Annotated in this window: 46 protein-coding genes and 5 pseudogenes (2 of these 51 running past the window's edge); 30 read left to right on the top strand and 21 right to left on the bottom strand. The window is 52.1% G+C overall.

The features are described from left to right. Positions 1-1131, bottom strand: the 5' portion of a protein-coding gene (locus C1J02_RS04960) for a site-specific integrase (RefSeq protein ID WP_114877593.1). It extends 153 nt beyond the left edge of the window; 1131 of the gene's 1284 nt are visible here — the first part of the coding sequence; the start codon lies at positions 1129-1131; its stop codon lies beyond the left edge, outside the window. Between the two features lie 379 nt (positions 1132-1510). Continuing rightward, positions 1511-1987 carry a hypothetical protein gene (locus tag C1J02_RS04955; RefSeq protein ID WP_114877592.1) on the bottom strand — a complete coding sequence of 159 codons (477 nt, stop codon included), beginning with the start codon at positions 1985-1987 and terminating at the stop codon, positions 1511-1513. A 178-nt stretch (positions 1988-2165) separates the two neighbouring features. Between C1J02_RS04955 and C1J02_RS20785 the strand changes: the two genes are divergently transcribed. Beyond that, complete coding sequence (locus C1J02_RS20785) at positions 2166-2651, top strand: hypothetical protein (RefSeq protein ID WP_162798230.1); 486 nt, start codon at positions 2166-2168, stop codon at positions 2649-2651. A 257-nt stretch (positions 2652-2908) separates the two neighbouring features. Here C1J02_RS20785 and C1J02_RS04945 read toward each other — a convergent pair whose 3' ends face one another. Next, positions 2909-5002 carry an ATP-binding protein gene (locus C1J02_RS04945; protein WP_114877590.1) on the bottom strand — a complete coding sequence of 698 codons (2094 nt, stop codon included), beginning with the start codon at positions 5000-5002 and terminating at the stop codon, positions 2909-2911. A gap of 208 nt (positions 5003-5210) precedes the next feature. Here C1J02_RS04945 and C1J02_RS04940 point away from each other — a divergent pair. The 5 genes and pseudogenes from C1J02_RS04940 to C1J02_RS04920 form a co-directional block, all read left to right on the top strand. Then, positions 5211-5601, top strand: a pseudogene (locus C1J02_RS04940) (IS3 family transposase); the annotation flags it as partial. A gap of 125 nt (positions 5602-5726) precedes the next feature. After that, positions 5727-6559: pseudogene (locus tag C1J02_RS04935) on the top strand (IS5 family transposase). Positions 6560-6578: 19 nt separating this feature from the next. Further along, a pseudogene (locus C1J02_RS04930) lies at positions 6579-7264 on the top strand (IS3 family transposase); the annotation flags it as partial. 238 nt (positions 7265-7502) lie between these two features. Then, positions 7503-7982, top strand: a complete 480-nt coding sequence (locus C1J02_RS04925) for a molybdopterin-dependent oxidoreductase (protein WP_114877589.1) — start codon at positions 7503-7505, stop codon at positions 7980-7982. After that, a complete protein-coding gene (locus tag C1J02_RS04920; protein ID WP_114877588.1) occupies positions 7979-9433 on the top strand; it encodes a sensor histidine kinase KdpD in 1455 nt (484 codons plus the stop codon). Before C1J02_RS04925 ends, C1J02_RS04920 begins: the two co-directional genes overlap by 4 nt. On the opposite strand, the gene C1J02_RS04915 is transcribed toward C1J02_RS04920, so the two are convergent. Together C1J02_RS04915 and folE2 are read right to left on the bottom strand one after the other, a co-directional pair. Further along, positions 9430-10152 (bottom strand): sulfotransferase family 2 domain-containing protein, encoded by a 723-nt coding sequence (locus C1J02_RS04915; protein ID WP_114877587.1) that lies wholly within the window; start codon positions 10150-10152, stop codon positions 9430-9432. The two genes, C1J02_RS04920 and C1J02_RS04915, sit on opposite strands and share 4 nt — an antisense overlap. A 274-nt stretch (positions 10153-10426) precedes the next feature. Next, positions 10427-11521, bottom strand: coding sequence for a GTP cyclohydrolase FolE2 (gene folE2 / locus C1J02_RS04910; RefSeq protein WP_114877586.1), 1095 nt, complete (start codon positions 11519-11521; stop codon positions 10427-10429). Positions 11522-11844: 323 nt separating this feature from the next. Here folE2 and C1J02_RS04905 point away from each other — a divergent pair, with 323 nt between their 5' ends. Both C1J02_RS04905 and C1J02_RS04900 read left to right on the top strand, forming a co-directional pair. Then, positions 11845-12111 (top strand): hypothetical protein, encoded by a 267-nt coding sequence (locus C1J02_RS04905; RefSeq protein WP_162798229.1) that lies wholly within the window; start codon positions 11845-11847, stop codon positions 12109-12111. A 70-nt stretch (positions 12112-12181) separates the two neighbouring features. Then, on the top strand, positions 12182-12556 hold the full coding sequence (locus C1J02_RS04900; protein ID WP_114877584.1) for a response regulator: 375 nt from the start codon (positions 12182-12184) through the stop codon (positions 12554-12556). An 88-nt stretch (positions 12557-12644) separates the two neighbouring features. Here C1J02_RS04900 and C1J02_RS04895 read toward each other — a convergent pair whose 3' ends face one another. The 3 genes from C1J02_RS04895 to C1J02_RS04885 all read right to left on the bottom strand — a co-directional run bounded on the left by C1J02_RS04895 (position 12645) and on the right by C1J02_RS04885 (position 17304). Beyond that, positions 12645-13004 (bottom strand): Hpt domain-containing protein, encoded by a 360-nt coding sequence (locus tag C1J02_RS04895; RefSeq protein ID WP_205389863.1) that lies wholly within the window; start codon positions 13002-13004, stop codon positions 12645-12647. Continuing rightward, positions 13001-13990 carry a PleD family two-component system response regulator gene (locus C1J02_RS04890; RefSeq protein WP_114877582.1) on the bottom strand — a complete coding sequence of 330 codons (990 nt, stop codon included), beginning with the start codon at positions 13988-13990 and terminating at the stop codon, positions 13001-13003. Before C1J02_RS04890 ends, C1J02_RS04895 begins: the two co-directional genes overlap by 4 nt. Positions 13991-15588: 1598 nt before the next feature. Next, positions 15589-17304 carry a PAS domain-containing sensor histidine kinase gene (locus C1J02_RS04885; RefSeq protein WP_114877581.1) on the bottom strand — a complete coding sequence of 572 codons (1716 nt, stop codon included), beginning with the start codon at positions 17302-17304 and terminating at the stop codon, positions 15589-15591. 483 nt (positions 17305-17787) lie between these two features. Here C1J02_RS04885 and C1J02_RS04880 point away from each other — a divergent pair, with 483 nt between their 5' ends. After that, positions 17788-18117, top strand: coding sequence for a transposase (locus C1J02_RS04880; RefSeq protein ID WP_114877580.1), 330 nt, complete (start codon positions 17788-17790; stop codon positions 18115-18117). 392 nt (positions 18118-18509) lie between these two features. Here the strand turns inward: C1J02_RS04880 and tnpA are convergent, their stop codons facing one another. Both tnpA and C1J02_RS04870 read right to left on the bottom strand, forming a co-directional pair. Further along, positions 18510-18785, bottom strand: a complete 276-nt coding sequence (tnpA, locus tag C1J02_RS04875; protein ID WP_254693269.1) for an IS200/IS605 family transposase — start codon at positions 18783-18785, stop codon at positions 18510-18512. Positions 18786-19007: 222 nt separating this feature from the next. Then, positions 19008-19346 carry a hypothetical protein gene (locus tag C1J02_RS04870; protein WP_114877579.1) on the bottom strand — a complete coding sequence of 113 codons (339 nt, stop codon included), beginning with the start codon at positions 19344-19346 and terminating at the stop codon, positions 19008-19010. Positions 19347-20111: 765 nt separating this feature from the next. Between C1J02_RS04870 and C1J02_RS04860 the strand changes: the two genes are divergently transcribed. After that, positions 20112-20408 (top strand): hypothetical protein, encoded by a 297-nt coding sequence (locus tag C1J02_RS04860; protein WP_114880382.1) that lies wholly within the window; start codon positions 20112-20114, stop codon positions 20406-20408. Between the two features lie 407 nt (positions 20409-20815). Here the strand turns inward: C1J02_RS04860 and C1J02_RS04855 are convergent, their stop codons facing one another. Beyond that, complete coding sequence (locus C1J02_RS04855; protein ID WP_114877577.1) at positions 20816-21352, bottom strand: peroxiredoxin-like family protein; 537 nt, start codon at positions 21350-21352, stop codon at positions 20816-20818. Positions 21353-21439: 87 nt separating this feature from the next. On the opposite strand from C1J02_RS04855, the gene C1J02_RS04850 reads away from it, so the two are divergent. Continuing rightward, positions 21440-22189, top strand: a complete 750-nt coding sequence (locus C1J02_RS04850) for an AraC family transcriptional regulator (protein WP_205389862.1) — start codon at positions 21440-21442, stop codon at positions 22187-22189. Between the two features lie 471 nt (positions 22190-22660). On the opposite strand, the gene C1J02_RS04845 is transcribed toward C1J02_RS04850, so the two are convergent. Both C1J02_RS04845 and C1J02_RS04840 read right to left on the bottom strand, forming a co-directional pair. After that, positions 22661-24433 (bottom strand): adenylate/guanylate cyclase domain-containing protein, encoded by a 1773-nt coding sequence (locus tag C1J02_RS04845; protein WP_114877576.1) that lies wholly within the window; start codon positions 24431-24433, stop codon positions 22661-22663. 69 nt (positions 24434-24502) lie between these two features. After that, on the bottom strand, positions 24503-25126 hold the full coding sequence (locus C1J02_RS04840) for a sulfotransferase family protein (protein ID WP_114877575.1): 624 nt from the start codon (positions 25124-25126) through the stop codon (positions 24503-24505). A gap of 979 nt (positions 25127-26105) precedes the next feature. Between C1J02_RS04840 and C1J02_RS04835 the strand changes: the two genes are divergently transcribed. Next, the gene (locus tag C1J02_RS04835; RefSeq protein ID WP_114877574.1) at positions 26106-27488 is read left to right on the top strand and encodes an IS1182 family transposase; all 1383 of its coding nucleotides are present in this window, start codon (positions 26106-26108) and stop codon (positions 27486-27488) included. A gap of 378 nt (positions 27489-27866) precedes the next feature. After that, positions 27867-29672, top strand: coding sequence for a caspase family protein (locus C1J02_RS04830; RefSeq protein WP_162798228.1), 1806 nt, complete (start codon positions 27867-27869; stop codon positions 29670-29672). 201 nt (positions 29673-29873) lie between these two features. Here C1J02_RS04830 and C1J02_RS04825 read toward each other — a convergent pair whose 3' ends face one another. Together C1J02_RS04825 and C1J02_RS04820 are read right to left on the bottom strand one after the other, a co-directional pair. After that, complete coding sequence (locus C1J02_RS04825; protein WP_114880380.1) at positions 29874-30170, bottom strand: hypothetical protein; 297 nt, start codon at positions 30168-30170, stop codon at positions 29874-29876. A gap of 147 nt (positions 30171-30317) precedes the next feature. Further along, complete coding sequence (locus C1J02_RS04820) at positions 30318-31760, bottom strand: caspase domain-containing protein (protein ID WP_114877572.1); 1443 nt, start codon at positions 31758-31760, stop codon at positions 30318-30320. A gap of 234 nt (positions 31761-31994) precedes the next feature. Between C1J02_RS04820 and C1J02_RS21125 the strand changes: the two genes are divergently transcribed. The 3 genes from C1J02_RS21125 to C1J02_RS04805 all read left to right on the top strand — a co-directional run bounded on the left by C1J02_RS21125 (position 31995) and on the right by C1J02_RS04805 (position 34938). Then, positions 31995-32342 (top strand): transposase, encoded by a 348-nt coding sequence (locus C1J02_RS21125; RefSeq protein ID WP_114877571.1) that lies wholly within the window; start codon positions 31995-31997, stop codon positions 32340-32342. A gap of 164 nt (positions 32343-32506) precedes the next feature. After that, positions 32507-33121: a FecR domain-containing protein gene (locus tag C1J02_RS04810; RefSeq protein WP_254693207.1), complete on the top strand. Its 615-nt coding sequence runs from the start codon at positions 32507-32509 to the stop codon at positions 33119-33121. A gap of 77 nt (positions 33122-33198) precedes the next feature. Further along, the gene (locus C1J02_RS04805) at positions 33199-34938 is read left to right on the top strand and encodes a CHASE2 domain-containing protein (RefSeq protein WP_254693206.1); all 1740 of its coding nucleotides are present in this window, start codon (positions 33199-33201) and stop codon (positions 34936-34938) included. A gap of 84 nt (positions 34939-35022) precedes the next feature. On the opposite strand, the pseudogene C1J02_RS04800 reads toward C1J02_RS04805, so the two are convergent. The 6 genes and pseudogenes from C1J02_RS04800 to C1J02_RS04775 form a co-directional block, all read right to left on the bottom strand. Continuing rightward, positions 35023-35217, bottom strand: a pseudogene (locus C1J02_RS04800) (transposase); the annotation flags it as partial. 51 nt (positions 35218-35268) lie between these two features. Next, positions 35269-35490: a hypothetical protein gene (locus tag C1J02_RS04795; protein ID WP_114877568.1), complete on the bottom strand. Its 222-nt coding sequence runs from the start codon at positions 35488-35490 to the stop codon at positions 35269-35271. A gap of 2 nt (positions 35491-35492) precedes the next feature. Beyond that, positions 35493-36811: pseudogene (locus C1J02_RS04790) on the bottom strand (IS66 family transposase). 60 nt (positions 36812-36871) lie between these two features. Further along, on the bottom strand, positions 36872-37222 hold the full coding sequence (tnpB, locus tag C1J02_RS04785) for an IS66 family insertion sequence element accessory protein TnpB (RefSeq protein ID WP_114877567.1): 351 nt from the start codon (positions 37220-37222) through the stop codon (positions 36872-36874). Further along, positions 37219-37626 (bottom strand): transposase, encoded by a 408-nt coding sequence (locus C1J02_RS04780; RefSeq protein WP_114877566.1) that lies wholly within the window; start codon positions 37624-37626, stop codon positions 37219-37221. Before C1J02_RS04780 ends, tnpB begins: the two co-directional genes overlap by 4 nt. 310 nt (positions 37627-37936) lie before the next feature. Then, positions 37937-39784 (bottom strand): caspase family protein, encoded by a 1848-nt coding sequence (locus C1J02_RS04775; RefSeq protein WP_114877565.1) that lies wholly within the window; start codon positions 39782-39784, stop codon positions 37937-37939. 361 nt (positions 39785-40145) lie between these two features. On the opposite strand from C1J02_RS04775, the gene C1J02_RS04770 reads away from it, so the two are divergent. The 14 genes from C1J02_RS04770 to C1J02_RS04710 form a co-directional block, all read left to right on the top strand. Further along, positions 40146-41411, top strand: coding sequence for a ferric reductase-like transmembrane domain-containing protein (locus C1J02_RS04770; RefSeq protein ID WP_114877564.1), 1266 nt, complete (start codon positions 40146-40148; stop codon positions 41409-41411). A gap of 9 nt (positions 41412-41420) precedes the next feature. Beyond that, positions 41421-44876: a c-type cytochrome gene (locus C1J02_RS04765; RefSeq protein WP_114877563.1), complete on the top strand. Its 3456-nt coding sequence runs from the start codon at positions 41421-41423 to the stop codon at positions 44874-44876. Positions 44877-45079: 203 nt separating this feature from the next. Next, on the top strand, positions 45080-45922 hold the full coding sequence (locus tag C1J02_RS04760; protein ID WP_205389861.1) for an OmpA family protein: 843 nt from the start codon (positions 45080-45082) through the stop codon (positions 45920-45922). After that, a complete protein-coding gene (locus C1J02_RS04755; RefSeq protein ID WP_254693268.1) occupies positions 45897-47495 on the top strand; it encodes a caspase family protein in 1599 nt (532 codons plus the stop codon). The genes C1J02_RS04760 and C1J02_RS04755 overlap by 26 nt, the downstream gene beginning before the upstream one ends. A 2-nt stretch (positions 47496-47497) precedes the next feature. Further along, positions 47498-49132: a caspase family protein gene (locus C1J02_RS04750; RefSeq protein ID WP_114877560.1), complete on the top strand. Its 1635-nt coding sequence runs from the start codon at positions 47498-47500 to the stop codon at positions 49130-49132. Between the two features lie 68 nt (positions 49133-49200). Further along, positions 49201-50826 (top strand): caspase family protein, encoded by a 1626-nt coding sequence (locus C1J02_RS04745; RefSeq protein ID WP_114877559.1) that lies wholly within the window; start codon positions 49201-49203, stop codon positions 50824-50826. Positions 50827-51197: 371 nt separating this feature from the next. Next, on the top strand, positions 51198-53066 hold the full coding sequence (locus C1J02_RS04740; RefSeq protein ID WP_114877558.1) for a caspase family protein: 1869 nt from the start codon (positions 51198-51200) through the stop codon (positions 53064-53066). A gap of 365 nt (positions 53067-53431) precedes the next feature. Further along, positions 53432-54016, top strand: coding sequence for a hypothetical protein (locus C1J02_RS04735; RefSeq protein ID WP_114877557.1), 585 nt, complete (start codon positions 53432-53434; stop codon positions 54014-54016). Between the two features lie 97 nt (positions 54017-54113). Beyond that, complete coding sequence (locus tag C1J02_RS20780) at positions 54114-54290, top strand: hypothetical protein (protein WP_162798225.1); 177 nt, start codon at positions 54114-54116, stop codon at positions 54288-54290. Continuing rightward, positions 54280-54474, top strand: coding sequence for a helix-turn-helix domain-containing protein (locus tag C1J02_RS04730; protein WP_114877556.1), 195 nt, complete (start codon positions 54280-54282; stop codon positions 54472-54474). Before C1J02_RS20780 ends, C1J02_RS04730 begins: the two co-directional genes overlap by 11 nt. Positions 54475-54640: 166 nt before the next feature. Continuing rightward, positions 54641-55234, top strand: coding sequence for a hypothetical protein (locus C1J02_RS04725; RefSeq protein ID WP_114877555.1), 594 nt, complete (start codon positions 54641-54643; stop codon positions 55232-55234). A 78-nt stretch (positions 55235-55312) separates the two neighbouring features. Continuing rightward, positions 55313-56664, top strand: a protein-coding gene (locus C1J02_RS04720) for an IS3 family transposase (protein ID WP_114877554.1) whose coding sequence is annotated in 2 segments (ribosomal slippage) — positions 55313-55649 and positions 55649-56664 — 1353 coding nt in all. Because the reading frame shifts where the segments join, the coding sequence is not laid out codon by codon here. Positions 56665-56822: 158 nt separating this feature from the next. Next, positions 56823-56969 carry a hypothetical protein gene (locus tag C1J02_RS21120; protein ID WP_254693205.1) on the top strand — a complete coding sequence of 49 codons (147 nt, stop codon included), beginning with the start codon at positions 56823-56825 and terminating at the stop codon, positions 56967-56969. Then, on the top strand, positions 56969-57671 hold the 5' portion of the coding sequence (locus C1J02_RS04710) for an ATP-binding protein (RefSeq protein ID WP_205389859.1). The gene runs 1373 nt beyond the window's last position; only the first 703 of its 2076 coding nucleotides appear in the window; its start codon is at positions 56969-56971; its stop codon lies off the right edge, out of view. The genes C1J02_RS21120 and C1J02_RS04710 overlap by 1 nt, the downstream gene beginning before the upstream one ends.

Here is a 57671-nt window from a genome sequence, read left to right as displayed (position 1 = left end):
CATTTGAATTGGTGCAAATCGGCGCGAAATCTCGGTCTCAATCGAATCGCAGCATAGATGGCCATAAGTTCTACTTACGGTATCTGTATTAGTGTGACCGAGTTGCTTCGCGACTACGGCTAAAGGTGTTCCTGCTTGAACCAGTTGGCTGGCATAGGTGTGCCTGAGGCCATGGAACACAAACCCTTCAGGTAGTCCCGCAAGTCGCACGGCGTCTTTGAAAATATGCTTGTGACATCCAGACCATTTGTTTCCCGATGACATGCGGAATACGAAGTCTTCATCATCCAAGCCTTCAACTTGATCCAAAAAGAACGACATTCCCTCGTCTGGGAGGATCACATAGCGCCCGCGATAGTTCTTCATCGGTGCAACAAATATGCCAAACACATGCCCTCCTACGTCGCGCGCCTTGATACTTGCAAGTTCAGATACTCTGCATCCGGAGTACAATGCTGCAAGGACTAGCAGCGCGAGATCAGGCCGACACGATGCTATCAAACGTTTGGCCTGCGCACGGGTCAAAAAGAATTGCCGAGGTGTGTCGGCGTGTGGCATTCGTCTTAGCCGCCGCCATGAGCGCTCACTATCAACATCGCCATTCTCCCAAGACATTTCGATTGCTGCTCTGAGTAAGCTGATTACCGTATTGAGAGTCTTCTTTCGCTTCCGAAGCTGATCGTGTTCCAAGTTTTCAAGACTAGTTCTTGGCCCCTGCGTTCCGTTACCTCTTTTTGGAGCCGACTCGAGTACATCAATGCAGAATTGCGTGAATGTAGATTGACTAAGTTCTTCGACGGGGAGGTTGCCTAGCTTGGGAATTATGTGGTGGTTGATCAGAGAAAGTGTCGTCTCGAAATAGGTCCTCGCGGCGGCAATACGCTTCCATTCTACAAATCCATGCATTGCGTCGCCAATTGTGAAGCGATGACCGGTCTTCGTGTATCTTAACTTAGCATTGACGCCCACTGCGTAGGGCTCCGAGGCAATCGCAATGATGTCGGGACGATTGAACCAATTTTTTGCAAGGGCCAGTGCTTGGTCGTAGTCCAGTCCATCCCTGTGGAATGGGGCAAGCTTACCAATTCTTTTTTGGCTGTAATTTCCGTCAATGCGACGGATGCGTGCCATCCAATGGCATCCGCCTGACGGCAACTTTTCGACACCTATGTGACGGCAATACTCCAGAATGTTCCAGTAAGGGCTACGGCGTGCAGGTAGTCGTTTACGTTATTAGTGCACGACAACAATGGGGCATGGGCAGCTCTGCGCATCTCTGATCTCCTTCATCAAACAATCGTGCAAAGACTAGATCACGCGCGGGTATCTGATAAATCTTAGATTACTCGACTAAATGCTTTTTTCCCTTCCCTTTGGGTCGGGATCATTCGCTTCGTTATGAACCTGTTCTAAACTTTGGAATGCCGGCTCATGAACCCCAGAGCACGCACCCCTCACACATGAACTTGATCAAAGCACGCTGAACTGCGCCTGCACACACCCGTAGTAATCAAATGCTTCGGGCATCAAGAACGCTATAAGGTCGTGACGGATCGAACACGCGTGGCAGCAAGAGATATGGCTGGGCGTAGGTTTTGCTAGCTGGCGTGATTACGTATGCGCCAACCAAAATGCCGATATCTGCCATCAGCAAGATTTGCAGCTTATGGGAGCATCCGCTGAGGCCCATTATGAACTCTCCGTCTTCTTCGGCAAAGGATTCGAACGGTTTCAGAAGGAACTGCCGGCTAGCCTCATCATCATGGCGGGCACTCGCAATTCTTAGTTCATCGCCCGAAATGAAGTCATCAGGTGATTGAAGCCGTTCCCCACTCATTGCGCCGCACGTCCCTCTCACGTTGGACAGAGGCACACTAACAAAGCGGGTCTCAATATCATGGGGACCAACCGTCGGTGATGATACGACCTTGAGCAGGCCACGGGAAGCGATTTGGCTTTGCGAAAAAGCCCTGGCAAGTTGTACCATTTAACAAACCTCAGATTAAGGAGCGCGAACAATAGTTAATTTAATCACCTGAATTTTTCACAGGATTGGGCCGAAAGCTGGGCGGTACTGAGACAGAGTTGGGAAAAGTTCGCCTTTGTGAGGCGAGTTGCAATTTTACATCTTGATTTGCGACCATGGAAGCGTTGATGTTCATGTTATGTCCCGTCACACCTCACCCAACAACAAGCGCGTCGATGATGCGTTCCCCATTCGCGTCAAGATCAAGATACCGCCCAACGGTCTGGGCAATCTGATCAGCGAAATTCTGGTTTGGTTGCGTGCCAATATTGGGGATGACCGGTATTCCAATCAGTCGATTACGGGCGTTTGGTGCCAGGCTAGAGCCTACTATTTCCGCGATCTGAAATATCCGCAGGTCAGCAGAGAAACAGAACAGCAAACCCCGATCAGCAGGTGCAAGAATGAGCTAAAACTGCGCCAGGAACTATCTAAGTATTGGGGAGTATGTATACGAGAACCGAACCGTTTCATGGCTGATTTCGGTGCCACGTCATACAGCAGCTACTCCTCGTTTCTGAGCGAAGATGGAAACCGAAGGTACATCTTCACCGCAAAGCGGATGATCTCTCGGCAGATTTTGAGACAACAGAATGGGTTCTTTTTGCTAATGGTCACAGGGTAAGAAACCGACCTGCCCGCCTCAAGCGAGTTTTATCTTAAAGGAACGTTTTTCCGGCGCGCCCGCGATAGAGCCCTCACGGTGATCTTTTCGTCCCATAACATTGAACACGCCCTAAAGTATGGCGACCGGGTTTTTGGCCCTGCGCGGGGCGCATACCCGGTCAGTTCTCAACATGCTGACGTCAGGCCCATTCTCACGAGACCCCCGGGATGTGTCTTGAAAAAGCACATGCGGATGTATCTTGTAATTTGCAAACGCTATGAGATCGGCTCAAGGAGGTTTCCTCGGACACTGCCATTGGCAGCCTTCTCTGCGGAACGGGCGGGCAGCCTCAAGGTGAACTTGCTCCCTACGCCGAACTCGCTTTCAAGTTTCAATATGCCGTTTTGCGCCGTTGCTAGTTTACGTGAAATCGCGAGACCCAATCCAACGCCGCCGTTCGAGCGTGTATCTGAGGAATCAACTTGCTCAAAAGCATTAAATACACGTTCCTGATCTTCAAGAGATATGCCTGGACCTGTGTCTGAGACCGCAAAAACCACGTCGTTATCAGCATGTCTGACGCTGATTTTGATTTCCCCCGCAGACACAAACTTCAGCGCATTATTAACAAGGTTAAGCAGTATCTGGGTCGTCCGCAATGGATCGCAGTATACCTGTCCACCTTCCGAAATGAACATCAGATCCAAACCCTTGTCCTTTGCCGATTGTTGAGTTTGCTCGCTCACCGACATCAGTAATTGATCAACATCGCAGAGTTTGGTTTCAACAGAATACGAGCCCGCCTCCAACTTGGCAAGATCCAACATATCGTCGACCAGTGCCAGAAGGTATTTCGCGGACCGTTCTTGCTTTCCCATCATTGCAACAATGTGCCTGATCAGAGCTGTCAAAGCATCAGAAGCGCCTTTTCTGTCAATCGGATCTTTCGCAAACTCTAAGAAAACGGCCTTAGAAATCTTCTGGCCTTCTATATGTTTTATTAGTCCTACAGTTCCAAGTATAACCGTCAAAGGCGTCCTAAGTTCATGAGATAAGGTATTCATAAACTCTGACTTTGCTCTGCTGGCTTCCTCAGCTGCCTTAATAGCTTGTTTGAGTTCCGTAACATCGGTGCGCAGGCAAACCTTTCCGCCGTCAATTGTATTGTGGTCGGACGCAAGGATGAACCGGCCATCGGAAAGCTCTTGCTCGAATTCAATATCCGGGCCATCGAAGTCTTTAAGTCTTTCTTGTACCCATTCTTCCTCTCGACCCATTGCTGCCGCCTGCGGTCCACGCTCAACCGCCAGTCTGATGATATCTTCGAAACTAGCACCGTGCTTTATCTGATCCGACACTTTTTCGTAGATTTCGGAATACTTGCTATTATATTCAATGAGGAGTCCATCGCTATCAAACATCGCAAATCCATCGTTCATCGCTTGAATCGCAGATGTCAGCCGAATTCTCGACTTTTTCTCGGCAGCTGCAAGGGCCGCGACTGACAGTACCACGCCGACGATCAGCAAAGAAATCGCCCCCATAATAAGGCGATTGCGAATGTGGTTCGGAGTGTTGCTTGGCCATCCGGGCTTGGGAATTGCCGTCATTGACCAATTGCCATTTGGAATACTAATCTCCAACTCTATCGGCGATTCCTGCTCAAGTTCAGGATTTCCGAATAGTATTGATCTTTGGTCTTTCTCAACCGAGTCCAATCTAAGGAATAATTTGTATGCCTGACTGAGGGCCTTCAATCCTGTCTGATCCCAAAACCGATCAAAATCTACAACCATGGAAACGATGCCCCAAATCTTATCGGAGCCTCCAGCCGCGTTGCTATCAATGAATATTGGTTGTCGAATTATCAGCGCGCGACCACCCTGAACGAGTTCTATAGGACCATCAATCGTTGCGGTCCCATTTTCGACTGCTCGCATCACCCCGGTGCGTTGTAAGTCATTTTCGGTGTAGTCCAAGCCAACCGCAGCTGCGTTTTCTTTATAAGGGTAGACAAACCGGACAACCAAGTCGGGCGCGGCAGCAAAGTTAATGATATCATCCCCTTGGTAATTGAGGGACTGGACAAGGGAACCAAACTGTTTCTGATCGAGGTCATAGTTTTCTTCAATCAAAGTCACCAGTTTTTGGAGCACCAAAAAATGATCAAATACTTTCTCTTCAATTTCTTCGCGTGCTTCGATCAGTTCCAGTGTGTGATCAAGTCTCACATCCTTCACAAAGTTTGCGCGCAGTAGACTGTCAAATTCGGTTGCAATCAAAAAAAGGGAAACCAGCAACACGAAGACAAGAGCACATGTATGGGCTGAAAATCTTAAGGATTGTAGTCTGGATAAAACAACGTTCATAAAAATTCAGGACCAACTTTGTTATGAGATAATTTCGATCAACTGACCCGTGTGCTCACGATTGCATAGTTCATCTTGAGATTGAAACAGCAAATTTACATCAGTGAGTTCCAACGGGTAAACGGCTTTCCAAAACACTCAAACTGGACCTGTCGCGGTTTGATGCCGCTCCTTTGATAGCATTTGCTGCAACAAAGGGAGACGATAGATGGGACACGGAAGAACGGGTGAATTCCGCAAGGACGCGGTGCCCATAGCGCTGACCAGTGGGCTTACGCGGAAACAGGTGGCTGATGATTTGGGTGTCGGGATGTCGGCATTGAATAAACGGATCGCAACCCACCGAGACACGGATGTGGTGTCGAAGGAGGATCTAAGCCTCGCACAGGAGAATGACCGGCTTCGGCGCGAGGTCCGCATCCTCAAGGTGGAGCGGGACATCTTAAAAGAGCACCGCAGTTCATCGCGAGCCAAAAGCCGTTAGGTTAAGGTTCATCGAAAAACACCGGGATGCATTTGCAGCCGCCCGCCTATGTCATGTAATGGATGTCAGCTTGCGCGGGTTGCGTGCGTTCCGAACCCGCCCCCCAAGCCACAGGTAGCGGTCTGATCTGGTCACATTGGCGCATATTAGGGAACAATTTCATCTTAGGGTCTGGACCCATTAATCGACTTGAGGCTGTTCTGGCCGCATGATTCAAGCTCCCAAACTTAAGGGAGTATGATGAGCAATCTTTTCTGGCTGAACGACGAGCAAATGGCGCGGCTTCGGCCATACTTTCCGAAGAGCCATGGTGTGCCCCGCGTTGATGACCGGCGCGTGCTCAGTGGCATTATCTTCATCAATCGCAATGGGTTGTGATGGAGTGATGCGCCTGCCGATTACGGACCGGCGAAGACCCTGTACAACCGATGGAAGCGGTGGAGCGACATGGGGGTATTCGCGCGGATCATGACGGGGCTGGCTGCCGAGGCACCTGACAATAAGACGATCTCAATCGCCGCAACCTACCTCAAAGCGCACCGCACGGCCTCGAGCCTGCGGTTAAAAAAGGGGGGCGTGGACGTCTGATCACTGCCCGGCAGTCGCTGTTTATAGCGATGAGAGGGGGGGCGAACGAAAGGCGGTATGAACACAAAGTTGCATGCCGTCACCGATGCAAGTAGGCGGCCGATCCGGTTCTTCATGACCGCCGGCCCCCCTCTCATCGAAACGTCGTTTCGACTGTCGGGCAGTGGGTCAGCGACTATACCGGGGCCAGGGCTTTGGTAAATAGCCTACCCGCCGCCGACTGGCTCTTGGGTGACCGAGGATATGATGCGGATTGGTTCCGTGAGGCCCTTGTAGTCAAGGGAATAACGCCCTGCATCCCGGGGCGGAAGTCACGCGACAAGCCCATCAAATACGACAAGCGTCGCTACAAACGGCGCAACCGGATCGAGATCATGTTCGGACGCTTGAAAGACTGGAGACGCGTGGCCACGCGTTACGACAGAAGCCCCAAAGTGTTCCTGTCCGCCATCGCGCTCGCAGCCACAGTCTTGTTCTGGCTTTAAATCAATGAGTCTGGAGCCTAGCCTTGGTATTTATGGCAGACCACGGATGACCGAAGAAATGAAAGAGATTGGCTTGGGCGTCGGACACGACCGCGTAGGACGATTGATGCATCAGAACGGCATATCCGTTGTCAGGGCCCGAAAACACACGGTGACAACGGACAGTGATCATAAGTTTAACATCGCACCCAATCTGCTGGGCAGGAATTTCAGCGCAGAAAAGCCAAGTCAAAAATGGACAGGTGACATCAGCTATGTATAGACGCGACAGCGTTGGCTGTATCTGGCCGTGATCCTGGAGCTGCATTCCCGGCGTCTCATTGGTCGGGCTGTAAGCAACCGCATGAAGCGCGACTAAGCGATCCGGGCGCTGAAGATGGCTATTGCCTTCAGGGCACCGCCTAAGGGCTGCCCCATCACACGGATCGCGGCAGCCAATACTGTTCGCATGACCATCAGAAGACCCTGCGCCAGCATGGCTTCAAAGTATCGATGAGTGGAAAAGCCAACTACTATGACAATGCAGCCGTCGAGACGTTCTTCAAGACCATCAAGGCCGAGCCTATCTTGCGGCGGTCATGGACAACGCGGCGACAGGCAGAGATGGCAGTCTTCGAATACATCAATGGGTTCTACAACCCGCGTCGGCGGCACTCAGCACTGGGCTGGAAAAGTCCTGTCGCATTCGAACGAAAGGTAGCTTAAACGAACACTTGGAGCGGCACGAAAGCGGGACAGGTCCCACATTGATCTCACAAGTGTCCCCCGGATCTGTCTAGGTTCCAGGAATGGTTTCTTAAATATAACAGTTTGATAGAGAACCATAGTGTTGCAGTATCACGCGAACAGACTTTTCTTTTTCAACGTCTGGTAGTCCGGGTCCCAATTGTGCCATAATTCATGGGCATGACAATAGACCAGAAAAACTCGGAAAGGTTGAGCTATGAAAGAGAATTTGCTCCGTTTTGCGCGACATATGTTGACTATCGTGCTGTTCGCGCTGCCCAGTGCAAGCTATGCAGATGCTATCCTGACGATAACTGCGAATGGCGCATCAGAGGCGTTTAGCTTTGAAGAATTGGCCGCGATTCCACAAACCAAGGTTGTGACCAAGAACGACTATACTGATAACTCTGTAGAATTTACTGGTCCAAGACTGAGGGATGTGCTTGCGCCTTATGAAGTTGGTCCAAACAAAACGCTAATCATGCGGGCTATTAATGACTTCGCGGTTAATATCCCTGCTTCTGACGCCTTTGAGTACGACGTTATTCTCGCTCTTTTTAGCAATGGCGAGAAGATGTCTATTAGGGAAAAGGGGCCGATCTGGGTAATTTACCCAATGGATGATCATCCCGAATTGCGCGACGATAGCTATAACAGCCGTTTAGTATGGCAACTTGTTAGCATAACAGTTGAATGACAAAAAGAGGAAACATAGTAAGGGTTACCCTTTTTTCACTTTGTCTGGGCACTGCCGTTTTGGGAGGAGTGGTGATATGGACTCTCGGTAGCCGTGTGCAAAGCATCAAGACTGCTGAACAAAGTGATCCGCTCTGGATCACCTCTCAGTTGCAATTTGAACTTTTACGATTCGAAGCAGACCTTACAGACTATATATTTGGCTCAAAATCCGATGAAGAGGTAGTCGAAAGGTTCGATATATTGTGGAGCCGGGCCAACGTTATGAAATCAGGGAAGTTGGCGCGGTTGCTCGAGGATATTGGGGTCGATACAATTCCTTTAGAGGAGTTCGAAGCAACACTTGGCAGAGTCGATCCACTGGTCCAATCTCTTCCGGGGCGAAGCGCTCAGGAAACTGACCGTCGGCTCGCCGCTCAGGAACTGTTGGCGGAGACCAAACAATTCAAATCGAAGTTCAGAGTTCTATCGCTGGAAATTGCCCAAGCGAAATCGCGCCTGATGCTGGAATTTCGGACGGGTCTAGTGTCGTTATCCAATGCTATTGCGTACTTAGGCATCGTCATTTTTGTTCTTATTGGGGTCGTAGTATCCATCCTTATAATTGATGTCAGATCAAGCAGACGAAGAACACATCTGCTTGAGCAATTGGTAGTTGAAGCCAAAGCATCAGCTAAGATGAAAGATAATTTCATGAGTGTCGTCAGCCACGAACTGCGCACTCCTCTCACATCTATTCTTGGAGGGATAGCGATTCTCAAAACGAAGTATGGCGAAAAGCTGGACGATGGTGCCAAAAAAATGGTCGACATTGCCCAACGTAATGCCGAACGATTGCTCTCGCTTGTTAGTGATATCTTGGATGCTCATTCATTGGAAGAAGGTAAGGTGAGTATTTCCAAAGAGCGTCTGAATTTGAACTCGATCTTGATTAGCACTGTCGAAGAGTGCGAAATCTACGCCAGCCAACTTGACGTCACAATTTCCCTAAAAAGTTCAGATGATGAATTGATTCTGGATGCCGACCGGGTTCGGATATCTCAAGTTCTCAGCAACTTTTTGTCGAACGCAGCAAAGTTCAGCCTACCCGGCGGTACCGTCGAAGTCGAAGCCCGTAGGAAAGGGAGGTGGATTCAAACCGAAATAATTGACCATGGGCATGGAGTGCCGCTGGATCAGCAATCCAACTTGTTCTCGCGATTCCATCAGGTTAACCCAGGGACAACAGGGGCGCATAAGAGCAGCGGTTTGGGACTCAGTATCGCAAAACAACTCATAGAAATGCATGGTGGCAAGGTCGGTTTCACCTCGGTTGAAGGCAAAGGGTCAACATTTTGGTTTTCCCTTCCATCTGCCACGGATACTGAGACTGACCGGATAGATAGGGCTCCTGAAATCGAAAAAGAACCCCACCGAATGGGGAAGCGCATCAGCATCGCTAGTCTTGGTTAGATAACTGAAATTGGATCCAAATTTTGGTTTATCTGCTCAATTATTTGGCAGTCCGCTGAGGAGTGTTTCAGAGAATTGATCAAATCGTAATCGCATTTATAGAATTCTCTAATTCTCTCCAAGTCTCGATCTGACACCTCAATTCTGATTTTATTACTTTCATTCCGATCTAGAGAGGCTGAAAGCCGGTTCGTATCAGTAATTAAATCAATCCATTCTAAGACTTTCTCTAACCCGCGTTCGAACAGAAAAATGTTTAAATTTCTCCCGACAAAATCAACTTGTGGCCTTATATGATTATCGCAGGCATATGGGTCAGCAAGGCATTTCTCGAAAACGACGTTGACCCATTCGCCAAAAGTACCGTAGAATTTTTCATTCCAGTCTAACTCTACAGTCAACTTATCATTTTTAGAAACTTTGCCGATCTTGTTGCTCCCACCGCAATATCTTGTTGCTCGGTAGCGATATTCACTCAGTAGTCTTTCAAGTGGATTTCGGAGGATTGCGAACGATGCGTCAGCAAAGCCATCTGGCAACAGGATGTTCCTGACATCAAATGCCATGTGCTGCGGCGTGGTGTGCGACCATTCCAATTCTTCTCTTGAATAGAGGGCTACTTTCCCTTTCCTTCTCATATAATCCGTTATGCCGGATCCGCCAGTCTTGGGAATGTGAACGAAGTGTAATAGTCGATTATTAATCCTAGCAAGTGGCATTAATACGGCCTTAAAATTAGAAGAGGCAGGTAGCTTATCTTTGCAAATATTACTGCTTACGTGCTTTCGCCTAACCTACAGTCGATTGAAAGTTTACGAGGACCTTTCCTCTTGTGAGGTCAAATATTGTTCGGGTGACAACTGTACTAGTGTTTGAAATGGGCGTGACTTGTCACCCAAAAACCTCTACCTTAGGTTATGCAGTTTTGTCTAATAAGGCAATGGCTCTCGGTTATTTATGTGACCTGTGAATGGTGCGCACTTAGTCTTGACCTCATCCCACATGAAACAGCGTGTTAAAGAGTTTTGGATCAATGCTGTTCATCTCGAATGTCTCTCCCTCGGTCAGGATGCTGATGGCATCATGGCTGTGCAGGCTTTCCTGATGGCTGGCGATGACACGAAAATCACCAACCCGGCGTTCTGCATGAAGCTGTTCGCAAAAAAGCCGCGCCGCATCTTCGACAAAGATTGGATTGGCGGCATTCAACTCGGCAAAGGCCTGCTCGTCTTCCCGTTTGACCATCACCTGCGTTTCGGTGGGCACCGCGCGGCGGCATGCTTCGATCAAATCCTCGAACCACAGGCAATCCTCATCAAAGTTCACCTCGGCAGAGATCCGGGCCACGGACCGCTGCGAATGGGGCGTGGCCAACTGACCGCGCGTTTCACGGGCATGTTCAGACAATTCCAAAGAACAGGGGCAGGTGCTGGAATAGACATAGTCCAGATGTACGATCTTCTGACGCGCGCCGCGCTGTTCGACCAGCTCAAGCGCGATGTCGTAATACTGATAGCCACTCAGACCCGAACGCAGGCTTTCGATCTTCATCGGAAAGGAGAACCGCATCTGAATGCGGGCATCCAGACTGTCCAGATCAGCCTTGTAATCGTCCAGCGCCGCCTCGATGACCTCAAAGCTAAAGGTGGATTCCGCATGTTTGTAGAAACTGCGCATGATGCGCGACATGTTGATGCCTTTTTTATCCGCTTCAAGGCTCACCGAGCCGGTGATGGACGTCTCAAGCGTCAGATCACCGCCATCGCGGGTGTGAAACCGGATCGGCAGGCGAAAATTGCTGATGCCCACATGCTGAATTTGTTGCTTGGCCCCACGGATCAGGCTGCTGGGACCGTTTTGCAGATCAGGCATCGTCGCTTTGTAATTGTCGCCCGCGACAAAATCGTCTGGATAGGTGCGGTTGAAGGATGGATAGGAGTGTCCGGCCTCAAGCAGACGCGCAAGCGCAGGGTCCAGCGCGTCAACCTCGGCTTTGCTGGCTGTTGCTGCCCATGCCTTTAGGGTGGCAAGGGCCAGCGTCAGATCATCATTCGACATGCGGGCCGCAGGATTTAACTGAAAATTCATAGACTTGCCGCCCTAATATTGAACCCAATTCTTTGGATTGCAAAGACCAAGCTAAATGACTACTTCTGATTGTGCAACCTGTAGTTGGCTTTCAATTAATACTTTCTAGGTTCTGAGCATTACCCCAGACAACTGCACCTTGAATTAGCCCGGCAAAATTGGACAGTTTGCTAAGATGCGTCCAATATGAAGAGATGGACATTACTGACGCCCCCCCTCCCAAAAAACGGGGGATTACCACATTGGCAGTTCATCGATTTAATGTACCCTTATCGTAATTGATAGCGCGGCCCTTGGTCCGATATTTAAAAAGTATACTTTTCTTGGAAAATGCCGGAATGCGAAATATTTTGCGCATTCCGGGTTATCCGCTGGGCTGGACCGTGTCCGAAGGTCCTGGCATTTCGCAGCAGGAACAACACCAAACTGTTGAAAGTTTAGCTGACATGGTTAATTCTGGCATCGAAAGTGTAGGTGATACAGGGCCAAACCTGACTATTTACAAGGCAAATGCTGAGAAATTGGGCGGTGAAATTGGTTGTGAAATCGACGAAGGCAATGCTACAAAACGCTATTTCAACCCTTCTTGAAGATTACCTTACAACATCGCCTTCAATAGCGCGCCCGAGACAAATCCACCGCCTAACCGAAAGGACCGACATGATCAAGTTGTTGCACGTAGAGGACGACCCAGACATTCGGGAGATAGCCCTGATGGCATTGGATCTGTCAGGTGAATTTGAGGTACTCCAATGTAGCTCCGGTGAAGAGGCGTTGGCGCAAGTAAAATCCTACACTCCCGATGTATTCCTACTGGACATGATGATGCCGGGATTGAACGGTCGCCAAACTCTGGACAAGATGCGAGAACAACCAACCCTTGCCAAAGTGCCCGCGATCTTTATGACCGCGCGCGCCCAACATTCGGAGATTGAAGAGTTAATGCGGGTCGGTGCCGCGGATGTGATCAGCAAACCGTTTGATCCGATGGCATTGCCTGAGCAGATCAAGCAGGCCATGAAGAAATCCGTCTGATATCATTGATGCTAAAAGCAATACTGTTTTTAATTCCAGAGCTATCTTTGATTAAAGCCGTCGCAATTGAGGGTGTTCGACTGGATCTCTATGCTTTTGAATTGAGCACGGATTGGCTCAAAGAGATGAACATATCCAAACGGTTTATTATCTCCTGAGGAAATGCCGCCATATTCCCATTTATGCCTTCAATATGGTCAATTATGCCGTTCTCACAATCACGGGCAGCACAGCCAAGTGGAGCAAACCCAAGTGATCCAGCCGTGCCGGAAATCTTATGCAAGATATTCTGCGCCGACTCTAAATTATTACGCACTTCTTTCGGATCTGTGCTATGCCAAGCAGTCACCGCGTGATGCGCAATAGTACCTTGGCGTTCCTTTAGAAGAGCCAGAAATCGAGTTCTGACCTTTTCAATACCAGGTAGCGATCCAACTATGTCTTTCACGCCCGCTGCTCTACCATCCATAAATCCTTCAATCCCCTTTCATGTGATGTACTTGCTGCTTCCGCAGATACGTGGGCAGCAGCGAGAGCTTCCATCAAAGAATTCCCCGATTTCCAAACCAGCCTAATAGCCTCGCCCGCACTGACCCGCACATGCAATTTCTGACCTCCCCTGCCATACAACTCAGTTCGCGATAGCGAAAGGTTCACCGCGTCCATCAAAGCCGACATATCAGGACGCCATCCGCTTTCAGTGACGCAGACAAATGTTCCGCTACCAGCATAAGACATCAAGAACTGACGACCCGCTAGAGTATCAGAAATCACTTCAGCCACGTCGGACACCAAGCCGTGAAACTCAAAAGCCGACATCGTCTGATAATGCTCTTCGACCTTACGGATTGTGAATGCAAAGGCTGTAGATCCAAAAAGCGTACTCCGCGAAAGTTGTGCCACATAATTTTCTAACGCCACAATTTCAATGACATTGTCTACATCATAGATGGAAATCGGTTCAAAAATCTCCAAACGGCCTGCTGGAATGTAAGGTTGCGAAGTCGCAGAAATACCTTGAGTAGCAAAGACCTTCTTCGTCCGCGATTGGCGCGCCTGAACCAAATTCTCCACCAAACCAAGCCGCGCCTTGAGCTCCAACACTTCAAACGGTTTCGTCACATAGTCGGTTGCACCGGCAGAGAAAGCTGCATCAACGTGACGTTTGTCTGACATCGCCGTCAGCATCAAGATCGGCGTATCGGCGTAGCGAGGTGAACGGCGGATAGTTTGAGTAAGCTGAATGCCGTCCATTTCAGGCATCTGAATGTCAAAGAGGAAACAGTCAAAGGGAACACTTCCGGCAGAATTAGCAATTTCCAGTGCTTCAGTACCCGACAATGCCGTTTCAAGATCATGATTACCTACAGTGATTGCAAACTGTGCCAATAGTTCGAGTATGATAGGGTCGTCATCAACTGCCAGAATTCTCATGTTTGCTCCGTACTTCTAACCATTCGGTCTACATTGTTGAGGCGGGTGCAAAGATGCCCAGTATCAACCTGAAGGGGAAAAGTGGCTAAATTGGGGCAAACCGCAATATTCTCTAAAAAAGCGTGAATTCTTGTGCAAACTAAGGGGAGTCACAAGCCGCGAGATGTTTTGAATCATTTAACTAACCTAGCACGATAGTGGATTACTATTGGAAAAGGGACGGCAGCACACAATTCAGATGTTTCGACATTCAAAGGCATTTCCTTGGTAGAAAGAAACCTCGCAATATCACATGAAGTTACCGAACAGACGTCTCAGTTTTGCTACAAATGTGCCTCACAAAAGCCTAATACTGAATTGATGCTCTGTGCTGTCTCGCGGTGAAAGAGCTTTAACATGGAAATGACCTTAGATCATATAGGTCCCAGAATGAGTGGTCGCCATGTTGATTTTATGCTGATTGACACGTTGTGGAACCAACAAGACGGGAGCGCGACGGAACAGCAGCCAGTAGACCGTCACGCGATTAGGCAAGCTTGCAGTACATTAAGCCGACTTGGAGAACGACTGACGGATCTACTAACTCCGATTGGAGCTGTCGGCTACCGCGCATTGCCATGCGTATCGTCTCCGACGAGTGTTCGATTCAGACCAAGACGACTGTGGTTGGAAATTCGGTTCTTGGAGTGGCCTAAGAAGTCAAACCCACGCCCGAAGATATTCGTAGAATTCACATCTAAGCAAGTGAAGTATGGCCTATCCGTATGCGGGTTTTCGTCGGCTCAGAAAAGTACCGAGTTCTGGACAACCATCCATTATGAGGTACCTGGTGTTTTTGAGTCGCTGTTACACAATTTGGATAACCAAGGTGGAGAACTTGACTGGAAGGACACCAGCTCCGTTTCCTGGAGCGTTGCCCGACACCGCCCCCCAGTTGAGCAGACCCGGTTCAGTATTGACATCAATGATTGTTCAAGGCTTCAATCAAAAGCTATATCTAACTATTGCGACTCTTTCGCAATAGAAAGAAAATATGAAGGGCCAAATCTATCAATTGATTGCATCTCGGCGGCACTTGCAGATGTTGTGTCGCTCTTTATGCCGTTATACATGGTTAATATCGGTGATGACGATCCCTCCCACCGCAGTATTTGTTTGATTGCGTAAGAGAGCACTACAACTAAGACTTACGACCAAACATTGTCAGATTCCTTAGAGCGACGTTGGACAAAAGTTCAATCATTCAGACCCACCCCTTCTGGGGTGCCTTTTGGTGTTTTGAGCCTGTTACGTCGCCAAAAACCTTCGACACGATTGTCTTTCAGTAGTCAGCCACAGTCATTCAGCAAGACTGCAACTCAGCGGAAACCATGAACTGCGATGTTCCTCGCTCTGGATTCCTAGTCGTCATATGGACATTCAATAATATGACTTGATGTGATCCCTACAAAAGTCCTCGTTTGTGGTTAGAGTTATCCGCAAAATTTTCCTTGGATAAGAGAGGAGTGGAAACGCATGAAAGCATCGGAGTTCACGGACGCGCAAAAAGGCGCTCATCATCAAGCGAGCCCCCAAAGATCAATTGCGGAGTATTATCGCTAAGAAACGCCTTCTCCCCCAAGGCCTGCGTTCATTGCGTATGTTGTCTTTTCCAACAGGTTCATACTAGGTGGAAATGGCAGATTGACAAAGAACGTTGCACCTTTTCCTACCTCACTAGTGTAGTCAATAATCCCATCATGCGCGTTGACAATTTTTTGCGAAATCGCGAGGCCTAAACCTGTGCCCTTCCGTTTTTTTCCATCGTGGCTCACAAGCTGCGAAAAGCTTTCAAAGACAGCATTTCGGTCGCTTTCGGGGATGCCAGGTCCATCATCGCTAACGGAAACTCTCCAAAAACCTTTTTCGTTAGAAAGTTTAACGCGCACTTTTCCTTCGCTAAGGGAATGTTTTATTGCATTCGATAGAAGGTTCGATAGGACCTGCATAATTCGCTCGGCAGAAATTTCTGCATAGGCGGTTATCAGATCGCTTTGAAACTCAATTTCCACACCGTGCTCATCACCATATCCCTTGCTCATCGCGACGACGTCTTTAACAAAACTCACCAGATCTACACTGGCCTTCGTGTATTCCATCTTTCCTGCGCGCATTTTTTCCAGGTCAAGAATACCGTCAACAACGAGCAGCAGTCTTTCTGTGTTTCGGGAAGCTATGTCAAGAATTGATTCGGACTTGTCATCAAATCTCCCCAATGCGCCAGAATTGAGTAAGCGAAGGGCCCCCTTGATTGAAGTAAGGGGCGTCCTCAATTCATGGCTCACGACTGAGACGGATTCCATCCTGGCTTGTTCCATTTGCCTGCGTTCGGTGTTGTCACGCAAGACTGAAACGAAGAGCGTTTGGCCATCGTCCCCGGTATATAAACGAGTACTTATCTCGCCCAACAGCTCGCCGCGTTTCACATCGATACTGACCACTGTTTTTTCGCCCTTGATTAGCGGTAAAACGTGGTTTCGGAACAAGCGTTCTTCCATCTTTGGGTCCGCATCAATTATGGTTTTTTGTTGCAGGTCAGAGCCTTCCCAGCCGCTGTTCGAAATTGCGATAAGGTTGGCGTAGACCATTTTCAACGACTTCGAGTCGAAGATATAGACTTCGTCCTGCAGGTGGTCCAAAAGATCTTTCAAGAAGCGGGCTTTCTCCGCCCTATGAAAATCCGAGTTGTCAGTGCGAATGGCAACAGTGCGCGTATGGCGGCCTTGATGGTCAATCATGGGGACTACTGTGCAATGCATGAATAGTTTCGACCCGTCTGAAGCGATCTCCTCGTTTTCTCCGGTCCAAATTCTGCCGCTTTTCAACGTTTTACCAATCTCGCTAAAAACTGGGTCGTTTATCCCGTATCGGTAAACTCGACTTATTGAAGTTCCAGCCAATTCGGACTGACTGTATCCATATTTTTCTGCAAAATTTTCATTCACTGAGGTGATGATCCCATCGGCGTCTGTCAAACAGACCATCGCATGTGCATTCAGAGCAGCGTGCGTGAGTTCGATTTCCTGTCCTTGTTTTCGCACAATTTCGGCTTGCAGCGAAAGAATCTGGCTACGTCTGGCAACGGCCACAACCAGAACCCCGATCAAGAGAAGGTAAATAGATGCATTCGCCAGATTCTCCCCTAAAAAACTCTTGCCAAGACCGTTTATTGAGATCAAAGACGTAAGAATCGCAACCACGAAGGCAAAAGCGGCCAGTTTGTAGTGATCTGAGGTCATTGTTAAGATTTTCGCTGCTTTTATTGATTTTATCACTGCTTCGCTCCAATGCACGCATTGCAAATGCGGCCGTCGGTATTGTTTCCTAGGCAAGAACTATTTCCAAAATCTGGCAGAATTTTGGCTTAAATTGATCCAATTGGGTCCATTTCGGTCGATTGGTGCGGAAGTATGCTTTCGCAATTCTGGCGCAAGTATGAGCCGTTTACGCCCTTCTGACTGACGTGGTCCCAGGGAATTGGGCAGTCATCTAAGGTGTATCCCAAACCTTTGAAGAGATACAAACATGGCGAAGCGCCGGAACTTTAGAGACACGCCAATTACCACCCGCACAGATTAGAGCCTTTGCAGCCAACCGGGGGACACGGGCCAAGACGGACCGGATGGACGGGGAACTAATTGCCCGCTTCCTAGCATTCAGGCCCAAAGTGGGGGCGCACCCTGCCTGCCCAAAAACTACGTCTTTTCAGAGCATTGACCGCAAAGCGCAGTCAACTTTTGGAAGCACGAAAACGGCTAGTGGCGCAGATCAAGGCACACGGAAAACCGGGAACTGCCGAGAAGTTCGCGGTCATGGATGGTGATCTCAAGGACCTGCTAGATCAACAGGTCGCCGAACCGAAAAGCCAGATTGAAGCCGTTATCGCTTCAAATACGGAGCTGACCAGAACCGTCAAGATCCTGCGCTCCATTCCCGGCATCGGTCCGGTTGCTAGCACAATGCTGATCGCTGAGATGCCGGAACTCGGCCAAATTATTGGCGAACAGACCGCAGCTCTGACCGGCCTCGCGCCCTTTGCTCATGACAGTGGTGCCATGCGCGGCAAACGTGCCATCGGTGGCGGATGACGACTATTGCGGCACGTGACGTACCAGGCCGCTCTCGTCGCGAGCAATCACAATCCAGTCCTAAAATCCTTAGCAGATCGGCTGCGCAAGGCGGCCAAACCGCACAAGGTCGTCATCACAGCAGTCGCAAAAAAACTTGTCACAATCGCAAACGCGTGATGCAAGGCACGTAAAACTTGGGCTTTTCCGACAAACTGAGAGATACAGTTGCTGAGTACTTTTCCTAGGGGAATATTTTATTGCCTAAAAAAATTGATCGCCCGCAACAAACCGTGTAACCTTCGTTAGATTGAAAGCATTAAAGAGAATACTGGTTACAGAGCCAGATTCAAAATTTAATATTTGAACTGAACGACTACCGGCTTGCGCCGTTAGGATCAGCGATGTGCTTCTCAAGTTACTGAAGTAAAATGCCTTCGGTGATGGCACGGTTGGTGGTTGAAAAGTACCTCCCTGCCCCAAAGCCGGCATTCCCAGTACCGTTTTCGTATGGCCGGAAACTCCTGTTGCACCTTGAAAGACGAACGGCCCTTCATCTTGCGCACCAGATCCGAGATCGCGAGCTTGGGCGGCACCGATACGAACATGTGGACATGATCGCTCGAAAGTACCCCGTGCAAGATTTCGACCTCGTTCTCGCCGCAAACCTGGCGGCAGAAGTCACGCACCCGCAAGTGTAGCGCGCCGGTCAGCAGGAACGCCGGACCAACCGCTCCTTGTGAAGGACGACTACGCGTTTAGGCAGGACTTTCTTATCCCTGTTTCGGGCGACAACTGAATTCAGGAACCATAGCTTTGAAGGGGAAGTACTAGTTTCGTGACAGATTTCTTTACGGTATTCTGAAAGTTTGGATTGCGCCAATTAATTGACGCACTTTAATTGCGCATCTTTAATGGCGTCGAGCAAGCCAGCATAGGCTCGTTGGGCCGACCAGCAAATCCGGGTGCTTTGCCTTGGCAAAAGCAAAGACAGGCTGAACTTTTGTGCCAGAGCTTAGGTGAATCTCGCTCTTAAGGGCAGACAAAATTCCTGCTTCAATTATTGTACGGGCACTCATAGACCGTTGCGCGACAACCGCAAAAGTGCCATTTTCGAAATATGCAATGTTCGACACTGATGTATCGACCGTGCTTAGGATTTTTCCGGCGACCGAGCTAAGAAATTTTTGAAAATCCAAAATTGTGAGCGTCTCGTATATTTCCTGAATATTGGCTATCGCAAATGCCATAATTTCAAGACCATCGACAGCACCTCACCCCAAAAAAGGTAGTGTGATCAGCGCAAACAAAGCGACAACAAAGACTGCGGTCAAGTAGGAGTGCTCGCGTTCGAGCCGCTCGGCAAGTAGCCTCTCAGCCGGCCCGTTCCAAGACTGGGCTTCAGGTGATTGCCGATAATCGGCTGCACTCAGTGTTCTGGTCTTTATCATTCTGACTTCCATTGGTTACACCCAAGCAGCAAAAATTTGGTTTTTCAAAATGGCCGTGCAGAGAACCCCACACGACCAATACTCGTTAAAACACTCTGCTGTTGCCTGATTAGATGGTGTCAGGCCGCAGCCTCAGATCAGCTAGGCTGATGCTGTAACTCTATTTAACCCGACTGGGACAGGTTCTGGTATTAGTTGAATCTATTTTTTTTGATCATCAAGATGAGCCATTACGGGGTGATTTATTTACCCTCATAACGGGAAACTATCTTGCGAATGAACACTCATTGTTCACGGGCAAGCGCCAGTGCCTATCTTATGGTTAATGATGGCGCGCGTCGTTTCAGTGAACGCCTATGACCAGAAAGCCTGGAACCGGACCTTCGCTGCGCTCTGCAGAGAGCTCTGCTATGCAAACTAGAATGCGTTTCGATTGGGCACTGCCGATAAAAGTGATCTGAAGGGGTCGCTAGCGCGTAACCGTCCTATAAAACGCACATCATGTGCTTGTTACATAAGATGGTGTTTCACTTGGGGGAACGCCAGGTCAAAAGGAGACGCCAGATGAGACAACTGACAGTCAATGTATGGAACTTCATATTTAATGCTGAAGTAAGTCCGCTCCGTAACATTCCGGATGTTGCGACGCGGCACTATGTGTTGCAGGCGTTGGGGTTCATGTGGGCCGTTAGCTTTGCGGTCGCAATCGGAAGCTATACCATACTTGCTGCAAGCATTCTTGGGCATTCTGTCTTGATAGCAGCCGCAGCGATTACGGTTGCGACTTACACTACCGCGGCAACGAAGCCTAGGTTCTTCACAAAGGGATCCAGCCGTCGCGCTGATGGCGAGCACGTTTAAGCTTTCAGCAAACCGCCCGGATAATAAATTCAATCGTTGAAACGATCTAAAAATAACTCGCTTACAAATAGTAATGCACGGTGCGGCTAAAGGTCTGAGTATCACTCAGATTCGAATTCCAAGTGCGTTGCTAACGTCGAGATCGCCAGAGGTCCATGGACCCACGCAATCTGGCCGCGCGCACGAAGTTACTCTGGCAAAAGCAAACCTGTTTCGTGTTTGAGGTTAGATTCAGAAACGACGCCGGGAGATTGCCGGAGGACCCATACCGGAGTGATTGATTGGGGAAGGGTGGGGATGTTTGGGTGCCATTACTCTTCATAATCCCAAAGCCCATGATACTGGTCGTTCTGGCAGACCTGTCGGAAACACATACGTTTCCGCAAGTCTGCCAGACCGACCATTATCTAGACGCTTCCGGTGTATTCCCCACGTGCCGGGTAGTTGTTCTTGATCGCGAAATCGAGCGCACCTACCAACTCCGAGAAATGCGGTCTGACGAAAGGCATCGTCTGAACTGAGCCATAGTAGAGGCTCTGTTCCGGTGTCACCATGAACAGTCCGGGTTCAGAAAATAGGGCCGGTTCTTCTATTCCGATCGAGGTCTTGCCGCGAGATGTCGAAATATAGAGGCCCCATTCCCGCGCCTCTGCCAGCGGAAGATCATATGCAAAACGCAGGGTGTCGGCCCCTATTTTTTCTGCCATCGCTCTGGTCCGTTCCTCACCATCCGAGCTGATTGCAATGGTCGTCACGCCGCGTTCGCTAAAGTCGGCGACCCGCTTTTGAAACTCGGTCAGATACGTCGCACAAATCGGACAGTGTAGCCCGCGATAGAAGCAGATTACGGTGCCGCGCTCGGACTGCTCTTCAGACAAATCGAAAACACCAAGATCGAGTGTTGGCAGCTTTAGGTCGGGGGTCTTCTGACGGGGAATAAGCATTTGAATCCTCTGTTTGATATTTCCTGTGAGGTAAACCTATCGCATTTATGGTTTGTGAAATCCTAAAAATCGAACCATAACACCGATATGGACCGATTTGACAGATTAACAACACTGATGGACAGGTTTCGGTTGGTCGTGCAGCCGGCCCCGTTAAAGGACGCAACACTGATCGTCTTGCGAGATGGGGGTGGGGTGCCTCAAAGGGTCTGTTTTCGAACCGGTGACGCCCGTTTTGCTGTCTCAGAAGATCGTGTTCTATTTTCTGCAAATGTCGATTGGAGCGGCCTATCGAACCCTCTGCTGGCCGCTCTTCCGGCAATGATTGAGATAGATCTGTCAGGAGATCCAGACAGCACCGGTCTTGTTATGCTGATGCAGTCGGAACTATCGGGGCAGCGCTGTGGGGTCGACTCCGTGCTTAGCCGGTTGGGCGAGGTCTTGGTCGTTCGCATGTTGCGGACCCAGATTGAGGCCGGATCGACAAAACCAGGTCTTTTGGCGGGTTTGTCTGACCCTCGCCTCAGTCGCGCAATCGTGGCCATCCACGATCATCCGGGGCGGGATTGGCGCAACGAGGACCTGGCGCAAATTGCAGGTTTATCGCTAAGTCGTTTTGCCGAGATATTCCTTGCGGCGGTAGGTGAACCGCCCACAGCATACCTACGTCGCTGGCGGCTCATTCTAGCCCGCCAAGATATCTCAAACGGTCATAGAATAGATGCGGTGGCGCGTCGATATGGCTATTCTTCGCCCGAAGGCTTCACCCGCGCCTTCAAAAAACACTTTGACGAGACCCCGATCAAACTGCGTTCGAAAACGTCGCGAAGCGCATGACTCGCCGAGCGGTTTAATCTTGGTTTGGGGAAGCTTTGCTAAAGTTTCCGCAATTCATGATATCTCATCAGTCGGTACATTGGGCTCAGCCCGGACCATTGGAGTGCAGAACGAAACAGCGGTTTCGCCGCCGTTTGCAGGTCCGCTTTTGAAAGAAATGCCTTTCACGCTCGCGCCTGCAGCGAATTCTCACTTTCCGCCCAAATTGTTTGAAGCCAAGGTCTACTCTGGGCTGACACCGGCCCAATGCAAGCGCGGCGAATTAGTTCTGAGGCGTGGTAGGTCTGGGCTCAAACCGGACTTGCGGCGGTGCGGCACGCAAATCTTGACCTTGCAGGCTTCGGCGCGACCAACCGGATGACCGGTCCCAGCCCAAATCGAACCTCCAGATTGGATTCCGACTTCGCCCTAAGGCAACACATGCAGGGCCGCCTCGCGCCATTCACCGAGGGCGGGGTATTGGGTTCTGGCCTATTCGGGGATACCAGCTTCTCGGCAGCTGTTAATCACCATCTCAAGAGACGCTTTGTTCCGGATTGGTAGCATGCGTCCGTACCCCGAAGCCGTCGTCTTTGGATAAGCAGCCAGTAACAGCCTCGCGGTACGCTTCGCATCTTCAGGCCTGCCAAGCGCCGTGTAAGTGGCAATCAACACCCAGTAGGTCGAATCCACGGTCGTGTTCAACGCAAGCGATCGATTGGCCAGTTCCAAGGCCCTGTCAGGATGCCCGGAAAACAGGTGACCGGCAGCAGAAACAAGCAGATAGCTGAAAAAACTCGGATCCTGCGGCCCCAGAGCCATAGCGCGATCCAATAGCGTCAGCCCCGCTTCAACGTTATCGCCAAAAACCAGCGCGCAGCCAGCCATGGAATTCACAAATCCTGACCCGGGGTTGAGGCTGATTGCACGCTGAACGGCGTCCAGACCCGCAAGGTAATCGGCGCGCAGCATGACAAGTGTGAACCCTCCCAACACAACTGCCTGCGCGTCATCGCTGCCCACGGCCAGAACACGGCGTGCGAAGGATATGGCCAGATTCAGATCATCCTCGCTGAAATCGTCCCAAGGGCGAGTGATCCGCTGAACAAGACACCAGCTCGCATGCCCCAAGGCGGGCGCGTAGTCCGGATCGATTTCTATGGCCTTCATCAGGAATTCCAGCGCTATCAAGTTGCTTTCGGGACGGATTGCATAGATGTGCGGAAGCGCCTGCAGAAACAAATCGTAGGCTCCCATATGCTCGGGGCGCTTGCTCTTCGCCCGCTCGATTTCGGCCTTGCGCACAGTGGGCTCAATTGCGCCGACAACGCTTGCCGTAATCTCATCTTGAAGATCAAAGACATTTTCAAGATGTCCGTCAAACCTATCGGCCCAGAGGTGATTTCCGGTTGCGGCATTTATGAGCTGGCCGGTGATACGCACCCGGTCGCCTGCTTTGCGCACACTGCCTTCCAGAACGTATCGCACACCAAGGTCGCGTCCAACCTGCATGATGTCGACTGCACGTCCCTTGTAGACAAAGCTCGAGTTACGCGCGATCACGAATAGCTGCTCAAATTTGGACAATGCCGTGATAATGTCTTCTGCCATGCCATCGGCAAAATATTCCTGCTCAGGATCGCCCGACATGTTGGTGAATGGCAGCACCGCAATGGAAGGTTTATCGAGTGACAGTGTATCTGCCGATAGATCGAGCTCAGGGCCAGCCGGTTCGCTGGCTGTCCCAACCTGCAATGCGTAGACTTTCATCGGCTCGGTTATGTTTTTGAGCATCTGCTCGCCCATGTCGGTGACCGACATGTCGAGACGCGTCCGTACGTGCCGATAGGCATCATCGGAAATGCAGATCGCACCTGCTTTTGCAATCCCCTCAAGACGCGCGGCGACATTGACACCATCACCCATCAAGTCGCCATCATCTTCCTCGACGACATCACCAAGGTGAATGCCAATACGAAACTCAATTCGGCGGTCCGACGGCGCACCTGCGTTTCGTTCCGCCATGGTATTCTGAAGTTGGATTGCGCAGCGTGTCGCTTGAACAACGCTGCGAAACTCTACAAGCGCGCCGTCGCCCGTGCGCTTCACCACGCGCCCACTGTGGGCTGCGACCGTCGGATCGATGACCTCGCGGCGCAAATTTCGCAATTCTGCGAGCATGCCATCCTCATCTTCGTGAGTGAGGCGACTAAACCCCACAATATCAGCAATCAGAATTGCTGCGAGTCTTCGGATTTCATCCATATGCTTACTGCTTTCCAATAAAGCTGATTATTGCCTGATTGGAAAAATTCGCAAGCCCGCCTGCGGTTCTCAGGCCCCCCCCTTCATGTGCTCCCAGAATTCCGCCCGATCATTCGTCCGTGGATAAGGCTCGTCAGGTACAGGTAGATCCAGAAACTCGCACAACGGCTCCCAACCGTCTTTGGCCTCAAACACCAAAAGCTGTTCCGGAGGTATGGAACCCTTGACCCCCTCGACATGCGCGATGTAGGCCTGCTCCAGCCCAGCCACATCGAGACCGGGGGGAATGCCGTTCTGGGTAATCAGCTCAGTCACCATGCAGAGCCAGTCATGCTGTTCAGCCGGTGCCTTTCCAATTTTAGAAAGAGCCATGTAGATGGTTTGAGAAAAGCTTTCTGCCCAGCTTTGGGGGCTGCGATATCCAAGAATGAACTTTGCGTCCGGGTAGACCGTATGTAATTCACGGTAAAATCGCGCCGTAGGCCAATCGACGGCGCTATGATAACCCCTGTAGATCCGATCCCAATCTGGCTGACCAGCAACCGCTGATTGCCAGAGCGGCAGCTGTTCCGCCATGTTCCCAAGGACTTCGATCATGTGGTGGCAGGGTCCGAAACCCAGTCGCTCCAAAGCATGCTTCAAAGAAAACGTACCAGTGCGCCCGATACCTGCGCCAACAACTTTAAGTGTCATGTTTGAGCTCCAAATTTATTATTGTGCGATGCGGTAGCTCTACCGTTCGCTTAAACTTTGCTACAAAATTGCGCACGTCACAAGCGGAGGGACACGAGTTCCAAAGCTGGCGACCATCCACGGTGCGGATTTTCGAGATAAAAGCTGCCACATACTGCGAGAACTGCGGATTATCAAAAAAGCTAAACTCGGCGATTGACGTCTCTGGCTACTCAACTTTGCAAAGCCGGCTTTCTGCGCACAGCCGCCCTTGGTGCGCAGCGCAGCATGGGGGCTTCGGTCTGCTACCGCTTGAATGGCCGCTTTTTCAATTCTAGCACAGAACCTTGGCAGGCGCAGCTAAGGTCCGGTTTCCGCCCGTCGCAACATTCACGTAAATCCTGTTGGGATAGGAACGGCCAGAGCTAAGAAATTCGTGCATTGCTCCGCTGTGCCTTCAAAACGTAGCACCAGCGTAGCACTGCGAATTTCGCGAACGCAAAAAAATCGAAAGAGGTTGGTAACGCATTGATATTATTGTGATAAACTTGGTTGCGGGAGGGGGAAGTGGACAAGGTCGTACCAAAAAAGAAATAGCGGTAACAGTCTAACTTCCTTAAACAGTGCTTTTGGTATCATTAGATCTGGGCACAATCATTACGAAATCTGATGTCCATATCTTGAATTAGACAAGAAACTCAGTAGGTTACCTGATAATTTATGGAATTTCTAGGCCCAATATTAGTTGGCGTCGAACTAATCTAGCGAGCTTTTTACACCCATCCCTAAGCAATTTCCGCGCCCCATTTACGGTATAAAAACTCTGTGAAGACAAGCGCTCCTTGGTCTAGACACAGCGAAACATTATTCTCAATTCTAGAAGCTGCCTTTCGGAATTGATACAGCATCCGTCAATGCGGGCTGATTGTGTTGAAAAACTGTTGCTTGATCGAAGGGGTAATCGCTGATTCAATTCCTTTATTGATTGGGGGACTTGGCGATGATGGGACCAAAGCAGGTGGCGCAAGCGGCGTTGTTTTACGAGTTCTCCTCGGAGGATCATGTCCCACAAGATCATCTTCTGCGGTCAATAGATCGGTTCGTTGATCTGAGCAGTATCCGTGCGCATCTTTCAGACTTCTACAGCCACACCGGTCGCCCCTCCATCGACCCTGAGTTGCTGATCCGGATGTTGCTGGTGGGCTATTGCTTTGGCATCCGCTCTGAGCGTCGGCTTTGCGAAGAGGTGCATCTGAACCTTGCTTACCGTTGGTTTTGTCGCCTTGATTTGACTGATCGGATTCCTGACCACTCCAGCTTTTCAAAGAACCGTCATGGTAGGTTCCGCGAGAGCGATCTTCTGCGCCACGTATTTGAGACGACCGTTGCGCGATGCATGCAAGAAGGCCTTGTAGGCGGTCAGGGATTTGCCGTGGATGCCAGCTTGATCAGTGCTGATGTCCAGAAACAGAACTCCAGCAATCTTGAAGACTGGGTCGCCCGTATGGCTGACGCCAATGATGCACCGCGTGCGGTGCGAGAATATCTCGAAACGCTGGACGACGAGGCTTTTGGTGCGGCCACGACGACCAAGCCCAAGTTCACGGCTCATGCGGACCCAGCTAGCCAGTGGACAGCAGCCCGCAAAGGCCCCGCTTTCTTTGCTTATTCTACCAATTATCTGATCGATACAGATCACAGCATCATCATGGACGTCGACGCCAGCCGCTCGAATAGAACCGCCGAGGTAGGAGCCATGCGCAAGATGATCGACCGCACCGAAGAGCGCTTTGGTGTGAAGCCTGATTGGATTGCCGCTGATACCGCGTATGGTGCTGCCGACAATCTGGTTTGGTTGACACTGAAGCGGAAAATCCTGCCGTTCATCCCAGTCTTTGACAAAGGTGAACGCAAAGACGGCACCTTCTCGCGGTCCGACTTCACTTGGGATGACGAGAACGACCGCTACATCTGCCCAGGTGGCAAGGAGATGTTGCACACGAGGCGAAACTATTCCGATCCGGCCCGAAATGCGCCAGTTTGGAAAGCCAGAAATTATCGAGCACTGATGTCAGACTGCACAGGATGTGAATTAAAGGCAAAGTGCTGCCCTAACGCTGAAAGGCGTTCGGTTCATCGAGAGAAATATGAAGTTGTCAGAGACTTTGCCCGAGCATGCACAGCCTCGGAGTTCAATCCGAAGGCTCAGGCCCGACGCAAGAAAGTCGAAATGCTCTTCGCACATCTCAAACGCATCCTCGGATTGGGCAGGCTCCGATTACGTGGCCCATGTGGCGTCCAGGACGAATTTACCCTCGCTGCTACCGCCCAAAACCTTCGCAAACTAGCAAAACTCAAGCCAATGGTGCCCGCCACCGGATAAAAGGTGGTCGACCTAGGGACGCTCCAAATAAATCAACGCGATAGCCGACTTCGACAGGTCGAAAACAAAGAGTTTTTCAACACAATCGGCGGAAAGTATAAATTCGCTGCGACTGCGCGATGGCTGTGTCGGGAGATGGGAAGCCGACATTCATGCGGACTTGAAACGCGGTTCTTTTTTCCGTTGCCGCATGACCGCTTCAGTGCCCGAAGCGGACAGGGCCCACCTTGTAGTTTGTCGAATTTCATTTGACGACGACCCAGTAAGTAAATGTTGGGCTCGACTTGATCACGGCCTGAGGTTTCACTCAGGCCTGCGTTCGGGTATGGTTTTATGAGACGGATTTTGGAGACTGGATCAATCTGCCGTGGGGGTGCGATGTTTCGTTTGATGGTTCTTACCTGCGTGATGCTACTCTCTGCTTTTCCGGCTCTTGCCGAGAAGCGGACTGCGTTCATCGTTGGCAACGCCGACTATTCGCACGTGCTGCCATTAGCCAATCCGGTGAGCGACGCACGGCTGATGGCCGGCATGCTTGAGGAACTGGGTTTCGAGGTTACCTTGGCGGTCGACCTGACACGGGCGGGCCTTGCCTCGGAGTTCTCCGATTTCCTCGAGCAGACTGAAGGCGCTGACGTGACGCTCTTTTACTATGCCGGGCACGGGATGCAGTTCGAAGGGCGCAATTACCTTCTGGGCACCGATGCGGCGTTGAAAAGCGCCTTCGATGTGCAAAGCGAGGCGCTGCCACTAGATCGGCTCGTACAGATGCTCGAAGAGAAGGCGCGGGCCGCGCTCGTCTTCATCGATGCCTGCCGCGATAACCCCTTGGCCACCGAATTCTACACGCGGAACTTCTCGCCAACTCGAGCGCTGGCGACACGGGGACTGGCACCGATGACCGGTCGCTTCCAGGGATCCATGTTGATGTTCGCGGCTTCGCCAGGACAAGTGGCTTATGACGGCGCGTCCGACAACTCACCCTTTGCGCAGGCGCTGGCGCGGCATCTTCCTACGGAAAACGTCGAGATTTTGACGCTGATGAAGCGGGTGATCCGTGACGTGAAGACCGACACCGAGAATTTGCAAACGCCCACAGTGACGAACGACCTGTCGCTGGAGGTTTATCTGAACCTGGGTACGGGTGGGCAGGGCGCTGCGCTCGCCGCGGCGCAGGAAGAGGCGATCTTCGAGGCAGCTCTGGCAATCAACTCCGAGCGTGCATGGGATATCTACCTTCAGCGTTTTCCGGCAGGATCAATGCGCGAGCTGGCGCTGGTGGCGCGCGAGGAATTGACCGCCCAGGTGCTGGCGAGCGCGCCGGGAAGCGTTGTCGCGGACAGTGGCCGCGTGACGGTCGCACGCGACACGGCGGCTTCGGCGGAGCTCTCTTTAGGGCTTTCACAAGATGATGCGCGGGCCGTTCAGGCAGCGCTGAACTCACGCGGATACAATGCTGGTCCCGAAGATGGCGCGATCGGACAACGAACGCGCCGGGCAATTGCCGATTTCCAGGCGGCGACGAAACTACCCTCGACGGGCGTTGTCACACGCGGCACAGCCGAAGCGTTGCGGATCGTGTTGGCGGAACCCGAAAAGAGCGATCGAATCATATATGCGTCCAAAGATGCCCGGAAGTATGACCCGGATCAGCTTGCCCTGATCGAGACCGACGAGCGCCTGCTAAATGCTGCCAGGGTCTTGAAGGGCAAAGAAATTGTCTACGGGTTTTTCCAAGGACGCGTGTATGTCGCGATGCTGAATTGGGAACACATGGATTGGGATGGTGCGATTGCCCTGTCCAAGGCAGCTGGCGGCCATCTGGTCACTATCACCTCACCCGAGGAAAATAGTTTCGTCTTCAATCTGATTGCCCAAGATGATCGGTTCTGGCTGCAAGCCACGGTGGGGACGCGACTGTCAGAGGCTGTTGGCCCACATATTGGCCTCTACCAGCCTCCGGGATCTCGCGAACCAGCAGGCGGCTGGCGATGGGTTACCAATGAACCTCTCGCGTACACGAATTGGAAACCAAATAATCTGGACAATTATGCCGATCGCGAACATCTTGCGACGTTCTACAACAATCAGCCATTCAAAAGCGGATCAGTCAAGACACCTCCGTCGCCCGAATGGAATGACATCCATACTTCCATACGGTCGTTGATCATCGAGATAGATTGAGAGCCTCGAACGAAAGCTGCGCCGATTTCCTGGCGGTCCACGCGTTGCAACTTTAATTGTTTGCGGGCGGTAACATGTGCGCGGAACAAGACCCGACGATGATAAATGGCGGCTTCGTCCCGCTCAGCATACCTTCGCTGCTGACCCGCCAGAGGTCTACTATGCGGGACGAATTTATCATCATGGTGGTGTCATGAACGCTTACACATGCTCTCCATCAGCGCTACGGCTCGAACCCTTTGTGAAGAACTTAGGCTTAGTCGCGGCGGTAGTATAAGTTGCAACCGTAATGGCTGCGGCTGCTATCAAGACAGAATGCCCAAGAATGCTTGCAGCAAGTATGGTATAGCTTCCGATTGCGACCGCAAAGCTAACGGCCCACATGAGCCCCAACGCCTGCAACACATAGTGCCGCGTCGCAACATCCGGAATGTTACGGAGCGGACTTACTTCAGCATGAAATATGAAGTTCCATACATTGACTATCAGTTGTCTCATCTGGCGTCTCCTTTTGACCAGGCATTCCCCCAAGTGAAACGCCATCTTATGTAACAAGCCAATAGACAGAACATCTAGGCGACTACTGCGAGCGGCCGAGACGGATTGAAGCAACCGGCACCAACGGCTATCGCCAACCTGGGCGACTCATTTAAGTTGCAATTCGCTGATGGCGGTATCTCGGTATTTCGTTCCCCTGTGAACACTCGTCAGTGTCAAACTCACCCAGAGGACTTCGCCGAGACTGGGCAAATCCAGAACCTGATATCCGCCCCGGTCAACCACTTGAACCCTTTTAGTGAAACCGGTTGAAGTGCGGACATCAAAAGACTTCACCCGGTTGTTTTTTGAATAAACGCTCGGGCTCTTGTTGTAGCCGTTGGCGATCACGATCTGGTTGATCAGGATTGGTTGATCGAACGAAAAACGCAGCACTTCGCCGATCCCGTCTCCGCTGACTCCTTCGACCCAGGCGGTATTCATGTTCGAGTCCGCGAGGTTGTCACCTCTGTACGAATTGCCCGATTGCCCTCCGAGAACAGATGAAGCACACAACTTGCTCGGGATTGCCCCAAAAAACTTGTTGTAGCAATCCTTTACCGAAGTAGCTGGCAGCGGCAGGTGTCGAACGGATTCAGTTCGCTGGTCGTCCAGTTCGGCCAGCGCGGATCGGGCCATCGCGACATAAAAATTCTCGGGCCTATCGCTGTACTTGTCGAGGAACGCTATCCACGCGGCCTGATTATTTATACTTTTTACCAACGAAAAACTCTCGGCAATTTCGTCGTCAGCGCGATCCGTTTCAGGCACCAAGGTTGCCTGATTTGAACCGTCTGAGTCCTCGTGGAAATAGAAGTCTCCAGTGATCGAGCTGGTTTCCCATGGTGTCTGCTTGTCGCCGGTCGTTGCTAAGACCTCGCGTCTAGCGGCCTTGAATACGGTTTCAATTGGCTGACCACGACCTGAGGCAATCGCTCTGGTCAGTGCCTTCGTGTAGGGAGAGTTTTGCCCTCTTCCATCCAGCGCAACATCTCCCGGGGCCGTCGCATAAGCGATCAAGGTGCCTTTTGGGGCATCGACGGGTGCCAGTCCTCTTGCCGCGGAACGTGAAGATCCAACGAAAGGATTGTTGCGGCAAGCATCTAGGATCACAATGTTAATATCAGCATTCGACGAATTCATGACCCGTAGGAAATCGTTCACATTCACGGCTTCGAGATCGATTTCATCCTCGTCCAAAATCCTCGCGTTGACCGGAACCAGATAATTCTCGCCATTCACCTGCACTCCATGTCCAGCGTAGAAGAACAAACCTGCATCGACATCCCCGCCCCTTAGGTCGCGGCCGAATCCGAGCAGCGCACGCTTCATCGTCGCTTGATCGGCATCTAGCAACCGGGTGACTGAAAATCCGGCGTTTCGCAGCGTGTCGCTCATCGTTACCGCGTCGTTGCTCGGATTGGCAAGTTTGCTTGTGTACGCGTAATCCGAGTTCCCAATCACAAGTGCAATGCGCTCCCCTGCGAGCGAACCGGAGCCCGAAAAGACAAGCAGCAACAATAGAGTGGCAGCCAGATTTAAGCATCGCATAACATTTGTCCCCAGCTGGTTCTCTTGTCGAGCTCGATGAGTCGAGACTATCCCGTTTGACTATTTCGCTCCAGTACTCCTTTGGGCAGGTCCAATTTCCCAAACAAAAGTGAGGAGTTAATCCACCGAAAGCTGTGCCCTTTGCAAAGTGAACTGAGCTACCCCCCGAAATTCGGACACTGACGTAAGCTGCGATTTGTAGTCTGCTGATCCTCAACACGAAGGAGATTAGATATGTCGAAACGAAAGCAACATCACCCTGAGTTCAAGGCCAAGGTGGCGCTGGAAGCATTGAAGGGCGAGGAGACGGTCAGCGAGTTGGCCAATTGGTTTGGGATCAATCCCACGATGATCCATCAGTGGAAACGGGCATTGCTTAAAGACGCGTCTGGCGTTTTTGAGCGGGGCAACGAGAAAACACCCGAGGTCGATGAAGACCAGGTGAAAAACATTCACGCCAAGATCGGGGAGTTGGCCGTCACCACCGATTTTCTTGGCAAGAAAGCTCAAACCTTTGACCGTCAAATGAGGCGTCAGATCATTGTGTCAAAACTGTCGGGTCTGTCCGCGGGAAAACAATGAGCTTTGCTGTCGATTTGCCATATTTGATCGCGCAAATCGCGCCATCATTTGTCTTATTTGTAACACGACATACAAATTCTCTTTAAGGCGAATTAATTTGGTTAGTGTGACTGGCTTGTTATAAGCTTTGACAGAGGGCAAATTGGTGTCGCCTGAAAAGACCAATGGCAAATAGATCGCCAGACGCCTGTTTTGATACTATGAATTTCCAAGAGGTGTGGAGAATGTGTACCCAATCAATACCTACTGCAAGTTGTGGCAAGATGCCCGTGCCCGCAGTGGTATTGAATGCGGCGTTGGCATTCCTCTTGTTGTTGATCACCTGCCAGTCAGCAGTGTCCCAGCAGGACTGCGTCACTTCTGGACTTTCAAATCCGAACCGAAAACTGATCGACTGCAGTGATACGCTAGTGCTGGAGCTTGAATCTGGCGCGGATGCCAAAATAATTGAACGCCAAGACAGCGCGCGTCCGAAAGCAATCATCCTTGAAAATGGGGCGATTTTCATAGAGGTACAGCCGGGCAGCAGACCCACGCAAATCCGAACACCCCATGCTATCGCAGCCGTACGCGGGACCACGTACGTGGTCGATGCGGGCGCAACGCGCACCTCGGTCTTTGTCGTCAAAGGGGCTGTCACCGTTACCAAACCGAACAATGCGTCATCTGTCACACTTGGTCCGGGAGATGGAGTTGACGTTGATCCCATGTCCCAATTGACAGTAAACAGGTGGAGTGCCGACAGGGTTTCCAAGCTGCTTGCACGCTTTGGAAGATGACAGCCGTTCCGGCGCACCGGCGGGCCTTGTTACTTGTTGCGCTTGCCTGCTCTGCACTTTGGGCTGCACTCCTGATAATGCCACATATCAACGGACGTGCAGGAATAATCGAAGGGCTGGAAAATAGGTCAATTGATCTGCGCTTTACATTGGTTGGGCCGCGCTCTGCCAGTTCAGACGTCGTCATCGTTGCGATCGACGATGATACCCTTGCCGCCGAGGCAAACAGGACGATGAGCGGGCGCAGCCTGTTGGGCGCGTTGATCCGCAACATTGGCGAAAGTGGTGCCCGTGCGCTCGCTGTTGATGTCCTATTGGTTGAACCCAGTGACGCGGACGAAGACGCGGCGCTTGCGAACTCCTTGGCGAGCACTCCCTCGGCCATTGCAGCAGCCGCACTTTTCGGCCCGGACGGCAAAGATCCCGCCAGTTTGATCTGGCCACAGCCCATTTTTCAAGATGTTGCAGGCGTTGGATTGGTCAACCTCTCGACAGACGCAAGCGGGACCCCGCGCTATATGCCATTGCTGATCAACATCGGTGGCGAACATCATCAATCGCTTGCCCTTCGCACGGCGCTGGCATTTACCGGAGAAAGGGCGGTCTTTGGTGAAACACAACTGACCTTGGGTGACAGACACATTCCGCTGGATCAGGGTTTTAACATGCCACTGCGGTTTTCCGGGCCGGAGGGGTCTGTTCAGACTGTCAGCGCGAAGGGAGTGCTGGCCGCACCTATGCCTAATGCGCTATCGGGAAAAGCTGTGGTGCTGGGCTATTCTGCCTCTGCAATGGGGGATCGTTTTTCGACACCGTTCGACAACAGCACTCCGGGCGTTGAGATCATCGCAACGGCCATCTCGCAATTGACAGGTGGCCCGACATTGCGACGCGATAAGCAGGTCAGAATTTGGGACGCGGCGCATGGGCTTGGTCTTACCCTGCTTTGCATTATTGCAATAGTGGTATGGCCTCTGTCACGCTCGCTACCGATCGCATTGGCGATGATCGGTCTTTCGATGATTGCACTCACTGCGGTTTTTTCGGCCGGGGTCTGGATGAGTGCGGCACTGCCGTTGATGACCACTATCCCACCCGTGTTGGTCGTGGGGGCAATGCGCTATACCCAAGAGCGGCAACAGGCCGACCGTTCAGAACGGGCAGTCGCATCGTTACGGCAGTTTCAGTCTCCCGCACTCGCGACAAAGATCGAGGCCGATGCCGAATATCTCACGACGCCGATTGAGCAGTTGCTGATCATCCTTTTTGTGGACCTCACGGGCTTTACCGGTCTGTCACAGAAGCTAGGAGAGGGCGGAACACGTAATCTGCTTCGGACTTTTCATCTGTTCGCTTCGGACACGATTGAGAAACGCGGCGGAAGCGTGCTCAACTACATGGGAGACGGTGCACTTGCGGTCTTCGGATTGGAAATGGATGCGTCGACGCACGCGGCGGACGATGCGTTGGCGGCTGCGTTTGAATTGGCTCGCTCTTTGTCGCAGCACGAAATTGAGGAACTGCCAGATGTATTTCTGGGCTGTCGCATTGGCCTGCATGCGGGGATTGCAACCCTCTCCCGGATGGGTGTGGAGAGCCATCAGCAAGTCACGGTTACTGGCGACAGTGTGAACCTTGCAAGTCGCCTGATGGAGGTAGCAAAGACAGAGAAGGCTGTGATTGTCGCCAGTGCTGATTTTGTCGAGGCGCTATCGGGCTCGGCCCATAACGACAAGGCCCGGCAAACCGAAGTGTCAATTCGGGGCCGCGATGGTCTTGTTCGGGTATTAGCTTGGACTCAGGACGTCATTACCTAACGCTCGATATGGTTGCGATTCATGGAGGGACGTTCTTCTCCTGTTTCGAAAACTCGCAGTAGTCTACGCGTGGGCGGAAACATGCGCCTCACGGCGCAGATCTTTGACCTCGTCAGTCGTCACAGCACGTGCTGTGTCACGTGCCAACCGCTTTTTTCCGACTGCCCTGAAGTCCTTTGACCATTTTTAATAAACGCCTTGGGAAATCCCTTCGCGGCGGCACAGCACAGAAATGCTGTCCTCACCACACAGGCCGACCAAGAAAATCCTGCTCTTCTCTCAGAGGAATACTGCTTGCGCCGTAAGCATCCGGCGTGGGCCGCGGCGAGGTCAGCGCGCACGCTCACGGTCCATTTTGATGAACTCTCGCAGGTTTTCGATACCGAACGAAGAGAATGCGATGACGCTGTCATCATTGGGGCCATAAACCCAAATCACGCCATCTTCGGGTTCCATATCAATGGCGAGATCAAAGATTCGATCGACGGTTTCTCCCAGCTCGGCAGCGACACGGTCGATGGTCTTGACGGAATGCACCTTGTTCAACTGCATGGTCACGCCGTCTTTGCGTGGGACAGGCCTTTCCAGTTCCAGGGCAGAAGTTCATGCACGCGCGAGACGGGCATATCGGGCAGCCGGGCGAGGACATCGGCCAGCCACGCCTCCGGGTCGATGTCGTTCATTTTAGCGGTGACGATGAGGGTATACATGACGGCGGCACGGTGGCGTCGATCCGTTTCACCGCCTCCAGTGCGACCGGCGAGGTCTGATGGGGGGGGGTTGCCCTTGCGCACGTTACCCGCGATGTCTGCCAGTTCGAAGAACTTCCGGCAGGCATGTGCCCAACACAGTGCACTGGTCACGGGCCCCGCATCACGGTCAGCGCAGTAAAGATCGTTGTATCCGCCATAGGCATCGGCTTGCAGCACACCCTGCCATCCGGTGAGATGCTGGTTGGGATTGGTTGCCGTACGATCACGGGAGAAGCGGAAGACCGCGGCCGGTGGTGCGCCACCATTCCAAGGGCGGTCATCACGCACATAGGTCCAGAGCCGAGCCTTCTTTGCACCGCCCCGCGCCAGAAGTGGCACGGTCGTGTCATCGCCATGCAGGCGGCCAGCGGCACGCACATGGTCCTCGATCAGGGCATGGATCGGCTGCAACGCGACAGTGGCGTGTCCGATCAGGTCTGCCAGGGTCGACAGGCTCAGCTCGACACCTTCACGGGCGAAGCGTTCTGCCTGCCGGTTCAACGGCTGGTGCTGACCATATTTCTCGAAGACGAGCATGGCGATCAGGCTGGGCCCGGCCCATCCACGCGGGATCGCATGGAACGGGGCTGGCGGCTGGCTGATCTTCTCGCAGGCTCGGCAGGTGAACTTCTCGCGCACGGTCTGGATCACCTTCCACTGCCGCGGGATCACCTCCAGCGTCTCGGTGATGTCTTCGCCCATCTTCACGATCCGATCCGAACCACAGCAAGAGCAGGTGTCAGGAGCCTCGACGACGACCCGCTCGCGCGGCAGGTGATCGGGGAACGGCTTGCGCACAGGATGGCGGCGCGTGAAGGCGCGCACCGTGCTGGCTTTCTCGGCCGCCTGTTCTGCGGCCAAGGCATCTTCGGTTGCCGCCGCTTCCAACTCCTCAAGCTGCAATTCCAGTTGATCGATCAGCCGGGCGCGCCGTTCGGACGAGATGCCGTATTTGTCGCGGCGCAGTTTGGCAATCTCGAGCTTGAGCTCCTGGATCATCGCTTCCGAGCAGGAGATGACCGCACGGGTTGTGCCAATTAGCTTTCCGCAGCCTCTGCGCGGGCCTCTGCCGCGGCCAGGGCCGTGCGTAATCTGGTGAGTTCGGAAGTGGCATTCGACATGGTTGATATTTACCAGCCGGGGCCACAAAATACCAACAAAAACAAGCCGTTTGGCGTAAATCATCCAGCCTTTGCAGGGCGTTGTGTCCAGCGTGGATTGCGCCAATCAATGCCCTCCAGAAGATAACCCAACTGCGCTGCCGAGACCTGAACCGCTTCGCCCGACCGGCTCACGGGCCAGATGAACTTGCCCGCTTCCAGGCGTTTCAGATAAAGCGACATGCCTACGCCATCATGCCACAGGATCTTGACCAGATCTCCCTTGCGGCCCCGGAAGCAAAATATCTCCCCGGCATGCGGATCGCGTCCGAGCCCTTCTTGCACCTGCAGCGCCAGTGTGTTCATGCCCCGCCGCATATCGGTGACGCCTCCGGCAATCCACACCTTCGCACCCGCCGGAAACGCGATCATTGCCGGTCCACCACCAACAGAAGTCGGGCAAGCGCTTCTGTATCTACGCCCACCGGCACGATGAGCCGACGCCCATTCGGCAGGGCGATCTCAACCTGACAGTCCGGAGACAGACAGGGATCAACCGGATTTTCCTGCGGCGCTGAAACTCCCTTCGTTACGGTCACCGGTGCGAACGATACCGCCGGACAAGCGCCAAGCTCACCGTTTCGATACTGCCGACGCCAAGTTGTCAGCAGCGAACGGCAAATGCCATGCCGCCGCGCCGTGGCTGCCGCTTGTCGGTGGCCGACAAGGCTCTCCTCCACAATGCGCAGCTTATCATCATCTGACCAATACCGGCGGCGATCAACATCGGCAGCGGAAAGAACTTCAATTTGAGGGCGCTTGATAAAGTCAGACATAACGTCGGACTTACCATCGGATCGTAGCAGAGATCAGACGGCCGCCGCCGAAGGCTTACCTTGCGCCCCTCTCATCGATACTTCGTTTCGACTGCCGCCACCCAAAAAAATCTATGTGGAGCGTATCACCGGACATAGCGATACGGTCCGACGGCAGCAACGGGAGCGACGCTTCGATAAGTTCATAGATGTCGGTTGAGGGTTCACCAAAAAACTGGACTTAGTCAGGGAACAGGTCAGCAATCTGATGGTTCATTACGTCTGTGATTTCAGCGGCAAACTGAAACTTGTGCTTATCCTTCTGATATAGCTACTGTAGCGCGCCTTCGAGGATGAATGACCGACCAATGCCTGAGCCATCAAACCACTGCGCTGCTACTGCATTTCTCAGATCGGTTCGTCCTCTTTTTTCATATTGGAACTGAGCGTATTGCTTCTTTTTCGTACCATGGTTCTTGTTGGGTTTGGAAGGTAACCAGTTTGTATATTTAACCGGTTCTCCACTGTACCAACGCCATCCAAAAACCGCGTCGCTTTCACCCGGGTCTTTACGCAAACCGAAATAAGGACCGGACTTATAGCTGATCTTGGATTTACTATCGTATCCCACATCTACGAAGGAAGGATCAGAACTAAACATCTTCACCACAAATCTGTTCTCTGCGTCAGATGTTATGGTGGCAAGATCAACACCACATTTTTCAGCTTCGGCACGTGCTAATTGGACGTGACCTGACTGTATCAGAGCCACGTAGAAACTGCCCCGAAATACACCATAAATACTTTTCCGGAGGCCCAAACATCCCAGAACCGCGATAATTTCTGGATACTCGCCCAACATCGCTAACCTTTCAGGGTACTGCCGATCAGCGAACGGGCTGCTTATAAAATCAGCGTTCGAATACTTTTTCCAGTCCAAACCTATACTTACGACGACACCGGGGTCCACAAAGCCGGTTTCGGGCAGGCCTTTTTCTAACTGGACGGCCCTGATGCCAGCGCGGGTCTTCGATCCGAAAGCGCCATCCGGTATCCCAACATCAAAGCCAGTTTCATTCAATGCAGCCTGAATTTCCTTTCGTGAATTGGGGTCTGGCGTTATCAAATCTTCCAGTACGCTGTTTCCTTTTTCTTTTGCGGCCCACTTTGGCGTCATCTCGTACATGCGCGTCACAACTTCTGGCTCTGTGATGGCCTGCGGACCATATTTTGCAGCATAAAGCGACCAACCCCGCAACGTATTGATTTCCATCGCTGCGGCCATCACATCTGCTCGCGATAATGGCACAGGTGCAATAGCCTGAGTAGCGCGCATGGTTTGTTGAGTAGTAGGAGCGACCATGGCAACTTTCTCTATTTTGGGAACCAGGTAAATGTCTTCCCCTGGCAGCGAGCCGTATGTGAAAGGTTCCTGAAATCCATCTGTCAAATCATAAACACGGTCCCTGATGCGGCGAAACATCTTCCCGAGCTCCAATCCCGGTTGTTCGATATGCTCAAGCAGCGCTTTGGCGTATGGACTGTTTCTTCCATCGCCGTCCTCGGCCAGGGTGCCGCCGCGCGCTGCGTATCCTACCACGACGCCGCCCGGTTCGATTGCCGCAAGGCCACGGCCTATAGATCGCGTCGTCGATACGCGTTTCATTTGAGCTACAAATGGATTGTTGCGACACGCATCTACAAGGACGATTTTGAGGCCTGGTGTATCTGCGATCGCGTTAACTATTGCATCAAGGCGGATGGCTTCAAATTCTACGTCTCTGTCGCTTTTGAGGGTCGCATTAACTGGTATCAGATAATTCGTATTCTCGATCTCAATCCCGTGACCAGCGAAGTAAATCATTACAACATCTGCATCTGCTGCGGCTTCAGTAAAATCGCGGACTGCAAGACGCATCCCGTTATAGTCAAGGTTCTTACCAGTTGTGACTTGGAAACCTATACGTTCAAGGGAATTTGAAATATCCTCAGCATCGTTGGCCGGATTGATTAAGCTGGTTACATGTTGGTACTTAGAGTTGCCGATGACAAGGGCCACTCGCTTGTTTTCATCTGCGCTGACAACCCCTGCAACCATCAGGCAAAGAGCCAAACCTCCAAATGAAATCAATTGGTAAAAAGTTGCTTTCCACAATTTCGTTTGAGTAATTGTCACCATCTGTTCCTTGGGCTCTGCTTGCGGGTTTCACAACTTCTACGACAAATTCAGACATAACGAAAAAGCCAAACCTTCAAACCTCGTACCTGTTTGTATCCATACTTTACCTCACAAACCGAATTCAGAAAAGGGTGGCGAGTAAATGAGCCAAAGACCTTGGGTATCAAGCGCTAGAGGCACCTAAGTCATAGGATAGATGGCAGGATCTATGCCGCGGTGATCGGATTTGAAACCTAGAATTTGGTCTTAAGAACGAAACTTGCTATTTGTTCTCAGTAGGATAACATACGATGAATGATAATTTCGTTTTTTGAATATTCCGACCCCGTTTTTAAAGGATATAACATAGGAACCGCCGTTTATGGCAATGTCTACTTTGATCTTATTAAGCGGGGTTTTGGTTCCAAGTCTCTTAGTTGTCATCAGCGCGGGTAGTGCCAATTTGCAAAGCGTATTGGCGTTATGTGCGGGGGCCTCGACGTTTTCATTGATGGCAATCAATCTGTTCTTGGCGACCCGACCGCGCCTAGTGGAACATGCCCTTGGCGGGCTTGATCGTCTTTATGTGGCGCACAAATGGATCGGTATATCTTTATTGCCCTTGGTATTATTCCATAAATTTGTGGGGATGGACCTAAAAGGCGAAATCGTCGCGTCGGGCCTTGCAAAAACCGCCGTGGACATCGCAAAAATTGCATTTATGGCGTTGGTCGCTCTCATATTGGTAAGTGCAATCAAGCGTGTGCCAAAAATGCGGCGCGATTTGATACCCTATCATATCTGGCGCATCGGGCATCGGGGGATGGGTGTAGTTTTTATCGCATTGGCGTTGCATCAGTTGTTTGTGAAAGTGCCATTTGACGCCAATGCGTCGATTTCACAGTACCTTAATCTGATGGCGGGTGTTGGTATTCTTTCATTTCTTTACACGCAATTCCTTGCGCCTTTCCGGCCGCGCCGCTTTATCGTTTCAAATGTTGAGACCCACCCCGCTGCCACGATAATTGACGCGACCCCTAAGGGACGCGGATTTACCAAACTTCAACCCGGCGGCTTTGGCATCATATCTTTCGCCAAAAAGGGTCTGCGCGAACCGCATCCCTTTACGACTTCGCGCATCGGTGAAGATGGCAGTATTCAGTTTTCGATACGGGCACTGGGCGACTACACCGCCCGTGTTCGCAATGGCGTGTCTGTAGGTGATCGCATGTCTATTGAAGCGGGCTATGGTAGGTTCGACTATCGGCGTGGCGAAGACACGCAAGTTTGGCTTGCTGGCGGCATAGGCATTACACCGTTTCTGACGTTTGCCGACAGCTTAAATCAAGATAACAAACGCAAGATCATCCTCGTTTATTGTGTTGGTAAAACAGAAGAAGCCGTGGGGGTGGACCGTCTGCGTGCCGCTGCTGCGCGCAGCAATGGGTTTGACTTGCACCTGCATGTTAGTAAGACTGATGGGCGTATGGACGCGCAAAAGCTTGTCGACATTGTTCCCTTTGAATTTGCCGAGGCAGGATTTTGGTTTTGTGGCCCTGCAACCATGCGAGATGCAATACTCAAGGGTTTAAAGTCAATGGCGAAGATGCCTAAGTCTGTTCATTTTGAAGAATTCGAATTTAGATAGGATGCGTGCATGCTCCAGAAATTATTCTTTATTGCCATAGTGGCGGCTGGTATCTGTGGTCCGGCACAGATAACCGCAAATGAATTGTTTGATCAGTCGGCCTTTGCAGATTATCAAGCGGATCCCGAAAATGGCGCACGGATGTTTGCCGCGGGCGGGTGCGCAACCTGTCACGCGGTCGATGGTGGCGATGATATTCTGGCAGGCGGAGAGGCTATTTCAACAAAGTTCGGCGAGCTTTTCCCACCTAACATCACCGCCGACGAAACGTACGGTATCGGCAAGTGGTCGAATGCCGATTTTCTAAATGCGATGATCAAGGGAGTGTCGCCTCAGGGCCGTACCTACTTTGGTGCGGTGTTTCCATTCCCATCCTATGCCCGCATGAAACCCGAGGATGTTTTGGACCTGCGCGCGCATTTGGCAAGCCTTCCAGCCGCCGACAGCCCATCTAAGGACCATAATATAAGCTACTTAAGTCAAACAATTCTTGATTTCTGGACAAGCGCACGCCCCGAGATTACGGATTTGCCTGATGCACAAATGCAAAGAGGTCAGTATTTGGTCGAAGCGGTTGGTCATTGCGCGGAGTGCCATACGCCGCGCGATACTAGCCTTGGCTTTAAATACGAACTGGACGCCGCGCGCGCCTATCAGGGAGAGATAGGGCTGCTTGGTGACTTTGCACCTGATATTTCCGCCGAGCGGCTCAGTGTTTTTGGTGCGGAGGCATTTGTCGTAGGCGCGATGAGCGAAGGACGCAAATTAAACGGCAATCCAATGGTTGCCAAGTCTATGCGCAGAATTGCCCGCCTGACCTCCACCTTGCCAATGTCGGATCGTGCCGCGATGTATGCGTATTTGACAGGAACACCGGTGGATATTTCCCAATTCCCTGACATAGCTCCGGTGGAACTCGCGCAGCTTGAAAGCACAACGATTACTGATGCACAGCCCTCGGGTGATCTTGTTGACCTGACAAAAGCGAAAACACTGATGTCGCGTGTAGATGCCTATTGTGAGGCGCAGAACCCGACCGTTTCGGCGACGACCTCCGAGCCTCAGCAAAGCAGCCCAAGCGGGGCTGATGCGGCCCTAACGGCGCAAGCGGATCAAGTGATCGAGACCCATTGTCGGTCGTGCCACGCCCCCGGGAAAACCTATGGCGCTGTGTTTCCGACGGGTGAACTGGCCGATATGCCATTTGATAAACGGATCTTGGTACCGGGAAATCCGGATGCATCGCCCTTGTATGAATCAATTGCGTCAAACCGCATGCCCAAGGGCAAACAGATGACTGTGCAAGAGGTCGAGGCCCTTAGAAACTGGATAACTGCTCTTGGTGCCGCGGCCCCTGCACCGGCACCCGTCACCACGACACCTGTGGTAGTGAAAGACGTGCCAATGCCACTTTTTGCTGGTGGCACTCGGGCGGAACGCATGCTCGCAATCGTTACCGATATTTCAGCGATCAATGAACGAGATCAGCAATTCTATCGATATTTCAGCTTTGCGAACACGCCGCTCGCGGTGGTTGATTGCAGTCAGACCGGCGCGCTGCGCAATCCGATGTTCTACCTGCATGCGGCATTTAACAAGTATGTGAATTCAGTGTCGACAGGCGCACGGGTGGTCCCGGTGACGCCGCTTGACGGGACAGAAGGCTCAATCGTGCGGATTGATATGCGTGATTACGGCTGGACCCATGACATGTGGAATGCGGTAGCAACCGGTGTCTTTACTGAAACGGCCCGCGCGTCCGGCTTCTCGCCGGCAGCATGGGCCGATTTGGCAAAAATCTACCCCTACGGAATCGACCCCGCGACCGATCCATTGCTGGGTGCCGTGGCGGATGCAACGGGCACGCCGGTTCCTATTATGCGCGCGGATTGGTTGACCCATTTTGGATCGGAAGCACCCTATTACGATATGTTCCTTGGCCTCACGGCGCAGATCAAAGATCTAGAAACACGCATCGGTATTGATGTAGACCGCGAAATCCAAGCGCGCCGCGTCGTCCGCGCAGCGATGTTGCCGGGTGCGTCTGGCGTGTCGGATCACAACCGAATGCTGGAACGCTTTGATCTGCAGCGCGGCGGCTATTACTGGAAATCCTATGATTTTGCCGGTGACGAAGGCCGGCAGTCGCTAACCTTATATCCCGATGGACCAGAGGGAATGTCACACACCGCATCCGGTACCGAAGCCTTTGAACATGACGGCGGCGAAATGATATTTTCGCTGCCGAATGGGTTGCAGGGATACTATCTTTCAACGAACAAAGGCGACCGTCTTTTGGTTGGTCCTGCGTCGATTGTGTCGTTTCGCAACAAACAAATCGGCAAAGGGGTCGAGATTGAAAATGCGCGATCCTGTTTCGATTGTCACGCCAACGGCATGATCGCCAAACGTGACCAGATGCGGGATGTATTGATGACATCGCAACGCCATTCACGGGATCAACTGGACGTTCTGTTAGAAATGTACGTGGACAATGAAACACTAAGCGGCATCTACAGATCAGACAGCGACGCCTTCTTGATAGCATTGTCGAAACTAAACGCGACCGATAGATCCCCAACTGGGCGACTGACAAGCCTCGCGGCACCTGCGAGCGTGGGGGGTGGTGAAATTTTCACCTATCTGGCGGATCAGCATTTCAACGCCATTGATCTGGCAGGCCTTGCGCGCGAATTTCATCTTGACGTAGACACATTGCTGGCGCGCGCCGGAAGTTTGGGCGACCCGCAATTGACAGTGGTGCTGGCCGATTGGATCGCGCGGATGAACGGGGGTGCCAAGGTACACCGTTCAGAGGTGGATACCTATTTTGCCGAAATGTTACCGCGCCTAACCGACCTGCGCCCCTATCGCTATGCAGATGGCTACGTCGTCTCATCCACTTCGGCGGGTGGCTATGAAGCCAAAGTTGAAAAGGCGGTGACAGACGCGTTTGCCAAATCTCAAGCGCCATATAGTCCCGCTGAAACCACACCGCTGACCTATGATCCAGCACCGCAACTCCCGATGGACCGTTTGACGCTCGCACTGTCGGTTCCAAAAACGGATGTCTATGTAAATGATCTGCTCGAATTTGATGTCAAGGCGAACAAGCGCTGTGAGTTGCAGATATTGTACGTAGAAGAAGGTAAGAATATCGAAGAATTGCCCCAGTCGATTTTGGGGCCGAATTTCCTCGAACCCGGTGAGGTCCGGCGTATTCCGTATCAAGGGTCGGGTCTTCAAATCCGGTTTGACACGCCCGGAACAGGTGAAACGATGTTGGCGCTTTGCCGCGAAGGTGGGTTAGGGACCCACCGGATGAAGGAAGGCGAAGCTCTTGATTATGCCCGCGAACGGTCGCTGCCATTTACGCGCGGCATATCAATCGAAGCGGCAAGTTTGGTGGCCGAAGACAACGGTGCAAGTGCGACCAACCATGTGACTTTCAACGTGATGAAATAGGGGCGATAGACATGAACAAGCTGTCTTGTTTCCTTACTTTTTCAGCTTTGACTTTGATGGCAGCTGGTGCCGCTGCGGCAAGCTGTGATGACGCCCTAGCGCAGTTGCGCAGCGCAATTAGTAGCGACAGTACACCCGGGCTTTTAAGCGCTTTCGATATGGTCCGTAGTGCGGGGTGCTCGGAAGAAACCAATCGTATAACAATGGGACAAGTGTCGGCAGCCTTGGCAACCCAAGCGCAGGCACGCGTCGCGGCGGGCGACCTTACAGGCGCTGAAGAAGCGCTGACCCACGCACCATCTCTGCACTGGGCGGTTCAGGCGATCCGCGGCGATATTGCCGCCAAACGGGGCGCGCGTGGTGAAGCGGCGCAAATGTATAATGCAGCCCTGGATACGATCACCGACCCAGCACTGACTCCACCAAACAGCCGCCTTGTGCCAGTGGCGGATCGCATTGCGCGCTTGGCGCAAGAGAACATGATGCTGTCGGGCAATCTTTCGGCCTCGGTGACCCGGGGCGGACAGGCCTCTGGTGTGTTAAAGTCTGCAATGCGCGGCATTCGGATTGAAAAGGCAGCCACCGTCCAAGCGCAAACCGAGGGGAAACAGGAGAACGAGTATCAATCCACAACCGACCTTTATGCCGGCGCGCCAAAAGAAAATTACGTGGTCGCTGACGCAGTGGCCGCCGCTGTCAACGCGGTCTATCTGCCCGTCAGGTTTGCCTCGGGTTCGGCGGAAATGGACGCCGACGGTCTGCGCGAAGCTGAAACGCTTGCCAATTTCCTTTTAAAAAATGCGTTGCACAAGCTCACGGTTGTTGGACACACTGACGACGTTGGCTCAGACGCGTTTAACCTTGATCTCTCGCTGCGGCGTGCCAAAACCGTCAGACACTTCTTACAGGCCAAAGGGGTACATGCTGAAATCTATGTAGAAGGTAAAGGCGAACGCGAACCGCCCGCTCTGGTAGACTACGCAGTCTATTCAGAAGAGGAACGTCGCAAAATTGCCCGACGTGTTGAACTTGTCCTTCACGAGTAAATCAAAATTCTCTGTCGCTTTGGCGTTGGCATCATACCTTTGTGCCGCGCCAGCGATTGCTGCGCAGTTTGGCATGGTTGTCGGGGTTGATGACTACCGGCATTTTGACCCGTTCCCGGCTCCGGTTGGTGAATTGTCCGACCTCGAAGGAGCCGTCAACGATGCGACGCGCATTGCGGCTTCCATGCGCAATGCTGGTATCGACCTGACCGATAATCGGCTTTTGACAAACGGTGCGGCGACTGTCGAAAACTTTTTGGCCGGGTGGCAAGATATGATATCCAAAGCCCGCCCCGGTGACACAATTATCGTCAGTTTTTCAGGCCATGGTGGGCAGGAAAAAGAGGTGTCAGAACCATTCGACGAAAACACAGACGGGTTAGATGAAACGATAATGTTTCACGAGTTTGACCCAGATAACGCGCGCATTGGCCGCTTGAACGACGATCAGCTGCGCGCTCTGTTGGCTGCTGCGGCACCATTTAATGTAATCTGGGTGATGGACAGTTGCCATTCGGCGGGGCTCACGAGAAATGTGAATACGGCCCGGATGGGTCTGACCCGAAGCGGCGGCGTCTGGGATATTCCACTGGACCCGATTGAAGGTGAAATAACGGCGGCGGATGGCGATGATAATACGGATGAATTGCCAAATGTAACACAGATATTGGCCACCGCATCAGAGGACCGCCTGGTGACCGAAACCCGGTTTGAGGGCAAGGCACACGGGGCATTGTCTTGGTTTTTCGCGCAGGCTTTGGACGGTGCCGCTGACCTCGACAACAATGGCAGCGTGACACGAGCAGAATTATCCGGCTTTCTTGAAGACCGCGTGTTTGCCCACATGAACCAAACTCAGCAACCACGCATTCTGCCGCGTGGCGATAACAAGCAAGCGTTCTTGGTAGCGGACCTCCTGTCCATGCCGACACAGTCGCAAACTCCCAAGGCTCAATCTGTGCCAGTCCATTTCATCGGTGATCGCCCCCCCGGTTTGGTGGCGGGAAGTTTTAGCGAGGTCAACACCAACGCGCTATTGACGTTTGAGCAATCGGGCGACACTTGGATCGTTCTGAACCATACCGGCGACCGAATCACAACGTTGCGCGATGGGGCCGACGTGATGGTGGCACGTGCCGCCGCTTTGGCACAGATTACCCGTTCAAAGCGGGACGGTATCGCCCCTGTCCGCATTAGAACCGCGCAAGACAGCACAAGCCACCGAATCGGCGAAACTGTCGGATTTAATTTTGCCCCGCCCCGCCCAAACATGGGATATTTGACATTGTTCAATCTGGCCTCAAACGGGTCTGTTCAATTCCTTTATCCACTGAGTGAAAGCGACAATTTGGCCATGGATTCAGACGGCTTTCCCATCAGATTTCAGGTCGCCCTACCGGTTGGTGAGGACCAACTTGTGGCGATCTTCTGTACGCGCCCCCCGCTTGACCTACAAAAACTGCTGCAATCACTGAACAATCAGACTGTGCCCAGCGATGACCGTTTGTCCGTGGCGCTTCATCAGGGCGACTGCCAAACTGGTCTGACGGGCCTATTTACCAGCGAGAATTGAAAATGTTGCGCGCGTTGATCATCCTGATGTCAATGACTTTTGCCTCCTCAGCACTTGCCGAACGGCGGGTCGCTTTGGTCATAGGGAATTCCGATTATCAACATGCAGCGCGCCTGCCAAACCCGCAAAATGATGCGCGTGCGATTGGCGATAAGTTAAGCCAGATTGGCTTTGAAGTGTTCTTGCACGAAAACTTAGGCGGTCAGCAATTTCGCGTTGCTTTGGGCGCATTTTCCGAAGAGGCGCTCCGCGCAGATTTGGCGGTTGTGTTTTATGCGGGTCACGGGATCGAAATGGGCGGGCAAAATTACCTGATCCCCATCGACGCTATGATGACAAGCGAGGCAACCGCCCAGTTTGAAGCGGTGTCGTTGAACGGCGTCCTAACAACGGTGCGCAACGCGGGCAAATTGGGTCTAGTGATGCTTGACGCCTGCCGCGATAATCCGTTCGCCAACACGATAGAGCGGAAAAACGGCACCCGTGCAATATCTCGCGGCCTTGCGCCGATCTCGCTTGAGGGGGAGGCAGGCACGCTGGTCAGTTTTGCAGCGCAAGCAGGCGACACCGCTGATGACGGGGACGGCATGCACAGCCCCTATACAGAGGCGTTACTGGAGCTATTGGCAGAGCCCGGCTTAGAAGTTGGTGCGCTGTTTCAAAGGGTCACGAAAGTTGTAAAAGACAAAACCGAGGGGCGGCAAAAGCCAATGTATCGCATCCAACCGCCCGAGGATCTTGTGTATTTGGTGCCTCAAGGCGTCGCAGTCCCTGCGGTGGCTGCGCCAGAGGCTCCGGCGACTTACCAAGAAGACGCTTTTGTGGCCTATTTGGACGCAGTGCAAAGTCAAAAAACTGCGCCGCTCAGAGACTTTATTGCGCGCTATCCAGCCCATGCCAATGCGCCCGATGCACGACGTTTGTTGCTCAGCATTGCTGATCGGGAATTCTGGGAGACAACCAAGGAACAAAATACTGTTAACGCTTACAATTCCTATATAGCGGCTTTTTCAAACGGTCAGTTCACGAACGAGGCCAAGTCGCGCAAAAGGGCAATTGAGATCGCAGCGGCACCCAAACAAAAACCCGCACCCGCTCCGTCAATTGTGCGGCCTAGTTTTGATTGCGCGCGTGCGTCCACGGTTACGGAAAATGCGATATGCAGCTCTGATCTATTGGCAAACTTGGATGTTGCTTTAAGCAATGCGTTCAAGATGGCGCGCACACGAGCGGTCGTGACCGGCGCGCAGCAAAGACACTGGATAACGCTGCGCGATACCGTTTGCCACGGTATGGTGTCTGATCTCTCTGGTTGTCTGATTGACGTGATGGGCGAACGTACCAATTCACTATCCTCGGCAAACGGCCACAATACCCATAGCCCGAGTTTCCAATGCGCCCGCGCCGGAACCGCCGTGGAGCGAGAAATTTGTAAATTTGGTCCTTTGTCTTATCAGGATGGTGCACTTTCAGCGGCTTACAATTGGGCGCAGTCACGTAACCGGGTTGACGCTGCGGGCCAATCTAATTGGATTGGAAACCGCGAACTGGAATGCAGTCGATTGGGGGGTGATGCGCTATCACTTTGCGTTGCGCGAATGACGGCGGCGCGTATCCAGTTTTTAAACGCGCTATAGATTAAACGCGCTATAGAAATGTGTGAGGGAAATGTCATTGCGACGTTTTTGTCTATAAGGATTGAATAATGTTTCGCGCCTTAATCGTCTTAATTCTTCTATCTATCGGCTCACCATCCCTTGCCGAACGGCGCGTGGCTTTGGTGGTTGGAAATTCCGATTACCAGCATGCAACGCAACTTGCGAACCCAAAGAACGATGCGCGCGCGATTGCCACCAAGTTGGAAAGCCTTGGGTTTGAGGTATTTTTGCATGAAAATCTTGGCGGGCAGAGTTTTCGCGTCGCCCTTGGTGGCTTTGCGGAACAAGCATTACGGTCTGATTTGGCTGTTGTCTTTTATGCGGGTCACGGGATCGAAATGGGCGGACGTAATTATTTAATCCCAGTCGACGCAAGAATGGCAAGCGAAGCAACCGCTCAGTTTGAAGCTGTGTCCTTGGACAGCATCCTAACCACGGTGCGCAACGCGGGCAAGTTGGGCCTCTTGATGCTTGATGCCTGTCGCGACAATCCTTTCGCCAACACTATGGAGCGTACAAACAGCAGCCGTTCTGTGTCGCGTGGCCTCGCGCCAATCTCACTCGACGGCGAAGCGGGTACGCTAGTCAGCTTCGCCGCTCAAGCAGGAGATACCGCCGATGATGGTGACGGTATGCATAGCCCTTATACAGAGGCTCTGTTGGGGCTTCTTGCCGAGCCAGGTCTTGAGGTTGGCGCGTTATTTCAAAAGGTAACGAAAGTCGTGAAAGACAAAACTGATGGGCGTCAAAAGCCAATGTATCGCATCCAGCCGCCTGAGGATCTCGTTTATTTGGTACCTAAAGGAACAGTTATTCCCGAGGTCGCGTTGCCGTCGTCAGAAATGGCTGCGGCACCTCAAGAGAACCCTTTGGTTGTGTATCTAAACGCCGTACAAAGTGGACAGCGCGCCCAACTTGAGGACTTTATTGCGCGCTATCCAAACCATGCCCGTACCCCAGATGCAAACCGGCTTTTGGTTTCTATCGCTGACCGAGAGTTCTGGGAAACGACGAAAGTGCAAAATACAATCAGCGCCTACACAACATATCTGATGGCATTTTCCAACGGTCATTTCGTGGCAGAGGCCAAAGCACGTAAGCAGGCTTTAGAAGTTGCAGCAGTACCCAAACCTAAGCCAGCACCAACACCAAGCCCGACCTCACAAAACAATGTCATTCGGACATCTTGTCCGGCGCTGAATGGCGGCTATTTCGTGCAGAGCATCCGAACGGACGACACTCTTTTCGTGCGCTCGGGGGCAGGTACGAACTTCCCGGTGGTTGGCGAATTGCCTTTTAATGCCAATGGCGTCCAATTGGAGGCTTGCTCTTCGTCAGGTTGGTGCGCGGTCACATACGGATGCATCAGCGGCTACTCCTTTGCTAAATACCTGCACAGCGGCACGGCCGGTCAGCCGGAATCGCCATATGCGGGGGCCTATCATGTAGTTGATCATCCGATGAATCAAAAGCTGAATGTGCGCGCAGGTCCCGGTACAAAATATGATGTCGTCGCCGAGTTGCCACCTCAGGCAACAGGTGTCAATGTCTCGGATTGCCAAGTGAAAGAGGGCTTTTCAATGCGGTGGTGTAGCGTGCAGTGGCAAGGTATTTCTGGTTGGGCGTATGGAAGATATCTCGCCGATGCATGGGGGCGAAAACCCCGCCCTTAATTTCACGGGGGATTTGTCAACATCGGTGCAGCGCTTGTACAGCAAGTTATCGACATTGCTGTGCGAAAGCTGGAAAAGAATATACAATATGGCCGCCAGACGAGTGATATCTGGGCTTATCTTGATGAATCGAAATGGGGGTTTTTAGTCATGCTCGGATGCTTTGGAATCGCGCTGCCCGCTTCAAAACGGCTTTGTCAGACAACGCCAGGTTGGATCATGTCTTAACGCTACAAATCTGACCAGTCCGTCTTAAGAAGGTTTCGTCTAACAGTGCCCAAACGCTCGCTATCTTGCAAGGATTCACCATCTAAATTAGAAAACCTGTGTTATTCTGCGGTGAAAAAGAACGTCAGGAGGTGTGCGGAGCGATGCAAATTCAAAAGCGTCTAAACCGTTTCCAAGCTATATTTGTTTTGGTGGTTTTTGTTTCTCCCTTGTTCAGCTATGCGGCAGCACAGGAAAAACGCGTGGCGCTTGTCATTGGTAATTCTACTTACGAGCATGTCTCGAATCTGCCCAACCCGAAGAATGATGCAAATGATATAGGCGTAGCACTTGGCAGGATCGGTTTCAGCGTTACCACACATCTTGACCTTGATTATCGGTCGATGCGGTTGGCCATAAGGGATTTTGCTGAAGAGGCTTCAGATGCGGATATGGCCTTTGTCTATTTTGCAGGCCATGGAATTGAGATCGACGGGGCAAACTACCTTATCCCAGTCAATGCCGAACTGGGTAGCGACCGCGATGTTGAGTTTGAAGCAATCCGTTTGGACACTGTGCTAAGTTCCGTCACTGGTGTCCAAGGCGTGAAAGTCATTCTTGTTGACGCCTGCCGCAACAATCCATTCCTCTCTGACATGGTGCAAACATCCGCTAAAAGATCTGTTGGACGTGGTCTAGGCAGAATTGACCCCGGTGGTGTGCTCGTCGGTTATGCTGCGCGCAGTGGTACATTGGCCATGGACGGAGAAGGCCGCAACAGTCCCTACGCAAAGGCACTTCTGCAGCATATCGAGGAGCCGGGGCTGGAGTTGGGAAAGCTTTTCCGCAGAGTCCGCGACACTGTTTTTGAACTCACCGAAGGATATCAGGAGCCTTTCACATATGGCTCGCTTCCCGGTAAGGATATTTTTCTAAAGCCACCTGTACAGCTTGCTGCAGCCAGCAATGATACGGCAGCGGCGGCATCACTAAAGGTCTTGCAAAAAATGGCCGAAGACTTCGCAAAAGCTAGCGACGGCAACACTATCTCGGCATGGAACCGGTTCCTAAGCCAATACTCTGACCAATCCGAGAACAGTATCTACAAAATCGCTTTGGCCAGACGCGACGCTGTGCGGGTGCCTGTAGCACAACCAAAACCGGAAGCAGAACCCACTTCAAAATCTGCCGCTGCCGCGGTGCCCGTTGCCAAACCACCACCACTTCTGCAAAATGTGGAAGAGGTTGCGCTGGATGTAACCCGCAGCGTGGCGCGCAAAATTCAATTGGCGTTGAATGTAAGAGGGTTCAATGCGGGTACCACTGACGGAATTCTGGGTAAGAAATCTCAACAGGCTATCGAGGATTTCAAATCTAAATCTGGCCTGCCCGAAACCGACTTGATCACTACAGAAACTCTTACCGCATTGCGCATTGATCCGTCACGAGAGCTTGTTGACCGTAAGACATTTATTTCCGGCAAACGCGCAAAACGGTATTCACCGGCAGAGGGGTCGGGTCTCAATGACGACCCAAGACTGCAAAAGATTGTTGAAAACTTGGGGTCGTCAGAGATTATTTATGGCTACTTCGAAAATCGTCTGTATGTCGCGACGAAGGCATCAATTGGCGGTACCTGGGAAAGTAATGCGAGGAACGCACTTCGGTTGGGTGGGCACCTGGTCACGATTACCAGCGAGGCTGAAAACGACTTTGTCTACGAAATGATACGGCACGAAGAGAAGTTTTGGAAAATCTACTCAGACCGTAAGGGCGCGCAAGGCCCGGCAATTGGACTTTTCCAACCGAAAGATGCTCCCGAGCCAAGAGGCGGATGGCGATGGGTTACAGGTGAGCCGCTCACATACACGAATTGGGGCCGATCCGAACCAAACGACCACCAAGGACGCGAAGATCATGCTTTCTATGCCAGCTCGACCAGAGGCAACAGGAGAATGACTGCGCTGGAGACATCTAGTTCATGGAATGACGCCAGCGGATTTGGCAGTGCCATTGTGATGGAATTTCCGTAGAGACGCTAATGGCTTAATGAAAGATATGACGTGTGCGCTCAGAGTTGGTCTTATCACGCTTACGTTCCGGTCACTCAACTCATTTAGGCAGCCTTTCGGTCGAAGGCCAAGGGGCTTTTGCCACCTAAAGATGAATGACGCCGTCGTGGATTATGGCCACAGTCGAACAACAACTCCACGAGATAGAAATTGGTGAGGCGGTTGACCAAGATCGTATCAATGATACTTCGAGATTTCTATCACGTAAGAATCTCGCAAATCGATGAATTGTAGACATGCCACTTCGCACTCAGGCGCTGGCACCAAACAACACAATTACATGCTACAGCTTGCACTTGGTCAATCAATTTTCTTAAGCTGTAAGGATGAGCCCTCTTCATCCGTTCGACGACAAATACTGGAACTTGGCCCAGGCTTGCGCTTGGGTTGAGTACCGAGAGAAGCAGTTGGTGAACGATTTCAGTGTGGCTGATCGGAACGCCTATATGGCGCTCGGAATGTATCCGTCGATGTGGCCCAAGGGACGTAAACGGCTCGGCTCTGTTGAGGAATTGAGACGCGCGTTGGAGCAGGGTCTCATAAAGTCATCCGGATACCGTCGCCATACACCGGAGAGCCTAGAAGAGATCCCCGCGGCCGAGTGGACCGACCTTGTGATACGGCCTCCTCTTGTCGGCTTTTCAGGCCAGCCTAGCAATCAACCTTGGAGTGCGGTGCGGGTACTTAGCGCTGACATGAAGAAGCTTTGGCACGATATCGGCGAGGTTAGTCTGCGGACTAAGTTCGACTGGGCAGAGATTAAAACGATATACGAAGCGATAGTCGATCGTCAGCCTACAATGAGCATGAACAAAAAAATTGAAGACCTGCAGATAGAATGCGCAGAGCGCTTCAACAAAGAGCCCCCGAGCCGCAGCACAATCCAAAACAAAATCAAGACCTGGCCGTAACCGGCCAACTGGCTGATCCGCTTGGCTGGCCAATCACTGGCTGACTGGCCACCCTGGCTGCTGACTAATTGTCCTCAATACAGGACAGGAGTGGCCGATGCGCCGGAACGTTTCACATCAAGAAAGCACGGATCGCGCAGATGAAACGCTGCGCGCATTGGTGCGGATGTTGGCCCGTGCCGCTGCCCGTGAGGCCTTGGCGGCCACTCCCCAAACGGAAGACCAGGCGCATGGCCCTTCTCTTCCAGGCGAAGGGAAAGATCATGGCAAGTAAGTCCAAACATATGGCTGAACCGATGCTCGACATCACTGATGTCGCGGAGACCTGTCGTGTCTCAGAGAAGACAGTACGCCGCTGGATTAAAGCCGGCGATCTGCCCGCCGCACGCCTTGGAAATCAATTGCGCATCTTACCGCGCGACCTCAGAACCTTCGTTCTGGACCGGATGTGCCGGTGACCAGCGCTGTCCACTCATGTCCATTATTTTCAATGGGTTACGCGGGTGTCGGGATACCGTTCCCGCACAATCAGCACCTGATTATTATGCTACGCTTTCCCGAATATACCCTGGTGTCCACCCGTGGCCACCCGAGGTCAGCCCTTTACATGAGGAGTGCCACCCGATGACCGAAGAGAAGCCGCAAAAGTCTAATGTCAGCCCGTTTATTTCGGCCGAAACGCGCATGCTAGATAGTGTGATCACAGAGCTCTCGGACATGGAAGATCTGCCTCCGACAAAGCGCAGGGATCTGAAGTCGGCGCTCAATTCTCTGGCACGCATGATCGGTCGCTCGCCTGCTGAAATCCCGGCAAACATCAACTGGATTTGTATTCGGGTGCGCAAGATTGTCCCGGCACAGCACAACATCACCAAGAAGCGCCTGGCCAACATTAAGAGTGATGCCTTGAAGGCGCTTGAACTGACCGGCTGCTCCCGCAAACGCTCGGACTGGCTTGCCCCGGTCAGCCAGGATTGGTCGGACCTGCTCGGTCGGATCGAGTACAAGCATGATCTTTGGAAACTGACCCAGTTGGCGCAATTCTGCTCGGCACTGTCGGTGGAGCCGCAACAGGTAACGGATCAACATCCCCTGGACCTGCTTAAGACCCTGATCGAGGAGAGCTTCGTCACCCGGCCTGAGCATGTGGTTGCCAATGCCATCAAGACTTGGAACCGGTTGAAGGATCAGATCTCCGATTGGCCTGAGGTTGTCTGACGTCAGCACCCGCGGGACAGATTTGAGGGTTTGAATAAGGGAGGATTTCTGGTTCATCTTATCGATTAGGAGATCGAGATGACGAAGAAAGCCCAGACGTCCAAAGACGCTGCCGACAAGGTAGTTAAGAACATCCGCCGTAAGACCCGGCAGACATATTCAGCTGAAGAGAAGATCCGCATTGTATTGGCAGGCTTGCGCGGCGAGGAAAGCATCTCGGTGCTGTGTCGCCGCGAAGGTATCGCTGAGAGCCTTTATTACAGCTGGTCGAAGGAATTTCTCGAAGCTGGCAAGCGCCGGTTATCTGGCGACACGGCACGGCAGGCCACATCGCCTGAGGTAAAGGATTTGCGTTCTGAGTCCTTGGCCCTGAAAGAATGCGTTGCCGATCTGACCCTTGAGAACCGTCTGCTCAAAAAAAGCATGACAGGGGCTGGGGAGTTCGAGGAATGAGATACCCTGCGTCTGAGAAACTGGAGATCATCCGCACCGTTGAGGGATCGCATCTGCCAGTCAAGCAGACCCTCGACATGCTGGGCATCCCACGCACGACATTCTATCGATGGTACGATCTCTATGTCGACGGCGGCCTGGATGGACTGGCTGACAGATCTCCACGCCCAAGATCGGTCTGGAACCGCATCCCGGATGCCCGCCGTGGCGACCTGATTGAGTTTGCGCTGGAACATGAAGAGCTGACCACCCGGGAACTGGCCGTCAAATACACGGATGAGAAGCGGTATTTTATATCTGAATCGTCAGCTTATCGCATTCTCAAAGCTGCTGATCTCATCACCGCACCGGATTACGTGGTGATCAAAGCGGCCGATGAGTTCAAAGATAAGACAACGGCCATCAACGAGATGTGGCAGACCGACTTCACCTACTTCAAGATCATTGGCTGGGGTTGGTATTATCTCAGCACGATCCTGGACGATTACAGCCGCTACATCATCGCCTGGAAGCTCTGCACAAATATGCGGGCCGAAGATGTGACAGACACGATTGAACTGGCTCTGACAGCATCAGGCTGCGACCAGGCTGTTGTGCGGCACAAGCCACGTCTGCTTAGCGACAACGGCTCATGCTACATCTCAGGCGATCTGACCAAGTGGTTGGAGGATCAAAAAATGACGCATGTCCGCGGCGCGCCATTCCACCCGCAGACCCAAGGCAAGATCGAACGCTGGCACCAGACCATGAAGAACAGGGTTCTGCTGGAGAACTACTACCTACCCGGTGATCTCGAACGCCAAATCGGGGCCTTCGTCGAATACTACAACAACCAGCGTTACCACGAGAGCCTGAACAACGTCACACCCGCAGACGTCTACTTCGGTCGCGACAAAGCCATTCTCAGGGAAAGGAAGAAGATCAAGAAACAGACAATCCAACAACGTCGCTTGCAACATCAAAAACAAGCAGCATAATCAATCACACAAACGAGCCAGAGCCTCCAATGCTCAAGCCGCTCTGATGTTCCATTTTATATGAAGACGGACACAAAACCAAACTGGTGGATCGCCGTCCAGCGGATGCCAAAAACGATGCGCGCGATTAGAAGTTCGAGCTGCGTGTCGAACATCTGATGGATGGGCGGATTGATCGTTTCCTCTGCGCAACGCCCTCAAAATCCAAGATATATGAAGAAAACCTTTTGGCGGTGATGGCGCAAATGAAAACCTGGCTGGATGACAATGCCGAGACCGGCACGCGCACAGTCGTGGAAATCTGATGGCAGGTTCAAACTCGGATAACTTCAATGGGTTAATCCTGTCCTTCTTTATTATCTCCGGCATCCTCGCCCTGGCGGCTTTCCTTACGCCGGTTCTGCTGGTCGGCATTCCGGCCTATGTTTTCTATCGGCTCTACAAAGAAAGCCCACGACGTCTGGAGCGTCTGGCCCGCGAGGAAACGGAAATTCTCTACAACCACGCGCTGAGCGGACAGGTGCGCCTGAGCGACGCTGAGATCGATGCCGCCCTGTCGCATCACTGGCCGCCAGACACGCCAGAGGCTCTCAAGATCCAATTGCTGGAGATCGGGCGCGCCTTGCTCAATGACGAAGGTTTGAGTCCAGAAATCCCACCAATGCCTGCACTCTGCAACACCGTTGAGGGCGCGCGGTATCGCGACATGCTGGCGCGATCCGGGCAGGCCCGCAGCGACCGGGTCATGGTTTTGACTGCACTAGATGTCATCTCGGACAGCCTGGGCACCATTGCACAGGCCGTGCCGCCGATTGAGGGCGACGTGCTGGTCGATGTGACCCAGTTTGTGCACCCACTGGGGCAGGCGGTACAGAATGTCATCGCACCGTTTTTTGCTGACACTGACTACAACCACTTCAAGCGCTTACGGGACCGGATTGACGCTAATCTCAGTCGGACCAATCGCACCCAGCCGATCTTCCCGAGCGACTATAAGGGCGATGATG

The sequence above is a fragment of the Sulfitobacter sp. SK011 genome (genome assembly GCF_003352065.1).
GTDB lineage: Bacteria > Pseudomonadota > Alphaproteobacteria > Rhodobacterales > Rhodobacteraceae > Sulfitobacter.
The sequence above is the reverse complement of the archived record's forward strand: the minus strand, read 5'-3'. Positions and strand labels throughout refer to the sequence as shown.

Coding starts and splice junctions, on each gene's coding strand:
- C1J02_RS04955 (WP_114877592.1), bottom strand. CDS start 1,987: ATGGTACAACTTGCCAGGGCTTTTTCGCAAAGCCAAATCGCTTCCCGT.
- C1J02_RS20785 (WP_162798230.1), top strand. CDS start 2,166: ATGTCCCGTCACACCTCACCCAACAACAAGCGCGTCGATGATGCGTTC.
- C1J02_RS04945 (WP_114877590.1), bottom strand. CDS start 5,002: ATGAACGTTGTTTTATCCAGACTACAATCCTTAAGATTTTCAGCCCAT.
- C1J02_RS04925 (WP_114877589.1), top strand. CDS start 7,503: ATGAAAGAGAATTTGCTCCGTTTTGCGCGACATATGTTGACTATCGTG.
- C1J02_RS04920 (WP_114877588.1), top strand. CDS start 7,979: ATGACAAAAAGAGGAAACATAGTAAGGGTTACCCTTTTTTCACTTTGT.
- C1J02_RS04915 (WP_114877587.1), bottom strand. CDS start 10,152: ATGCCACTTGCTAGGATTAATAATCGACTATTACACTTCGTTCACATT.
- folE2 (WP_114877586.1), bottom strand. CDS start 11,521: ATGAATTTTCAGTTAAATCCTGCGGCCCGCATGTCGAATGATGATCTG.
- C1J02_RS04900 (WP_114877584.1), top strand. CDS start 12,182: ATGATCAAGTTGTTGCACGTAGAGGACGACCCAGACATTCGGGAGATA.
- C1J02_RS04890 (WP_114877582.1), bottom strand. CDS start 13,990: ATGAGAATTCTGGCAGTTGATGACGACCCTATCATACTCGAACTATTG.
- C1J02_RS04870 (WP_114877579.1), bottom strand. CDS start 19,346: ATGGCATTTGCGATAGCCAATATTCAGGAAATATACGAGACGCTCACA.
- C1J02_RS04860 (WP_114880382.1), top strand. CDS start 20,112: ATGAGACAACTGACAGTCAATGTATGGAACTTCATATTTAATGCTGAA.
- C1J02_RS04855 (WP_114877577.1), bottom strand. CDS start 21,352: ATGCTTATTCCCCGTCAGAAGACCCCCGACCTAAAGCTGCCAACACTC.
- C1J02_RS04850 (WP_205389862.1), top strand. CDS start 21,440: ATGGACCGATTTGACAGATTAACAACACTGATGGACAGGTTTCGGTTG.
- C1J02_RS04845 (WP_114877576.1), bottom strand. CDS start 24,433: ATGGATGAAATCCGAAGACTCGCAGCAATTCTGATTGCTGATATTGTG.
- C1J02_RS04840 (WP_114877575.1), bottom strand. CDS start 25,126: ATGACACTTAAAGTTGTTGGCGCAGGTATCGGGCGCACTGGTACGTTT.
- C1J02_RS04835 (WP_114877574.1), top strand. CDS start 26,106: ATGATGGGACCAAAGCAGGTGGCGCAAGCGGCGTTGTTTTACGAGTTC.
- C1J02_RS04830 (WP_162798228.1), top strand. CDS start 27,867: ATGTTTCGTTTGATGGTTCTTACCTGCGTGATGCTACTCTCTGCTTTT.
- C1J02_RS04825 (WP_114880380.1), bottom strand. CDS start 30,170: ATGAGACAACTGATAGTCAATGTATGGAACTTCATATTTCATGCTGAA.
- C1J02_RS04820 (WP_114877572.1), bottom strand. CDS start 31,760: ATGCGATGCTTAAATCTGGCTGCCACTCTATTGTTGCTGCTTGTCTTT.
- C1J02_RS21125 (WP_114877571.1), top strand. CDS start 31,995: ATGTCGAAACGAAAGCAACATCACCCTGAGTTCAAGGCCAAGGTGGCG.
- C1J02_RS04810 (WP_254693207.1), top strand. CDS start 32,507: ATGGCAAATAGATCGCCAGACGCCTGTTTTGATACTATGAATTTCCAA.
- C1J02_RS04805 (WP_254693206.1), top strand. CDS start 33,199: ATGCCACATATCAACGGACGTGCAGGAATAATCGAAGGGCTGGAAAAT.
- C1J02_RS04795 (WP_114877568.1), bottom strand. CDS start 35,490: ATGCAGTTGAACAAGGTGCATTCCGTCAAGACCATCGACCGTGTCGCT.
- tnpB (WP_114877567.1), bottom strand. CDS start 37,222: ATGATCGCGTTTCCGGCGGGTGCGAAGGTGTGGATTGCCGGAGGCGTC.
- C1J02_RS04780 (WP_114877566.1), bottom strand. CDS start 37,626: ATGTCTGACTTTATCAAGCGCCCTCAAATTGAAGTTCTTTCCGCTGCC.
- C1J02_RS04775 (WP_114877565.1), bottom strand. CDS start 39,784: ATGGTGACAATTACTCAAACGAAATTGTGGAAAGCAACTTTTTACCAA.
- C1J02_RS04770 (WP_114877564.1), top strand. CDS start 40,146: ATGGCAATGTCTACTTTGATCTTATTAAGCGGGGTTTTGGTTCCAAGT.
- C1J02_RS04765 (WP_114877563.1), top strand. CDS start 41,421: ATGCTCCAGAAATTATTCTTTATTGCCATAGTGGCGGCTGGTATCTGT.
- C1J02_RS04760 (WP_205389861.1), top strand. CDS start 45,080: ATGGGACAAGTGTCGGCAGCCTTGGCAACCCAAGCGCAGGCACGCGTC.
- C1J02_RS04750 (WP_114877560.1), top strand. CDS start 47,498: ATGTTGCGCGCGTTGATCATCCTGATGTCAATGACTTTTGCCTCCTCA.
- C1J02_RS04745 (WP_114877559.1), top strand. CDS start 49,201: ATGTTTCGCGCCTTAATCGTCTTAATTCTTCTATCTATCGGCTCACCA.
- C1J02_RS04740 (WP_114877558.1), top strand. CDS start 51,198: ATGCAAATTCAAAAGCGTCTAAACCGTTTCCAAGCTATATTTGTTTTG.
- C1J02_RS04735 (WP_114877557.1), top strand. CDS start 53,432: ATGAGCCCTCTTCATCCGTTCGACGACAAATACTGGAACTTGGCCCAG.
- C1J02_RS20780 (WP_162798225.1), top strand. CDS start 54,114: ATGCGCCGGAACGTTTCACATCAAGAAAGCACGGATCGCGCAGATGAA.
- C1J02_RS04730 (WP_114877556.1), top strand. CDS start 54,280: ATGGCAAGTAAGTCCAAACATATGGCTGAACCGATGCTCGACATCACT.
- C1J02_RS04725 (WP_114877555.1), top strand. CDS start 54,641: ATGACCGAAGAGAAGCCGCAAAAGTCTAATGTCAGCCCGTTTATTTCG.
- C1J02_RS21120 (WP_254693205.1), top strand. CDS start 56,823: ATGGATGGGCGGATTGATCGTTTCCTCTGCGCAACGCCCTCAAAATCC.